At 40.4% G+C, this 47,522-nt stretch carries 45 protein-coding genes and 1 pseudogene (1 of these 46 cut by a window edge); 20 read left to right on the plus strand and 26 right to left on the minus strand.

The genetic code is table 11. The features are described from left to right. Positions 1 to 398: the start of a bifunctional UDP-sugar hydrolase/5'-nucleotidase UshA gene (gene ushA, locus H5164_RS13920; protein WP_182756697.1), read on the minus strand. 1,321 nt of this gene lie to the left of the window's left edge; only the first 398 of its 1,719 coding nucleotides appear in the window; its start codon is at positions 396 to 398; its stop codon lies beyond the left edge, outside the window. A gap of 313 nt (positions 399 to 711) precedes the next feature. Continuing rightward, the gene (locus H5164_RS13925) at positions 712 to 1,380 is read right to left on the minus strand and encodes an alpha/beta hydrolase (RefSeq protein WP_124015841.1); all 669 of its coding nucleotides are present in this window, start codon (positions 1,378 to 1,380) and stop codon (positions 712 to 714) included. Between the two features lie 213 nt (positions 1,381 to 1,593). Here H5164_RS13925 and H5164_RS13930 point away from each other — a divergent pair, with 213 nt between their 5' ends. Then, the gene (locus H5164_RS13930) at positions 1,594 to 2,625 is read left to right on the plus strand and encodes a glutathione S-transferase family protein (RefSeq protein WP_182756699.1); all 1,032 of its coding nucleotides are present in this window, start codon (positions 1,594 to 1,596) and stop codon (positions 2,623 to 2,625) included. Positions 2,626 to 2,893: 268 nt separating this feature from the next. On the opposite strand, the gene H5164_RS13935 is transcribed toward H5164_RS13930, so the two are convergent. The 3 genes from H5164_RS13935 to H5164_RS13945 form a co-directional block, all read right to left on the minus strand. Further along, the gene (locus H5164_RS13935) at positions 2,894 to 3,121 is read right to left on the minus strand and encodes a DUF3389 domain-containing protein (RefSeq protein ID WP_124015839.1); all 228 of its coding nucleotides are present in this window, start codon (positions 3,119 to 3,121) and stop codon (positions 2,894 to 2,896) included. 96 nt (positions 3,122 to 3,217) lie between these two features. Then, a complete protein-coding gene (locus H5164_RS13940; protein ID WP_182756701.1) occupies positions 3,218 to 3,700 on the minus strand; it encodes a peptidylprolyl isomerase in 483 nt (160 codons plus the stop codon). 83 nt (positions 3,701 to 3,783) lie between these two features. Beyond that, the gene (locus H5164_RS13945; protein WP_182756703.1) at positions 3,784 to 5,031 is read right to left on the minus strand and encodes a lytic murein transglycosylase; all 1,248 of its coding nucleotides are present in this window, start codon (positions 5,029 to 5,031) and stop codon (positions 3,784 to 3,786) included. Positions 5,032 to 5,529: 498 nt separating this feature from the next. Here H5164_RS13945 and H5164_RS13950 point away from each other — a divergent pair, with 498 nt between their 5' ends. Both H5164_RS13950 and H5164_RS13955 read left to right on the plus strand, forming a co-directional pair. Next, on the plus strand, positions 5,530 to 5,889 hold the full coding sequence (locus tag H5164_RS13950; RefSeq protein WP_182697124.1) for a DUF2750 domain-containing protein: 360 nt from the start codon (positions 5,530 to 5,532) through the stop codon (positions 5,887 to 5,889). A 238-nt stretch (positions 5,890 to 6,127) separates the two neighbouring features. Next, complete coding sequence (locus H5164_RS13955; RefSeq protein ID WP_165870077.1) at positions 6,128 to 6,802, plus strand: hypothetical protein; 675 nt, start codon at positions 6,128 to 6,130, stop codon at positions 6,800 to 6,802. 49 nt (positions 6,803 to 6,851) lie between these two features. Here the strand turns inward: H5164_RS13955 and H5164_RS13960 are convergent, their stop codons facing one another. Then, positions 6,852 to 7,793, minus strand: coding sequence for a chemotaxis protein CheV (locus tag H5164_RS13960; RefSeq protein ID WP_124015834.1), 942 nt, complete (start codon positions 7,791 to 7,793; stop codon positions 6,852 to 6,854). A gap of 258 nt (positions 7,794 to 8,051) precedes the next feature. On the opposite strand from H5164_RS13960, the gene H5164_RS13965 reads away from it, so the two are divergent. From H5164_RS13965 to H5164_RS13985, 5 genes are all read left to right on the plus strand, one after another. Beyond that, positions 8,052 to 8,561 carry a lipocalin family protein gene (locus H5164_RS13965; protein ID WP_220492705.1) on the plus strand — a complete coding sequence of 170 codons (510 nt, stop codon included), beginning with the start codon at positions 8,052 to 8,054 and terminating at the stop codon, positions 8,559 to 8,561. A 58-nt stretch (positions 8,562 to 8,619) separates the two neighbouring features. After that, positions 8,620 to 9,210 carry an LON peptidase substrate-binding domain-containing protein gene (locus tag H5164_RS13970; protein WP_124015833.1) on the plus strand — a complete coding sequence of 197 codons (591 nt, stop codon included), beginning with the start codon at positions 8,620 to 8,622 and terminating at the stop codon, positions 9,208 to 9,210. A gap of 159 nt (positions 9,211 to 9,369) precedes the next feature. Beyond that, on the plus strand, positions 9,370 to 10,032 hold the full coding sequence (locus H5164_RS13975) for a sigma-70 family RNA polymerase sigma factor (protein WP_124015832.1): 663 nt from the start codon (positions 9,370 to 9,372) through the stop codon (positions 10,030 to 10,032). Further along, positions 10,025 to 10,711 carry a ChrR family anti-sigma-E factor gene (locus tag H5164_RS13980; protein ID WP_124015831.1) on the plus strand — a complete coding sequence of 229 codons (687 nt, stop codon included), beginning with the start codon at positions 10,025 to 10,027 and terminating at the stop codon, positions 10,709 to 10,711. The genes H5164_RS13975 and H5164_RS13980 overlap by 8 nt, the downstream gene beginning before the upstream one ends. A 722-nt stretch (positions 10,712 to 11,433) precedes the next feature. Beyond that, positions 11,434 to 11,607, plus strand: coding sequence for a hypothetical protein (locus H5164_RS13985; RefSeq protein WP_124015830.1), 174 nt, complete (start codon positions 11,434 to 11,436; stop codon positions 11,605 to 11,607). Between the two features lie 226 nt (positions 11,608 to 11,833). Here H5164_RS13985 and H5164_RS13990 read toward each other — a convergent pair whose 3' ends face one another. Further along, positions 11,834 to 12,805: a 1-aminocyclopropane-1-carboxylate deaminase/D-cysteine desulfhydrase gene (locus H5164_RS13990; protein WP_182756705.1), complete on the minus strand. Its 972-nt coding sequence runs from the start codon at positions 12,803 to 12,805 to the stop codon at positions 11,834 to 11,836. A 197-nt stretch (positions 12,806 to 13,002) separates the two neighbouring features. Here H5164_RS13990 and H5164_RS13995 point away from each other — a divergent pair, with 197 nt between their 5' ends. Then, positions 13,003 to 13,416, plus strand: a complete 414-nt coding sequence (locus H5164_RS13995; RefSeq protein ID WP_124015828.1) for a YccF domain-containing protein — start codon at positions 13,003 to 13,005, stop codon at positions 13,414 to 13,416. A gap of 156 nt (positions 13,417 to 13,572) precedes the next feature. Further along, entirely contained in the window at positions 13,573 to 14,040 is a 468-nt protein-coding gene (locus H5164_RS14000) for an EVE domain-containing protein (RefSeq protein ID WP_182756707.1), read from the plus strand. A 149-nt stretch (positions 14,041 to 14,189) separates the two neighbouring features. Here the strand turns inward: H5164_RS14000 and H5164_RS14005 are convergent, their stop codons facing one another. Together H5164_RS14005 and H5164_RS14010 are read right to left on the minus strand one after the other, a co-directional pair. Continuing rightward, on the minus strand, positions 14,190 to 14,978 hold the full coding sequence (locus tag H5164_RS14005) for a TIGR00266 family protein (RefSeq protein ID WP_124015826.1): 789 nt from the start codon (positions 14,976 to 14,978) through the stop codon (positions 14,190 to 14,192). Between the two features lie 187 nt (positions 14,979 to 15,165). Next, entirely contained in the window at positions 15,166 to 16,095 is a 930-nt protein-coding gene (locus H5164_RS14010) for a LysR family transcriptional regulator (protein ID WP_124015825.1), read from the minus strand. A gap of 219 nt (positions 16,096 to 16,314) precedes the next feature. Here H5164_RS14010 and H5164_RS14015 point away from each other — a divergent pair, with 219 nt between their 5' ends. The 3 genes from H5164_RS14015 (at position 16,315) to H5164_RS14025 (ending at position 19,305) form a co-directional block, all read left to right on the plus strand. Continuing rightward, on the plus strand, positions 16,315 to 17,475 hold the full coding sequence (locus H5164_RS14015) for a homogentisate 1,2-dioxygenase (RefSeq protein ID WP_182756710.1): 1,161 nt from the start codon (positions 16,315 to 16,317) through the stop codon (positions 17,473 to 17,475). A 67-nt stretch (positions 17,476 to 17,542) separates the two neighbouring features. Further along, entirely contained in the window at positions 17,543 to 18,583 is a 1,041-nt protein-coding gene (hppD, locus tag H5164_RS14020) for a 4-hydroxyphenylpyruvate dioxygenase (RefSeq protein WP_124015823.1), read from the plus strand. 104 nt (positions 18,584 to 18,687) lie between these two features. Beyond that, a complete protein-coding gene (locus tag H5164_RS14025) occupies positions 18,688 to 19,305 on the plus strand; it encodes a LysE family translocator (RefSeq protein WP_124015822.1) in 618 nt (205 codons plus the stop codon). A 45-nt stretch (positions 19,306 to 19,350) separates the two neighbouring features. Here H5164_RS14025 and H5164_RS14030 read toward each other — a convergent pair whose 3' ends face one another. Next, positions 19,351 to 20,523, minus strand: a complete 1,173-nt coding sequence (locus tag H5164_RS14030) for a GNAT family N-acetyltransferase (protein ID WP_182756712.1) — start codon at positions 20,521 to 20,523, stop codon at positions 19,351 to 19,353. Between the two features lie 112 nt (positions 20,524 to 20,635). Between H5164_RS14030 and ggt the strand changes: the two genes are divergently transcribed. The 5 genes from ggt to H5164_RS14055 all read left to right on the plus strand — a co-directional run bounded on the left by ggt (position 20,636) and on the right by H5164_RS14055 (position 28,848). After that, on the plus strand, positions 20,636 to 22,387 hold the full coding sequence (gene ggt, locus H5164_RS14035; protein ID WP_182756714.1) for a gamma-glutamyltransferase: 1,752 nt from the start codon (positions 20,636 to 20,638) through the stop codon (positions 22,385 to 22,387). 440 nt (positions 22,388 to 22,827) lie between these two features. After that, the gene (locus tag H5164_RS14040) at positions 22,828 to 24,444 is read left to right on the plus strand and encodes a methyl-accepting chemotaxis protein (RefSeq protein ID WP_182756716.1); all 1,617 of its coding nucleotides are present in this window, start codon (positions 22,828 to 22,830) and stop codon (positions 24,442 to 24,444) included. Between the two features lie 83 nt (positions 24,445 to 24,527). Further along, positions 24,528 to 25,751: a hypothetical protein gene (locus H5164_RS14045; RefSeq protein WP_124015818.1), complete on the plus strand. Its 1,224-nt coding sequence runs from the start codon at positions 24,528 to 24,530 to the stop codon at positions 25,749 to 25,751. 11 nt (positions 25,752 to 25,762) lie between these two features. Next, on the plus strand, positions 25,763 to 26,158 hold the full coding sequence (locus H5164_RS14050; protein ID WP_182756718.1) for a phosphate ABC transporter substrate-binding protein: 396 nt from the start codon (positions 25,763 to 25,765) through the stop codon (positions 26,156 to 26,158). 590 nt (positions 26,159 to 26,748) lie between these two features. After that, entirely contained in the window at positions 26,749 to 28,848 is a 2,100-nt protein-coding gene (locus H5164_RS14055) for a bifunctional 2',3'-cyclic-nucleotide 2'-phosphodiesterase/3'-nucleotidase (RefSeq protein ID WP_182756720.1), read from the plus strand. Between the two features lie 112 nt (positions 28,849 to 28,960). Here H5164_RS14055 and H5164_RS14060 read toward each other — a convergent pair whose 3' ends face one another. Together H5164_RS14060 and cobB are read right to left on the minus strand one after the other, a co-directional pair. After that, positions 28,961 to 29,407 (minus strand): AAA family ATPase, encoded by a 447-nt coding sequence (locus H5164_RS14060; protein ID WP_182756744.1) that lies wholly within the window; start codon positions 29,405 to 29,407, stop codon positions 28,961 to 28,963. 31 nt (positions 29,408 to 29,438) lie between these two features. Then, the gene (gene cobB / locus H5164_RS14065) at positions 29,439 to 30,161 is read right to left on the minus strand and encodes a Sir2 family NAD+-dependent deacetylase (protein ID WP_182722740.1); all 723 of its coding nucleotides are present in this window, start codon (positions 30,159 to 30,161) and stop codon (positions 29,439 to 29,441) included. Between the two features lie 348 nt (positions 30,162 to 30,509). On the opposite strand from cobB, the gene fur reads away from it, so the two are divergent. Beyond that, complete coding sequence (gene fur, locus H5164_RS14070) at positions 30,510 to 30,941, plus strand: ferric iron uptake transcriptional regulator (RefSeq protein ID WP_124015998.1); 432 nt, start codon at positions 30,510 to 30,512, stop codon at positions 30,939 to 30,941. A gap of 161 nt (positions 30,942 to 31,102) precedes the next feature. Here fur and H5164_RS14075 read toward each other — a convergent pair whose 3' ends face one another. The 9 genes from H5164_RS14075 to sdhC all read right to left on the minus strand — a co-directional run bounded on the left by H5164_RS14075 (position 31,103) and on the right by sdhC (position 41,716). Next, complete coding sequence (locus tag H5164_RS14075) at positions 31,103 to 32,029, minus strand: AEC family transporter (protein ID WP_182756722.1); 927 nt, start codon at positions 32,027 to 32,029, stop codon at positions 31,103 to 31,105. A 118-nt stretch (positions 32,030 to 32,147) separates the two neighbouring features. Then, positions 32,148 to 33,020: a succinate--CoA ligase subunit alpha gene (gene sucD, locus H5164_RS14080; protein ID WP_124015813.1), complete on the minus strand. Its 873-nt coding sequence runs from the start codon at positions 33,018 to 33,020 to the stop codon at positions 32,148 to 32,150. Further along, on the minus strand, positions 33,020 to 34,186 hold the full coding sequence (gene sucC, locus H5164_RS14085; protein ID WP_124015812.1) for an ADP-forming succinate--CoA ligase subunit beta: 1,167 nt from the start codon (positions 34,184 to 34,186) through the stop codon (positions 33,020 to 33,022). Before sucC ends, sucD begins: the two co-directional genes overlap by 1 nt. A 75-nt stretch (positions 34,187 to 34,261) precedes the next feature. Then, entirely contained in the window at positions 34,262 to 35,455 is a 1,194-nt protein-coding gene (odhB, locus tag H5164_RS14090) for a 2-oxoglutarate dehydrogenase complex dihydrolipoyllysine-residue succinyltransferase (RefSeq protein ID WP_124015811.1), read from the minus strand. 28 nt (positions 35,456 to 35,483) lie between these two features. Beyond that, complete coding sequence (sucA, locus tag H5164_RS14095) at positions 35,484 to 38,306, minus strand: 2-oxoglutarate dehydrogenase E1 component (protein WP_124015810.1); 2,823 nt, start codon at positions 38,304 to 38,306, stop codon at positions 35,484 to 35,486. Positions 38,307 to 38,509: 203 nt separating this feature from the next. Then, positions 38,510 to 39,217 (minus strand): succinate dehydrogenase iron-sulfur subunit, encoded by a 708-nt coding sequence (locus H5164_RS14100; RefSeq protein ID WP_124015809.1) that lies wholly within the window; start codon positions 39,215 to 39,217, stop codon positions 38,510 to 38,512. 16 nt (positions 39,218 to 39,233) lie between these two features. Continuing rightward, positions 39,234 to 41,000: a succinate dehydrogenase flavoprotein subunit gene (sdhA, locus tag H5164_RS14105; RefSeq protein ID WP_124015808.1), complete on the minus strand. Its 1,767-nt coding sequence runs from the start codon at positions 40,998 to 41,000 to the stop codon at positions 39,234 to 39,236. Continuing rightward, on the minus strand, positions 41,001 to 41,348 hold the full coding sequence (sdhD, locus tag H5164_RS14110; RefSeq protein ID WP_124015807.1) for a succinate dehydrogenase, hydrophobic membrane anchor protein: 348 nt from the start codon (positions 41,346 to 41,348) through the stop codon (positions 41,001 to 41,003). Then, on the minus strand, positions 41,342 to 41,716 hold the full coding sequence (gene sdhC / locus H5164_RS14115; RefSeq protein WP_182756724.1) for a succinate dehydrogenase cytochrome b556 subunit: 375 nt from the start codon (positions 41,714 to 41,716) through the stop codon (positions 41,342 to 41,344). The genes sdhD and sdhC overlap by 7 nt, the downstream gene beginning before the upstream one ends. 429 nt (positions 41,717 to 42,145) lie before the next feature. Here sdhC and H5164_RS14120 point away from each other — a divergent pair, with 429 nt between their 5' ends. After that, positions 42,146 to 43,432, plus strand: coding sequence for a citrate synthase (locus H5164_RS14120; RefSeq protein ID WP_124015805.1), 1,287 nt, complete (start codon positions 42,146 to 42,148; stop codon positions 43,430 to 43,432). 681 nt (positions 43,433 to 44,113) lie between these two features. Here the strand turns inward: H5164_RS14120 and H5164_RS14125 are convergent. The 5 genes and pseudogenes from H5164_RS14125 to H5164_RS20210 form a co-directional block, all read right to left on the minus strand. Further along, positions 44,114 to 44,551, minus strand: a complete 438-nt coding sequence (locus tag H5164_RS14125) for a hypothetical protein (RefSeq protein WP_182756726.1) — start codon at positions 44,549 to 44,551, stop codon at positions 44,114 to 44,116. Further along, the gene (locus tag H5164_RS14130; RefSeq protein WP_182756728.1) at positions 44,538 to 45,428 is read right to left on the minus strand and encodes an N-acetylmuramidase family protein; all 891 of its coding nucleotides are present in this window, start codon (positions 45,426 to 45,428) and stop codon (positions 44,538 to 44,540) included. Before H5164_RS14130 ends, H5164_RS14125 begins: the two co-directional genes overlap by 14 nt. Positions 45,429 to 45,470: 42 nt before the next feature. After that, the gene (locus H5164_RS14135; protein WP_182756730.1) at positions 45,471 to 45,971 is read right to left on the minus strand and encodes a hypothetical protein; all 501 of its coding nucleotides are present in this window, start codon (positions 45,969 to 45,971) and stop codon (positions 45,471 to 45,473) included. 589 nt (positions 45,972 to 46,560) lie between these two features. Beyond that, positions 46,561 to 47,058: pseudogene (locus H5164_RS20075) on the minus strand (RHS repeat-associated core domain-containing protein); the annotation flags it as partial. Beyond that, positions 46,977 to 47,522: RHS domain-containing protein (locus H5164_RS20210; RefSeq protein WP_404948428.1), on the minus strand; the 546-nt coding region annotated here is incomplete at its 5' end. The gene H5164_RS20210 and the pseudogene H5164_RS20075, both read right to left, overlap by 82 nt.

Raw genomic sequence — 47,522 nt, forward strand, 5'->3', positions numbered from 1 at the left:
TTATCAAACTCATGGTTACCGACTGCCATTGCGTCATAAGCAATTTCATTCATACCAATAAAATCTGGCACTGCGTCTTGTAAGTCTGACTCAGGGACGCCAGTGTTGATATCTCCGCCCGAAAGTAAAATCGTTTCACCGCCGTTTGAGCTAACTTCAGCACGGATCTGATCGATCAGCGTTTTACGTGCTGCCATACCGTATTCGCCGTCACCGTTTTCCCAAAAACGACCGTGGTTGTCATTGGTATGTAATACTGTAAATATTTTACAATCTGCACCAGCTTCGGCACACGTCGTCGGTGCAACGACAGCGGTATTGTCGTCGTCACTGCCACAACCGGTCAACGCTGCTAGTACAGCCGTTGCGACCAATCCTTTAATTAACATATTTGTCATGATTTACCCCGATGTTATAATTTATATTTTTAAATCCGTGAATTATCCTATTCACGGCCAGAATGATAACAAAGATTGACGGTTTTTGATGTCACTTTTATGACAGAATGTGATTTTTAATACATTATTTAACAATAACTTACACCTCAATAGTTCCCAGTAAAAAACAATTACCATGTTAACGGGTATGTTAAAGTAAAGTAAAAAAAATGGCTTAAGCATTTTTGCTGCTAAGCCATTTAAATAGATTGATTTTTTTATATAAAGACAATAACGATTATTGTCTTTATATAAGAACAGTGATGAGCTTGCGTTATTTCAACACTTGCTGCAACCATTGACCAATATCAGCAAGTTGATTAGGCAATACACTGTGGGCCATCGGATAAGTTTTCCAGGTACTCTGATAACCTGCCGCAATCAGTGCGTCATAAGCCATTTTACCAGCAAACATCGGGACAACATCATCTTGCTCACCATGATGTTGTAAAATAGCAGTATGAGCATTAGCATCAGCAAGTTGCTCTGGCAATGTTTCGCCACCGGGTAAATAACATGATAACGCCATAATACCGGCCAGTTTTTGTTCAAAACGCAGCCCGGTGAACAAACTCATGACCCCACCTTGACTAAAACCCGCTAAAACGATTTTATCAGCAGGTATACCACTATTAATCTGCTCAACAATTAACTGACGGATGGCTTGCTCAGACGCCATAACACCTTGTATATCGGCGCGATCGTGTAAATCCATGCTTTTAATATCGTACCATGAGCGCATAACAAAACCGCCATTGATGGTCACTGCTTGTTCTGGTGCATGAGGAAAAATAAAACGAATACTGTGCTGACCAGCTAAGCCTAATACGGGGACGACGGGCGCAAAGCCAGCACCTGAATCACCCAATCCATGAAGCCAAATAACGCATGCTGTCGCAGGTGTTTGCGGCTCGATTACAATTTTTTCTAGCTTAAAAGACATATATATATCAATCCTATCAATGCAATAAAATATTGCAGGCTATATTACGTCAATTGATTTTTAACATCGATCTATTCACACCCCATCACCACAAATAATCAACCTTGACGGCAATGTAATTAATTTAATCGAACAAAACTAGCGATTAATTATACTTTTATTCGATTTTATTTGTTGTAACCTAAGACTAAAGCCACTAAGGAGATGAGAGATATGGGATTACTACAAAATGGCCAGTGGGTCGATCAATGGTATGCAACCGAAGAAAATGGCGGTAAGTTTGTTCGAGAAGATGCGCAATTACGTCATTGGGTAACTGCGGATGGCCAAGCTGGCCCCTCTGGCGACGCAGGCTTTGTTGCAGAAGCAGGCCGCTATCATTTGTATGTGTCTCTAGCCTGCCCTTGGGCGCACCGCACCCTTATCTTTAGAGAATTAAAGCAATTACAATCACTTATTGATGTTACTGTTGTTGAAGCACATATGCGAGAAAACGGCTGGGAGTTTGCCAATGCTGTTGATGGCAAAATTGGTCAACACATAGCAGGGGCTCAAGCCGATCCTTTACATCAAAAAGACTTTTTATACCAAACCTATCAATTAGCGAAACCACACTACAATGGTCGAGTCACAGTACCAGTATTGTGGGACAAAAAAACCAACACTATCGTCAGTAATGAATCATCTGAAATCATTAGAATGTTCAATACCGCCTTTAATGATATTACCGGCAATACACTCGATTATTATCCTCAAGCCTTACAACCGCAGATAAACCAACTCAATGAGTTCATTTACGAAAAAATCAATAATGGGGTTTATCGCTGTGGTTTTGCTACCTCACAAGCCGCTTATGAAGAAGCCTATGATGCCTTATTCTCGGCGCTGGACACCATCGAGACCCGCTTAAGCACAAAACGGTATTTATTGGGCGATAGCATTACTGAAGCGGATTGGCGTCTGTTTACTACCCTGATCCGTTTTGACAATGTGTATGTCGGCCATTTTAAAACCAACCGCAATACAATCGAAAGCATGGCCTATATTTCAGATTATTTACGTGATTTATATCAACAACCCGGCATTGCTACCACAGTCAATATGGATCATATCAAGCAGCATTATTACTTTAGTCATCAACAAATTAATCCGACTCAAATCATCCCTGCCGGGCCTGATATTGACTTTTTACGCCCACATAACCGTGAGCAACTAATGACGTCAACATCTCACCCACAAGGTTAATCTGTCATAGGTTTTTGAACACGCTTAAGGAGTTTAGTGGACTCGCGGCAATATGCAGTCAGAAGTGCAGCGAAAACGGCAGCAATAATATAAGCCACAAACTGTGGGTTAGCTTTGGTTGGAGGTTAAATAGACAGTAATCGTATTGACATGTCATGCATCGCTCAGAGCATGTCAATACCTTCAGTTTGTCATTCAAGTTGAATCAAGGCTCATGGCCGAGCAGCCTATTCCCATTCATCTTGCCACTAAGCCGATACAAATTAAGTTATTGCGCTTGAATGCCAGTGTGTTGCAATAGCGCGTCTAATTGCGCTGGATTATCCAGTTTAATACTCCACCTCACCGTTCCTGCATCGGCAACAATCACTAAGCCTTGATGAAAACAGCTAATGTCATCCATGGATGCGGTAAGCACTAATTGGCTATCATGAAACCGGCACTGAATTTCATGCACAGTGACAATAATTTTACCTAATGAGAAATCAATAATCATATCTACTCTCTTAAAACAAAAAATCCCAAGTCTTCACTTGGGATCTGTACAGGGTTAAACCATAAGTAAATATCAATTTACCCAAGCGGTCCCCTACTAGTGGTGATGACCACCAGCGCCATGGGCATGACCATGGGCAATTTCTTCATCAGATGCATCGCGGGCACCGACAATTTCAATATCGAAAGTTAATTCACGGCCAGCAAGTGGATGATTAACATCAACCGTCGCCATAAACTTACCGACTTTAATAATGGTCACTTGACGCTGGCCTTGCTCAGTATTCACCACGGCAGCCATGCCCGGTTTCCATACTTTAGCGCCTGCAAGGTGTTTAACCGACACGCGCTGCTCAGAATCTGGTTGACGTTCGCCATAAGTATCTGCAGCTGGCGGAGTAATAGTGAATTTCTCGCCAATTTCTTTGCCATTAATCGCATCTTCAATACCAGGCATCATGTTGTCATGACCATGCAAATAGGCAATCGCCTCACGACCTTCGTTTGATTCAAGTACTTCGCCTTTTTCATCACGTAGCGTGTAATTAAACTGCACGACCATATTGTCTTTAATGCTCATTATCGTTCCTTAATTCAAAAATTTGCCGAAGCTTAGCAAAAGCGTACTAATGCATCCACAAAAAATGCTCATAAAAATACTGATTATAGTTTGATACCCAAGGCAGTAAACGTCTCTACATCAGGAAATCCATCAGCAATAAGCCCTTTTTCATGTTGAAAAGCTTGTAACCCTAATACTGAATTACGCCCTAAAATACCGTCAGGCTTACCCACATCGAAACCAGCATCATTGAGCCTTTGCTGAATTTGTTTGACCGTTTCTCGGCTTAGCCTTGGCTGTTTAGGTACTGCACGGGTTAATACCGCACCACCATTTATACGATCGGCTAAATGTCCCACTGAAATGGCATAAAATTCAGAACGATTCCAACGCATTATCACATTAAAGTTGTCATATCCTAAAAAAGCAGGCCCTGTGTGCCCTGCTGGCAAATATAACGCTGCTTGCATATCTGGTGTAGACAAAGGCTGACCATTAACTTGCTTAACATTAAGCTCACGCCACTTAACCAGTGGTAGAGGATGTTTACCGCCTAAGTAAGCAAAAGAATAATCGCTAGGAATCAACACTTCACGCCCCCATCGTTCATCTGCTTTCCAACCTAGATGCTGTAAAAAATTTGCCGCAGATGTCAGTGCATCATCAGTACTGTTCCATAAATCAGCAACACCATCGCCATCGCCATCTACCGCATACTTTCGATAATTGGTTGGCATAAATTGAGTATGCCCCATAGCTCCGGCCCATGAACCAACCATTTTACTGTCGGCAAAATTATACTGCTGCTTTAAGGTCAACGCTTGCAGTAACTCACCAGTAAAATAATCACTACGCCTTGGATCGCACGCTAATGTTGCTAATGAATCGAGCACAGGCATGCTGCCTTTATAACTCCCAAAATTAGTTTCTAGCCCCCAGAAAGCAACAATGTATTGCCCTGGTACGCCATACTCTTTTGTGAGCTTAGCTAATAATGATTTATGCTCAGCCAACATTTTTTTACCCTGCTCAACTCGCCACGCAGTGACACGTTTATCAAAGTAATCACCAAAGGTGGTGGTAAATTCAGGTTGCTGATTATCTAATTCAATCACTCTAGGGACATACTTTAAATTTGCCACTGTAGTGTCGATAATCTGTTGTGAAATCCCTGCGGCTTTAGCTTTTTGCTGTAACGTAACGACACAAGTGGCAAAATCAGCTTGCTCTTGAGCAGGAGCAACATCTGCAACAGGATCGGGTGATGCCGATACCGCACAAGCACTTAATAAGGTACTAGATAAAAACATTGAAGCAATAAACACAGATAAACGTCTTTTATGGGCCATGAACAACACTTAATTTACGCAAAATGAATATTGAATATCGTGACGCATCAGCCTTAAGGAAACAAGAGCTGTTAACATTAAACCCTGTTTATTTATGCTAAACCGAAGTGAAAAATGAAAAATCTGCTAACAAGTGCGCAATCATGGTAAACCGACTCAAAACCACAGCAGCATGTAAAATAGCCCCATGGTTTATCCATTATGAATACCTCATAAAACCAAGCAATCATCGCATTTAAACGTTAGTTTAATAAGAGCCATGCCATAAAGACTGGCAGCAACCACAACGAGCCACTAGCTATTATCACCAAAACACTTTTGATGTGTCTATTATCTATGCTGCTCTCATTTACCGCAGAGTCACAAGATAATGAGTCAATTTAGCCTTTAAACACTGCTTAAGTCTCCAGCTAAATATAATTGTCATTAATTAAGCCTTTTCCTTATTCAATGAGTCCGTATAATGACATTAATTCTAACTCATTTGAGCGATTAATCATGACAGAACAAACTGCAGCATTATCAAGCTTTATCGAAAGCGTAAAACAACATCAAGTCTTATGGGGCTTACAAGATGAAACTGGTGAGGGTTGGGTAGTATGTGACTCATCAGAATTTGAAGAAACAGATGTTATGCCACTTTGGTCAAGCGAAGCTGCAGCAAAAAGTCACTGCACTGATGAATGGGCTGACTATAATCCGGTTACTATTACGCTAACGGAGTTCTTAGAATACTGGGTGAGTGATTTAAATGACGATGGCGTTCTAATCGGTGTTAATTGGGAAGCAGAACAAGAGTGCTTAGAAATTGATCCTATCGTACTCGCTAAAGAATTAGTCGATTTTGAAAAAGAATAATCGTCACTAATTTAAGCTGAATAGGGAATAAAAAGCGCACTTTAAACAGCGTCTTTACCTTTTGTTAAGGTTATTCTTTACACTAGGTTCGACTTTGTCGGTCATTCAAAGAGCGCCATACGCAGCGATAACTCACAAGCCACAGCTTAGTGTTATCGCTGCGTATGATAATCCTAAGCTCAGATTAATTTACGCTTAGCCACTAAGTTCAGCCATCATTTCACTGCTCATTAATAGTATTGCATCCATGCCTACACAGATTGATATTCCTTTTGATAAACGTCATACATGTTGGTTTTGTAACGAGCCAAGTAATCAATTGTTTGATTATTATAGAATGACTCACACTCCCCACCCCTCTTTAACGATTCCGGCGTGTAAAGAATGCCATATGCTAGCCAAGAAAAATCTGCTGACCTCTATTTGGGATTGTCGAGATGCAGTAAAAGACAATTTAATGCATTTATACCGTAAAGACTTGGCCATTGGAATTAACTGGACTGAAGAAGAACTCGAACAATCAGAATTTGACTGTATGATTTTTGGAGGCTTTAAAAAAAGTGCTTGGATGATGTACCAAATTGCACAAAGTCGAATGAATGCAAGAGGTTGGCCATTAAGTCTGGAAGGTATATTACTCGATGGCGAGATTGCTGGCGATGTGAGTCAATATCAAACAGGTTTTGAATTTGACGGCATTGTGTTTACGTCACTCACTAAAGCCATTAGCCACTACAGCCAAACATTGTCTTTAGACAGTATTTTTTTACAGCAGCTCATTACGCTATTGGGTAAAGCCCAATTTGGCCATGCGGTCAAAATAGCTCGGCTCAATATTGGTATTACCCCTGGAAACCAGCGTCGAATTCTTGATGAGTTGATCGAAGATATGGACCAAGGTGCGGCTCAATAACTCAATCCACTCTGGATACGTGCCTCTGGTTAACGATTTATGCTATTGCCTATGAAAGAATAGCACGTAAACGATCTTGAACAACACTCACTAACAAGTCGGGTTGAAATTTAGAAATAAACTCATTGCAGCCGACTTTTTTCACCATAGCTTGGTTAAAACTGCCGCTTAAAGAAGTATTGAGTGTAATAAATAATGCCGCCATTCGGGGATCATTACGGACTTCATGAGTCAACTTATAACCATCCATCTCAGGCATTTCTGCATCGGTTATCATCATAAGCAATTCTTCGGCAACGTTTTGACCTTTATCGGCCCACGATTGTAATAACCGTAACGCTTGTAGCCCGTCTGATGCCTCAAGGATCTCAATGCCTAACTTACTTAATGTGTCCCTCACTTGCTTGCGAGCTGTGGAGGAGTCATCGACGACTAATATCTTACGCCCTGGCATATGAGAAGTCAGAGATTCATCAAGCACACCATCTGACAACTTAACATCATAGCTAATGATCTCAGCTAAGACTTTCTCTACGTCAATAATGGATACTAATCGTGATTGACCTTGGTCTTCTATTTTAGTTATCGCGGTTAAGTAATTATGCCCTCCAGAGGTTTTAGGCGGAGGCATAATATCACTCCAGGTCATGTTAACAATATTCTCAACTTTACCGACTAAAAAACCCTGCACACTGCGGTTATATTCAGTAATAATCAAGTTACTGTCTTCAGTCACCGGCATAGGTGAAAAACCAATTGCTTCACGCAAATTGATCACAGGGATCGACACCCCTCTAATATTAGCGACACCATAGACGTTGTGGTTACTGCCAGGCAAGTTACTTAGCGGAGGTAACTTAACCACCTCTTTAACTTTAAATACATTAATGGCAAATAACTGGGTCGAGTTAATGCGAAACAGCAATAGTTCTAAACGATTTTCGCCAACTAGCTTAGTCCTTTGATCAACCGTATCGAGCACTTTTCTCATGGACGAGTCCCACCTACAAACAACGTAAAAATGTATTATTAACGCTAATTATACTTAAAAAAGATTTATTAACAGTGTTAAAACAAGATTTATCCCCCAAAAAAAGAAAAAACCTTTAAACAAGATCAAAAAGCGTCCTTAATTCGTATCATATTTTATTAGAGAAGCAAGCTGTTGCATCTCGCAAACTTTCAGCAAAGGTTATACATGATAAATATCACCCAACCTCTGAGGCACTTAAGCATATGGCTCTCAATAATGAGTTTATCTGCTTGTACCTTAATCGATAAACCGGTCACTGTTGTAAAACCGTTTGAACTAAATCTGTACTTAGGAACTTGGTATGAAATCGCCCGCCTCGATCACTCATTTGAGCGAAATATGTCCCATGTGACCGCACAATATACACTTCAAGGAAGCAAGGTTGTGGTGACTAACCGTGGATTTAAACAAGATGAACAGCAATGGGATGAAGCTAATGGTAAAGCTTATTTTATTGATGGAAGTGACCAAGGCTTACTTAAAGTGTCATTTTTTGGTCCTTTTTATGGCGCATACCAAATACATGACGTAATCCAAGCTCCTAATGGTCAATATACCGATGCTCTAGTCATTGGCCCTAACGCGCAATATGCATGGATCCTCTCAAGAACAGCTGTGATTAACTCCAACACCAAACAAGGTTTTATAAACAAACTCTCAGCATTGGGGATTAACACCAACAATCTAATTTGGGTGGATCAAGGCGCATTAAAAGATGATCGTTAAGCTCTTTTTACACGTACATTAAGTAAGTTTATTTGTTATATCTGATACAGGTGCCGTTATGAATATCCCATTATTTCCACTACCCGTTTGCTTATTGCCTCAGGGATATACCCAATTACGCATTTTTGAACCCAGATACAAACGCTTAGTATCTGAATCACTAAAGAGTGGTATTGGGTTTGGCTTATGTATGCTGGCTGATGATAAAAAAACCATTCTACCTATTGGTACGTTAACCCAAATTATTGACTTTGAGACGCTTGACGATGGCTTATTAGGTATCAGTGTTCAAGGAAAACAAACCTTCACCATTAACCACATTAGCGTTGATGATGACGGTTTGAAACGAGGTGACGTCAGCTTAATTGATTCTTGGCCAAGCGATATCATTGAACAACAAATTGAACCGGCTCAAAGCAATAAGATTAACCGAAAAAAAGATAAAATACTGAGTCAAACGTTAAAGCAAATTTTACAGCAGTATCCGCAGCATCTGGCCCATTACTCTGAAGAAAGTTTTAATGATATGTCTTGGGTATGCCAGCGTTGGCTTGAAATTATCCCATTGAGTTCAAAACAAAAATATCAGTGTATAAATAGTCATGACCACCAATTAGCTAAATCATTCTTATTCGATATCATAAAATAATAACAAGAGTGATCTTAATTAAGTGAGCTTTCGTATACATGATTATAGCTATTGTTTGTCAATGAAGTTGCTAATGTCTTTTTAGGCCACATTAGCAACTGCATGGATAAGATAATTAATTATGCTTAATGAAGTAATTATTGGATGCGAGTGAAAATAATGGAAAATATTCAATCACAAAGCGCACAAAATCGTTATGATAAGGGACATCTTGCACAGAGATCCCTAATTAAACGAAGCGGTGCTATGAAATCAGACGAACCAAATCCAATGGCAGATGAACTCGCTGCATTAATGATGAAAGTCGCTAATCATCGATGCAAGACTTCTTTTGCCAAACTCTTTTCGCATTTTGGCCCTAAAATTAATTCTTTTGGCGTACAGCGTTTAAGTCAACAGGGCTTAGCAATGGATTTAGTGCAAGAGACAATGACTCGAGTATGGACCAAAGCACATCTTTATAATGCAGATAAAGCAGCTGTAAGCACTTGGGTTTTCACCATAATGCGTAATCAATGCTTTGACATGCTTCGCAAAGTGCAACATAACCGCGAAGATGCATTTGGTGATGACATTTGGCCATTGTTTGAATCTGATGATGCAGAAAATGACGACAATGACTTCTTATTGTCGGCTTCTTTATTGCAGCATGTAGAGGAATTACCTCCCTTACAACGCCAAGTAGTACAAGGTATTTATATGCAAGAGCTGACTCAACAAGAGCTTGCAGACAAACTTAATATTCCAATTGGAACGGTTAAATCTCGACTTAGACTAGGTTTAGAAAAATTGAAAAGCTTTATGGAGAAACACTATGATTAATTACCACCCAGACCAGCACATGCTGTCTCTCCATGCTAAAGGCGAATTACCGCTGTCCATGTCGATTGCAATCTCTGCCCATGCTGAGTTTTGTCAGCATTGCCAACAGCAGCTTGACCAGATGACAATTGCCATGTCTGAACAGCAATTTGAATCGGCAGTAGCACCACAATTCGCTAACAGTAAAGATAATGATCAGTTAGACGCATTATTGAGCCAGTTATTAAATTCAACTCTAGATACATTAGCGGCCGAGCAGCCGACGAATATCGACAAGACAGAAGATAACAGTGTCAACATCAAAGGTCAGCATTACTCTTTACCAAGAGCATTTCGCAATCAAATCAATGCATCATGGCAAGGTATTGGTAAAGTGAGTCGTTTAAGACTTGATACCGGAGAGCCGCAAGCAAGAGCGAGTTTGTTACACATTGCTGCTAATGGTGAAATACCTGAGCATACTCATAAAGGTGCAGAGTTAACCTTGTTACTGGCAGGAGAGTTTAGCGATTGCTATAACACTTATAAACCAGGTGATTTTATGTTGCTTGATAAAGCGCACCAACATTCACCTAAAACAATTGATGGTTGTTTGTGTTACACCGTAGTAGATGCGCCCTTATACTTCACTAAAGGTATAAGTAAGTTACTAAATCCAATTGGTGATCTAATTTACTAAATATCAATATCCTTGCGAGTTATTTACTGCTCGCTGCAAAGATAGCTTACGTATGCCAACTTATCACTTAGCTGATGATGGCGGCATAAGTTAGATTATTAGTTTAATTTCTTCTAAAAGAATGATTTAGAAGATGGATGATGAGGTACCTCATCATCCATTTTTATGAGCTAAACTGTATAACGCAGTGAAATTATCCTATGAATAACCAGTAATGCCATTAGGATTAGCTATTTTTTAATCGAAAAGCACATTAATTTGATTAAAAATTGAAAAAGACTATTGCCATATGCAAACACTCAGTATATTATCTACACAGATTTAGTTTTCTTGTTAATTTTGGTTACCTACCTGTAAGTCTGCTCAACTTCACTTCGTAAATAAACCCAAGACAAGCTTCTGTACATTGTTTTAAATTCAATTGATTTCTGTTGATATGATAATTTCTATTGGCGTAATCTTATTGTCATAAAACTATGTTCAACTTACAAATTAAGTGCTGTATGTATTACTGTGATTTTAGGCTATGTGGCAACATAAAAGTTGTAGACACAAATTAGACCTTAATCAACTATTCACATAACAACACTTGATTAGTGAGTAAAAGATAGGTTAAGTTAAATCTCGAAACATTAATCTTTTGCAACACTAAAAAATGCCAAGGATATTTTATTGAACAATTGTCTCACCTAATGGGTGAATATATAGAAGGAGTGTGGCCAATGTCATACAACATTAATGGACACGAAATTTCAGTTAGCTTTCCAGTTAATTCTATTTCGTCAAACAAAAACTCAATTGCTTTTACCGACAGCCTAGGTAAAAACAAAAAAACCTTTTCAAAGCGTATTGAAGCAATAAACTTCATGAAATGGTTATTATCAGCTAATAAGTAATCCCCCCTAACGCTTTGCGTTAATCATTTACTCTGTTATTTAATAAACTCATTTCTCGGTATTCTCCTCTCAATTACCGATGTTTATTAAAACAGAGTAAAATGAATAGCTCACTAGCTTATTTTCAAGTTACTCTTCAATTTTAAACCCCAAGTTAACCATCTAAAAAACCTATTTCTCTTACTATCAATACCTTGTAGCAAAAATGCATCCTGCACTGGTGTGATCAAACCGAGTGAGGAAATTTTCGTTGGTATCTTGGTAACATGGTTTTATTGCCTAAGGCTCCCCCCTGATGTATGTAAAGAACATTGGTGGCACTGACAGCCTGACTATTTAAATAATGTTGTAATACTAAAAAGCCAACCGGATCATACAACAATTCAAATTCAATTCCCGACTGGCAAACTGTTTTCCACATATCAAAACAACGTTGTGATAATTTCCCAAAATGATATTTATGACCATCATTAATAATTCTAGGAAAATAAATCTCATCAACTAATTGTGAAAACTGTTGGCGTAAATATTTATCTCCGCCAACGGTACTGCAAGTTAACACCTCAATAGCAAAAACTTCCGTTAATGATAATTGAGTCAGTTGTTGAATAATTTGTTTATTTAAATAAGCCGCAGTGGTCCCCGTGCCTGAGGGGAGAAATACCATCAACTCATTTAGTCGTCGATCTTGAGCCCATTGAATAATTTCACTGGCGAGTTGTGTTATCCCGGTTTCGGCATACCCACAACGTCCACCTTCGGGAATAAATAGTAATTGATTTTTATCTGTGTAATTTGGGTGCGACGACACAATGTATTGCATGGCATCGTCTAAATGCATACCTTGAAGATTTTCGGCATCGGCCAAATGACTGACATCAATAATATTGGCACCATTTTGTATCGCAGCAGCATAGTTACCCTGAGGATGTTGTAACAAGAATGTGTTGATATGACTTACATAGTAATCAAATTTCCATCCTTGCAGCTTTGCAAGTACAGACAAGGAGTACAATGAGTTGGCTTGTGCCGAGCCCGATGCCACTAGCTGGGTAACGTGTGAATAATCATGATGGAGGAAATGATAAAATTTACGCGCTTTATTACCACTAAAATCAGCATGTAATAGATCATCCCGTTTAATATAGATGCTGCGTCCATCAAAATTCATCGCTTGTACTGGGCTTATCGAAAACATACATTGCCTTAATCAACTGTAATATGAGTATTTTAACTAAAAAATGATAAATCTCATCGATTCATTTGTATTACTCATCACACACACCTAGTCATAAAGTAAAAAATTAACATTTAACCTATTATAATCAAACAGTTAAAAATATGGCATGAATATCGCTATATTCTAAGTAATATTGACTATTGATAGGATTGAAAATGTCACTTTTACGCTTAATCTTTAATATTGCTTGGTTTCTTATGGGTGGTTTTATCATGGGCCTAGCATGGTGGTTGGTGGGGCTATTATGCTTTATCAGTATCATTGGTATCCCATTTGGCCGTGCATGTTTTGTTATTGGCGAGCTGGCTTTCTGGCCATTTGGGCAAGAAACGGTTAACCGAAAACACATTTCAGGCCAAGAAGATATTGGCACTGGCACGTTAGGTTTAGTCGGTAATGTTATATGGTTTTTATGCTTTGGTATTTGGCTTGCGATTGGCCATCTAGTCCATGCATTGGCTTGTTTTGTAACAATTATAGGTATTCCTTTCGCGTTACAACATCTTAAGTTAGCCTTATTAAGTTTAACCCCTATTGGTCAAACTGTTATTGCCAAACCGACTTATTAGCATTCATTAATAACTGTTGAATGACCACTGTTATAAAAAGCCGATAGCACAGTGCTATCGGCTTTTTATTTGCCTAATTGTCTTCGCAGCGTGTACATTGCCATAATCAAGCACAGAAAAGTAATTCACTCTCTTTAATGACAGTAATGGAATCGCATGAACTATTGGTTAATGAAGTCTGAACCAGATGACTTTAGCATTGATGATCTTCAGATGTGTGAGCAGCAAACGGTTGCTTGGCAAGGTATTCGTAACTATCAAGCACGTAATTATATTCGCGATCAAATCGCATTGGGTGATCTAGTGTTGTTTTACCACTCTAGCTGCAAAGTACCTGCCATTGTAGGTTTAGCCAACATTAGCAGTCAACCTCAAATTGATGTCAGCGCTTTTGATGACCGCTCAGCGTATTTTGATATGAAATCTGACGCCACTGGACCTCGTTGGTGGCAAGTGCATATTCAATTTGTGGCCAAATTCTCTAACCCAGTCAGCTTGAAGCAATTGAAGGCAGATCCCTTACTGCAAGATATGGTACTAGTCGCTAAAGGTACTCGCCTGAGTGTTCAGCCCGTCACACAAGAGCAATACCAACACATTATGAAACTAACAAACGTAGATTAATAACCTTGAATTAACCACTGGGTTGCTGGTCGCTAACAGGTAACTATCCTTTTAAAAGCCGCTTCCTAAAGACTGCTCAGACAATTAGCGCTAAATCGTCTGAGCATCTAACTGCGAACGAAAATGAATAAGATCAGCCAATGCCCAGATTAGTTAATCATCCGCCCTATTCCACCAAGCACAGATCCTTCACCCTGATCTTTGCCACCACGAGATGGTGCATGAGCAATAATTCTGTCAGCCATGCGAGAAAACGGTAAGCTTTGTAACCATACTGTCCCATGACCTTGTAAGGTCGCAAGAAACAAACCTTCGCCACCAAACACCATTGATTTTAAAGAACCAGCGCGCTGAATATCATAATCAATCCCGGGCGTAAATCCGACTAAACACCCAGTATCAACTCGCAATGTCTCACCACGTAATTCTTTTTTTATCAGTGTGCCACCGGCATGCACAAATGCCATACCATCACCTTTAAGGCTTTGTAGAATGAAACCTTCACCACCAAAAAAACCGGTTCCTAATCGCTTATTAAACTTCATACTCACTTGTGTACCTAAAGCCGCTGCTAAAAAGCTGTCTTTCTGGCAGATAAGTTCGCCTTGATGTTGAGCTAAGTCGATCGCCAAAATAGTCCCAGGAAACGGCGCAGCAAATGCCACTTTTCGTTTATGTTGACCTTCATTGGTAAAGTGAGTCATAAAAATCCCCTCACCCGAAATGGCACGTTTACCAGCCCCCAGTAGCTTGCCAAAAAAACCAGATTCAGGCTCAGAGCCATCACCCATTTTAGCCTCAAAACTAATATCTTCTTCGATATAGGTCATCGCGCCTGCTTCAGCAATCACTGATTCATTTGGATCAAGTTCAACTTCAACAAGCTGCATACTAGAACCGATAATTTCATAATCTACTTCATGGCATTTTCTGGTCATTTTCATTCCTTAAAAATTTATGATTGATTGTTGTCGCCTAACATTGTTGTCGCCTAACAAAGCTAAATAATTTCCCTGTAACAATGTTATAAAATAACAAAAGGATCCGCAATTTAACACGACAACTTTTCACTGTGCTAGGCTGCCCAATAAATCTGTTGATGGCTCTCCAGACGTATGCCAATGATTAACCCAATCCTGCACCACTTAACCCTAATTGTTGCTGTTGCTGATATTGGGCAAATTCTTGCAAAATTAATTCAGTAAATAATTGCCCTGCTCGACCAAGTGGTCGCTCTAAAGTTGATACTAGTTGCGGGGTAAAACTAAACCGATTACCACCAATAAAATCAACTTCAATAAGTTGTCCTTGATGTAATTCTTCAGTAATTAAAAAATCCGGCATCCAGCCAAAACCTAGGCCTTTTAGTAAGGCATTTTTTTTCATGATAAAGCCCGACAAATAAAAGACTTTATCGCCGCCAAACTGCATTTCATCGCGGTCACGTTTACCAGGAGATGAATCTTCAATGGTCAACTCTACATGTTGCTGTAACTCAGGCAAACTAATCCTCTTAAGCTGACTTAATGGATGCTGTGATGATGCCACCAGCACACTGGTAATGGTAGGCAATGCTTTAGGATGATAAGAGGGCCCGGTACGATAGTCTTTCACTAGCATTAAGTCGGCTTGATCACGTTCAAATCGATGCTGTACCCCGCCTAAAAACTCCATATTGAGTTGAATTTTAGTGGGTATGTTATGCTCCGACATCCGTTTTAAAGCCGTCATAATCGGTTCCATCGGCAGTGCGCCGTCTATCACTAATTCAAGTTTAGGTTCCCATCCTTGACTAAAGCGACTGGCAAGATGTTCAATATTGGCTAAATGCTGTAATAAGCGCTGCCCTTCGGCCAAAATCACTTTACCTTCGGGGGTTAATTCCGCTCGATAATGATCTCGATTAAATAATGTTACCCCCAGATGTTGCTCCAGTTTTTTAATCTGATAGCTTACTGCCGATTGTGCCTTGTGTAACCGTTCTGAAGCTTTTGCAAAACTTCCTTCTTCAACAAGTACTTGCAGTACATTAAAGGCATCTATATCTATTCGCATAAGATTTCCACTGTCCCGTTATCCATACACAAATGTAAAGCTAACATAACAATCAAAAAAGTCGATTGAGTTGAGTTATTTATTATTCTTTTTTTTGTTGATCTTTACCACTAAATTGTTAGTTAGATCACATATTGGTTTAGCCAATGAGATTAGGCCATAACAATAAATAACATAAACGCCACGACACTCGCAGTCGATTCACCATAGGACAATCACATGCCATTCTATGTTAAGCAAGGTCAGATCCCGACCAAACGTCACATTGCCTTCGAAAAAGATAATGGTGAGTTGTACCGTGAAGAATTATTTTCGACCCATGGCTTTTCAAATATTTATTCCAATAAATATCATCATAATATGCCAACCAAAGCGATCGATGTTAAACCTTACGCTCTGTCACATGGCGAACAATGGCTAGATCCGCTCATTCAAAATTACAAGTTAGACTCGCGCCAAGCCGACTGCCAAGGCAATTTCTTTAGTGCTCGTAATAAAATATTTTTCAATAATGATGTCGCCATGTACACGGCTAAAGTGACTGAAGACACTAATGAGTTTTATCGCAATGCTTATGCCGATGAAGTGGTGTTTATTCACCAAGGTGAAGGGCAACTATTAAGTGAGTACGGTGTTATCAATACTCAGAAGTGGGATTATTTAATTATTCCGCGCGGAACCACCTACCAGCTAAAATTTAACGATTATCAAGATGTACGTTTGTTTGTGATTGAATCCTCGTCAATGGTAGAGGTGCCTAAGCATTTTAGAAATGAATATGGCCAAATGCTCGAGTCCGCTCCTTATTGCGAGCGTGATATTCGAACCCCAACCTTAACCGAGGCTGTGGTCGAAAAAGGCGAGTTCCCGTTAATGTGTAAGTTTGGCGATCGCTATCAACAGATGACACTTCAATGGCATCCATTTGACTTAGTAGGTTGGGATGGTTGTGTCTATCCATGGGCATTTAACATCAGTGAATATGCCCCTAAAGTTGGCAAAATTCATTTACCACCATCTGAACATTTAGTGTTTACTGCACACAATTTTGTAATTTGTAACTTTGTGCCACGGCCATACGATTTCCACCCTAGATCAATTCCGGCGCCTTATTACCACAACAATATCGATAGCGATGAAGTGCTGTATTACGTCGACGGTGATTTTATGAGCCGTACCGGTATTGAAGCCGGCTACATGACCTTACATCAAAAAGGTGTCCCCCACGGCCCGCAACCTGGACGGACCGAAGCCTCTATCGGCAAAACTGAAACTTACGAATACGCGGTGATGGTCGATACCTTCGCCCCACTGAATTTAACCGCTCATGTAAAAAATTGCATGAGTGATGATTACAATCGCTCTTGGTTAGAAAACTAAGACCACATTTATATCAACCCTAAGTCATCTAAGAGTGATGGTGTTGACATAAAATAAAGGAAAAAAAATGGCAAGCGAACTAAACCCACTGGGCCTGTTAGGCATTGAATTCACCGAATTTGCCAGTCCAGATACCGAATATATGCATCAAGTGTTTATTGATTTTGGTTTTTCAATGTTAAAAAAAGCCAAAAATAACGACATCGTTTATTACAAACAAAACGACATTAACTTTTTGTTGAATAAAGGCCGCGCAGGCTTTTCTGCAGACTTTGCTAAATCACACGGCCCAGCTATTTGTTCAATGGGTTGGCGGGTTGAAGATGCTAATTTTGCATATACCGAAGCGGTGGCTCGGGGTGCAAAACCGGCAGATGATGCCAACAAAGACATGCCGTATCCGGCTATTTATGGCATTGGCGATAGCTTAATTTATTTTATTGATATCTTTGGCGAACAAAACAATATTTATCAAACTGACTTTGTTGATTTAGAGCAGCCTATCGTCACACCAGAAAAAGGCTTTATGGAAGTCGACCATTTAACCAATAATGTCTACAAAGGCACTATGGAAAAATGGGCTAACTTTTATAAAGATATTTTTGGTTTTACCGAAGTGCGTTACTTTGATATTAGTGGCGCGCAAACGGCTCTAGTGTCTTATGCTTTGCGTTCTCCAGATGGCAGCTTCTGCATTCCGATTAACGAAGGTAAAGGCAACGACAAAAACCAGATTGATGAATACTTGGGTGAATACAATGGCCCAGGTGTGCAGCATCTAGCATTTAGAAGCCGTGATATTGTTGCTTCATTAGATGCAATGGAAGGCACTTCAATTAAGACTCTGGATATTATTCCTGAATATTACGACACTATTTTCGATAAGTTGCCACAGGTCACGGAAGATCACGATCGGATCAAGCATCACCAGATTTTGGTTGATGGTGATGATGACGGTTATTTACTGCAAATTTTCACCAAAAATTTATTTGGGCCAATCTTCATTGAGATCATTCAGCGTAAAAATAACCTTGGCTTTGGCGAGGGTAACTTTACCGCATTATTTGAATCCATTGAACGTGATCAAATGAAACGTGGTGTGCTGTAATTTTATAGACACTAAGTGATACATAAAAACCAGCAAAGTGCTGGTTTTTATCATTTTAGGCCATTACACTCTGCCATCCATATTGCTAACCAAAGACGTTACCCATGCCAGATTATGCTGTTCTTGCGGTTTTTATCCCTACATTCTTTTTTGTGTCTATCACCCCTGGGATGTGCATGACATTAGCCATGACCCTCGGCATGAGCATTGGTGTGCGTAAAACATTATGGATGATGCTCGGTGAATTAGTGGGCGTGGCATTGGTCGCCATTGCTGCAGTACTTGGGGTGGCCAGCATCATGTTAAATTACCCACAAGTGTTCGATATCCTTAAGTGGGTGGGTGGTGCCTACCTGGCTTATATTGGGATTAATATGTGGCGCGCCAAAGGCAGAATGGCCATCATTACTGGCCTTGATGTGAAAACCAACCGAGTCAGTTTAATCAGTCAAGGTTTTATCACCGCCATTGCGAACCCTAAAGGTTGGGCCTTTATGATTTCACTATTGCCACCGTTTATTAATGTCGATTATGCCGTTGGCCCACAACTTGCGGTGTTACTCGGGATTATCATGATCACCGAAAGTGTCTCTATGTTGGCTTATGCCAGTGGTGGCAAAAGCTTACGTTTATTCTTAAGCCGCGGCGATAACATTCGTTGGATGAACCGTATTGCTGGCAGTTTAATGATCGTTGTTGGTATATGGTTAGCATTAGGCTAACCACACAATCACACTGACTTAGCCATTTCACTACCGATATGTCTATTATTCTATTGCCTTATACGGCAGTTGTTCGCACATTTGTTGCATGTAGATGTCAATGTGCGCGCGTTCTTGCTGACAAAAATGACCAATCGCATCATAAAAACCTTCATGAGCAATAAAATGACTTGAGAAAGTTTTGACCGGACGAAATCCTCGCATAACTTTATGTTCACCTTGGGCGCCAGCATCAAATACCATTAATTGATTGGCAATGGCAAACTCAATACCTTGATAGTAACAGGCCTCAAAATGCAATCCATCACATTCAGTTAATGCTCCCCAATAGCGGCCAAATAAGTGTGTATCTGACACGAAGTACAGCGCCGATGCCACTAGATTTCCATCAACATCTTCAATTATCAATAAGCGTATCGACGCGCCCATCGTTGCTGCTATTTGTTCGAAAAAGGCAGGTGATAAATACCCTGTGTGACCGGAACGTTTTAAATAGGTATTTTGATAACAGCGAACAAAACCCTGCCACTGCTCAGGACTGGCCTTATCGCCATCAATAAAACTAAATTGTAGCTGTTGTCTTGCTATGGTTCGCTCTTTGATGATGTTTTTACGTTTACGTGACGTTAATCTGGCAATAAAATCATTAAAATCAGCATAACCTTGGTTGTGCCAATGAAACTGGCACCCCAAGCGTTGCATAGCATCTGCCTGAGAGAACTGATGCTGTTGCGCCTCATGGATGAATAAACAATGCCAAGATGACCAGTTATGCTCAATGACAGTCTGCGACAAAAAGTGCTGAATGCTCTCGATTAAAGTTTGCTGTGCCGTGATCGACAAAGCAGCACTAAAACCTATACGCTGACCAGTGGTAGGCGTAAAAGGAATACTCGCGACAAGTTTAGGATAGTACTCAATGTGATTACGCTCATAAGCCTCTGCCCAAGCCCAGTCGAACACATACTCGCCCCAAGAATGCGTTTTAAGATATAAAGGCATTAAGGCGATAACATTATCAATATCCATCACCACAAGATGCATGGGAGTCCAGCCCGTTTCAGCACTAACACAACCGCTCATTTCGAGTGCGGATAAATATTCATGACGGGTAAAAGGATGGGACACCCCAAACATTTCATTCCATACAGAAGGATCTATAGTATTAATACTATTAACAAATTTATATTGATAACTTTGCTTTTGTGCTTGTTCCACCCACACCTACCCTATAATAATTAACGTTGTAAAGTTAAAACACATACCAATTATTGTTATCATGTGGCATGTTCTATCACAATATCTTTTCCATTCACGCCAAGGATTAATCGTGACACTATTCCCTAAATTAACACCGCTTCTGTTGAGCTCAGCCTTAACACTAACACTTTGTTATCCCGCCATTCATATTGCTAACAGCCAAGCAAACGAAGCCTCAATTTTTAGTGAAATGGCAACGGCTCAGCCAATCTATGCTAAGCATGGCATGGTTTCAAGCCAAGAAGCATTAGCAAGTAAAATTGGCGTAGATATCTTAAAACAAGGCGGTAATGCGGTCGATGCTGCTGTCGCGGTAGCATATGCACTTGCCGTGACATTACCTCGCGCGGGTAATGTTGGTGGCGGTGGTTTTATGTTGGTGCATTTAGCCGAGCAACATAAAACTATCGCTATCGATTACCGTGAAACAGCGCCAGCTAAAGCACACAAAGACATCTTTCTTGATGAACAAGGTAATGCTGTCGATAAGCTCAGCCGTGAGCACGGTTTAGCTGTTGGCGTTCCTGGTACCGTCATGGGAATGGAACTGGCCTTGACAAAATATGGCACCATGAGCATGGAACAAGTCATAAAACCTGCTATTAAACTGGCTAAAGACGGTATTTTAGTCACCTCAGATTTGTCTAACTCTCTTGCCGGCCTTAAATCGCGCATTACACAATGGCCAAGTTCAGCAGAGGTTTTCTATCATGCTGATGGCAGTAATTATCAGGTCAATGAATTATTCAAACAACCGGAATTAGCACAATCGTTATCGTTAATAGCAGAGAAAGGCAGTAAAGGGTTTTATCAAGGTGAAACCGCTGAAAAAATTGTTTCTGCGGTCCAGAATGCTGGTGGGGTGATGAGCCTAACCGATCTTGCAAACTATAAAGTGATTGAGCGCCAACCGGTTCGTGGTCAATATCGCGGTTATGAAGTGGTATCAATGCCGCCGCCTTCTTCTGGTGGCATACATATTATCGAAATGCTGAATGTGCTTGAGCAATTCCCAATTGATAAATTAGGTCACAATACCGCCGATACCTTGCATCTTATGGCTGAAACCATGAAGTATGCTTATGCCGATCGGAGTAAATTTTTAGGCGACCCTGACTTTGTTAACGTTCCGGTTAAACAATTGATCAGCAAAGAATATGCTAAGAGTATTGCCAGTAAGATCTCCATTAATAAAACCACCCCGAGCAGCGAAATACTGCCAGGAAAATTGGCGCCATATGAGAGCGATCAAACTACCCACTTCTCTGTTATCGATAAATGGGGCAATGCAGTTGCCAACACTTACACCCTTAACTTCAGTTATGGTTCTGGCTTAGTCGCTAAAGGCACTGGTATTTTATTAAACAATGAAATGGATGACTTTTCGGTTAAACCTGGTACACCTAACGGTTATGGTTTAATTGGTGGTGAAGCAAACTCTGTTCAAGGGAATAAGCGCCCTCTGAGTTCAATGAGTCCAACCATTGTAATGAAAGATGGTAAGCCATTCATTGTGACCGGCAGCCCTGGTGGCTCGCGTATTATTAATATTACTTTGCAAATTATTATGAATGTTATTGATCATAATTTAAATATTGCCGAAGCCACTGCAGCAGCACGTATTCATCATCAATGGTTACCGGATTTTATTTGGGTAGAGCACACCTTGAATAAAGATACGATTTCATTACTTGAAGCCAAAGGTCATAAAGTCAAAATTCAAGAATCAATTGGTAGTACTCAATCAATAATGATGACAGAACAAGGTCTTTTTGGCGCATCAGATCCAAGACGTGCAGGCTCTGCCGCCATCGGCTACTAGAGCGTTAATCTGCAAGTATAAAAAGGCAGCGGCTTTACACCATCTAAAGCCGCTATTACATATAATTAATACCAAGATATGCATTGATATCGACTATCATTTTACGCTTAATTTTCTACCACTGTACTGGTGAGCAAAATTCGTTCAAAAACTCAAAACCTCATGTCCAGTAAAACTCGAAACGACTCGCCAGCAAAGCTATACCCTGCTCCGCAGGATAAACAATGGCAATCATTAATATAAGCTTGAATGTTATTTAGTCAGACTCATGCTAATCCTCAAACTGTTTAAATATTATTAAGATTAATGAACCACTTTGCTGCATCTGCTATTATTGTTAATAATTATATATCCCGAGTTAATCAAACGTTAATATTTCTAAGTCACAATCTAAGTTGTTATTATCTTTTTTTAGCTTAACTAAATTAACAAAAGGCCTCATGCAACTCATTAATTTAAAAATCAAACATAGAATTGCCCTACTCACCTTTGTCGCTATCGTGTCGTTTGTCATTTCGATTATCATCAATAATCAAACGGGTAAGAATAATGAACAACGCTTAAATGGACTCCAAAATCAACTTTATCCAGCCTTAAATCTTGCAACGATCAACCAAGGCTTAATATTACAATTGGATCAAACAATCCAATCAGCAATTACTACAGGTGAAGAAGATGCGTTAGATGTGGCCAATAACATGGTATTGCAAATCTCAGCTAATTTACGCCAACTTATCGATCTACTGCCAGACGAGGCAGCTGCGGCACAAAAAATGAACCGCGATATGAACATATACTATGATAACGCTAGCAGTTTAGCCGCTGAGTTTATTAAAGATGATGTCGATTTTAGCAAAATACAGCTGCAAGCTGCTGAAAATGCAAAGCGATACCAAACATTGGTCAAACAATTTGCTGAAAAAAAATCACTTTTGGCAGAACAATTTCAACAAAGTATTCAAACGACGATTACCAGTTCAAAAAATGCGGAAAATAGTGTTCTGCTTATTGGCGTGATGGCTACTGCACTGATGATCATCATGGGATTACTGGTTAATCGCTCAATCATTAATACCATAGACAATGTCACTCAATCTTTGCGAAATATTTCACAAGGTGAAGGCGATCTTCGCGCACGGATCCACTATGCGGGCAAAGACGAAATAGCACAGCTTGTTTACTGGTTTAACCAATTTGTCTCTAAACTTCAATCGTCTATTGCCGATACCAAGAACACCACAGAAAACTTAACTGAAGTGGCTGCAACCTTACTCAGCGGCAGTCAGTACAGTGAACTCAACGTAAAGCAGCAAAATGAGGCTATTGAGCAGATATCACAAGCGATGAAAGAGATGTTTGTTAGTGTGACTCACATTGCCGAGTATGCATCCAGTGCAGCATTAGAGGCTGAAGATGCCAACACAGAGGCAAAACAAGGCCTTATCATAGTTAATGATGCCGTTTCTACCATTAACACCTTGGCTGATGAAGTCCAGCAAACAGCCGTCGTGGTAAATCAACTCGACGCATTTACCCATAATGTTAATGACATATTAGACACAATCCGCAGTATTGCAGATCAAACTAATTTACTGGCTCTCAACGCTGCAATTGAAGCCGCTCGTGCGGGGGAACATGGTCGTGGTTTTGCAGTAGTAGCTGATGAAGTCAGAACATTGGCTTCTAGAACACAAACATCGACCCAAGAGATCCTGCAAGTATTACAAGAATTACGTTCTACTTCTAAACAAGCGGTTGACGCTATGGCTCGCGGTATTCACACAGCTGCCAAAGGGGTGCAATCAACCTCTTTAGCCGGTGAAGCATTACAACGTATCACAGGTAAAGTCAGTGCAATCTCTGAAGTTAATGATCAAATTGCTACTGCGACAGAAGAACAACACACCACTTCGGTGTTAATCCAGCAATATATAACTGAAATGGAAACCGGTTCGCAAAAAGTAAGAGTAACGACTGCTGATATGGGAGGTATCAGTGTTGATATTCAAAATATTAGTGAAAGACTGCAATCAATTACCAATCAATTTAAAGTTTGAGATTGATTGCATAGCTAGTATTAAAAACCAAAAAATATAAGCCTTAATGGCGTATTGATGAGTGATGTTCAAGGAGTAAAACCATGCAATTTAATTTAAAAGTGTTATCTGTTGCGATATCGATGGCAATGGTCCCTAGCCTGGCAACAGCTGATGAAGCTGCTGATGCTAAAATTGCTAAACTAGAGCAACAAGTACAAACCTTGCAGGCGCAACAAAATGCCAGCTTAGCAGACAAGGTCAAATTTAATGGCTTTATTAGCGGAGCCTATATTAGCTCTGATAATGATGCGGGTTATAACGGTGCAGACTCAAGCGCTGACTTTAGTGAAGACAGTAAATTAGGTCTACAAGGTACCTTCAACATTTCTGACAACACTCAAGCGGTATTGCAGTTAATGATGCGCGGTAAATATGACTGGGAAGTTGAAGCTGAATGGGCTTATTTATCTCACCGCTTTGAAAACGGTATCAAGGTTCGTGGCGGTAAACTGCGTGTACCTTTGTTCATGTATTCTGATTACCTCGATGTAGGATATGCACAACCTTTTGCTCGTCCGCCACAAGAAGTTTACGGTGCCATTCCGTTTTCATCTTACACAGGTGCTGGTGTATCTTATGATGTTGAATACGATGACTCAACCCTAACAATGCAAGCATTTGGTGGTGAATCAAAAGTTAAAAACACAGCGGTTGAACTCAGTAATCTTATGGGTGCTAACGTGAGTTGGACCGACGAAATATGGACTTTACGTGCCGTATACGCACAAGCCCAATTAGACGGACCCGTTGTGACAGAAGTAACCGTTCCTTTAGCGCCAGGGGTGAATACTCAAGCTAACTATACCCTATTAGAGCTTAACGATGATAAAGGCTCTTTTGTTGGTGTGGGTGCCAGTTATGACAACGGTGAAGTCATTGCAATATCTGAATGGACTCGTTCAGAAATTGATAATGCCTACCCTGATATTGATTCAGGTTACTTGACATTAGGCTATCGTATTAAGGCATTCACGCCTTATGTCACCGTTGCTTACTCGAAGACTCAAGACAATGAAGATCGTTTACCGCTATCAACTGCTGCGGCAACACAAATGATCGCATTCAATGCTGAGCGTATGGCTTATAGCTTAGGTTTACGTTGGGATGCAATTGATAATGTCGCGATAAAATTTGATGTCACCTACGCTGATGACTTTGGCAATACATCAGGTGGATTAGATACCAATAGCTTCGACGCATCAACAGGTAAATTTGCCTATGATGACACCTTGATTTACACCGTTAAATTCGACGCAGTATTTTAAGGGGTATGATAATGAACAAGTTACTGACTATTTTAGCGCTAAGTTTAACAGCCGTTACCTCAGCTAATGCAGCGGTTGTTGTCATTGGCAATCCTGCTGCTGCAGATATTGCAATTAATGATGTTAAAAAAGCGTTTTTGGGTAAAGGGGACTCTTCAGTCGTCGTTTACGAATTAGAAGAAGGCAATCCTGTACGCAGTGAGTTTCATCAAGCAGTAACCGGTAAGTCAGATGCACAGCTCAAAGCATTTTGGTCTAAGCAAGTCTTTACCGGTAAAGGTACGCCACCACCAGCGGTTTCTGGTGCGGGTGCAATGAAATCTGCGATTGCAAGCAATCCAAATGCCATTGGCTACATTGATGAAGCTGATGTTGATGCCACAGTAAAAGTCATACTGAAGCCATAGATTGATTACTACTGTGATTAACTCACCATAAAAACGTGAGCACATAATCACCGATGTTAGTTAATTGGAAGATGAAATATAAACCGAGTAATAATATTTATTGCTCGGTTTTTTTATGGCTAACCTAATAAAAAATCAGCACCAAAACTTGTTTGGTTTATAACCATCATTTATAACGTCGAATTAGATGATGACGAGCAAAAGCAATATATCGCACTCTATCCTTAATAGCTTATCGAGTTAAATTTAACAATTCAATATTAAGTAAATTCTGGCGAATATAAAATACTCAATTATTCGTTGCGTTATTTCGCCACATTTTGCCGAAGTAAAATAACACCACTTATTAACATTGACACCGTAACATTAACATTGCGTAGCCTGTTATCATTTCTGATGATGATTAATTGCGCAATCTCACTCACGAATAGATTTTATTTAGCCTTGTATCACAATTTATTCATTTACTATGCTTATAATCACCGCTGTATTTTCATCTTATTATCAATTAGATAAAAAGAAGTTAACACTACGTAAGAGGTAAAAATAACAAATATACCTCAGGGTCAAATAAAAATAGAGAGTAAAATATGTTAAATAAAAAACTACTTGCTGTCGTTATCGCGGGTGCACTAGGACTAGGCGGTTGCAACTCAAATAACGACGACCAAACAAGTACTGTTGCTGCAGATATTAATTTACGAGTGATGGAAACAACTGATCTTCATACTAATATGATGGATTATAACTACTACTCAGGTAAAGAAGACAAGACTATTGGTCTTGTACGTACTGCCAGTTTGATCAATGCCGCTCGCGCTGAAGTAACGAACTCAGTGTTAGTAGACAATGGCGATTTATTACAAGGTAGTCCGATGGGAGACTATATTGCCAATAGATTTAAAACTGACAGTAACACGCTTACCGAGACCCATCCCGTCTACAAAGCAATGAATACTTTAGACTATGAAGTCGGCAATATTGGTAACCACGAATTTAACTACGGTTTATCGTTTCTTGAGCAATCTATATCCGGTGCAAACTTCCCTTATATTAACTCAAATGTCATTTGTGCTGATAAAGACGGCTGCTGGGATAATGTATTATTTAATGAGAATATGTTCACACCGTATATTATTAAAGACAAAGTGGTCCTTGATGTCGACGGTAATGAGCACACCATAAAAATAGGCTATATCGGTTTTGTACCACCACAGGTTTTACAATGGGATAAAGCTAACTTAGAAGGTAAAGTTGAAGTATTAGGCATAGTTCAAGCGGCTAATAAATTTATTCCGCAAATGAAAGCTGAAGGTGCTGACATAATTTTAGCCATTCCGCATTCAGGAATTGGATCAAGTGAAAACCCTGGTGATCCATGGGCTGAAAACGCAACTTATGCACTCACCAATGTTGCTGGCATCGATGCTATCTTCTTTGGTCACAGCCACTCGGTGTTCCCTGCTGCAAGCTACAGTGATTTACCTAATACCAACGTAGAAAAAGGTTTATTAAACGGTATTCCTGCAGTGATGCCTGGTCGTTGGGGAGATAACTTAGGCGTTGTTGACTTAGTGGTGCGTCAAGTCGAAGGTAAATGGACCGTAATCCATGAAGAATCAACGGCTAAAGCACGCCCTATTTACGACAATGCCAATAAAATTGCCTTAGTTGAAGGTGAAGCAAGCTTACGTGATGCGATTGAAATAGAACACCAAGGTACGATTGAATACGTCAGCCAACCTATCGGTGTTGCTGCCGCCAATATGTACAGTTTCTTAACACTGGTGCAAGATGATCCAACTGTGCAAATTGTTTCAGATGCCCAAATTGCCCGCGTTAAAACATTAATTACCGATGATCTAAAAGATTTACCTATTTTGTCTGCTTCTGCACCATTTAAAGCCGGTGGACGCTATGCTGAAGGTGATGCTAGCCAGTATGTGCAGGTTGATGAAGGTAATTTATCTTATAAAAATGCCGCTGACTTATATCTGTACCCAAATACCATGGTAGCAGTTAAAGCGACTGGGGCTGAGTTAAAAGACTGGTTGGAATGCTCTGCAAATCAGTTTAATCAAATTGATCCAACCGTGAGTGCTCCTCAAAACTTGATTAACCGCGCCGGCCACCCAACCTATAACTTTGACGTAATTGATGGTTTAACTTACAAAATTGATGTGACCCAACCGAGTAAGTTTGATCGGGATTGTAAAGTCGTTAACCCAGATGCAAATCGAATTGTTGACTTGGCTTATACAGATGCAGACTCAAAGGTTATCACCGGTGATGATTTGGCTGCTATGTCATTTGTTGTAGCATCAAATAACTACCGTGCATTTGGTGGGGCATTTGCAGGTACTGGTTCTGATCATGTAGTACTTGAGCTACCTGATACCAACCGTGATGCATTGTCTGCTTATATTACTGAGCAATCAAAGCCTAATGCTACTGGCGGATATGATGCTAAGGTTGATCCATCAGCTGATTACAACTGGGACTTTAAAACCATAGATAATGCCACCGTGGCATTAGACATTCGTTTTGAAACTCAAGACAGCGATGTTGCCGACAAGTTCGTTGCTGATAACCAACAACGAAAAATGGTCAAGTTACCTAAAACAGCTGATGTAGTGTCAGGATTTGCTATTTACAGCATAGACCTAACAACGCCGGTTGCTGCTAAGTAATAATTAACTAATAAAAAAGGCGCTATATGCGCCTTTTTCTTAATACCTTTGCAAGATATAAGCATAACGTTATCACATCAACTGTATAGTCAGACAATTATTGTTCAAATCACTACTCTTCAAACAACTGGGCCATTTTTTGAATCTGTACTAATGGAACATGATGCTGGTTTCGTTGAGCACAAAGCTGTTGATGCGGCTCATCATTAGGTTGTCCAACTAATACTACATTAACTTTATAACCTAATGCTTTAGCCGCTGCCTCATAAGCCATAAATTCCCACTTAGCTATGTTGGTATTATCACAAATCACAATCGGTTCACTTCGGGCTAATGCTTGGATAAATGCTGTTAAATTAGCCTGATGATACTGCGCAATTTTTTGCGGATTAAAGCGATATTCACCTTGATAATAAAAATAGCGATCTGTTGAAAAGTAACCGTGTTGTCGAATATGAATCGCCTGCTCAATACCTTGAGATATAATAAATTGTTCAGCCCAATAAGACTTACCACTACCAGGTAAGCCACGCATGATAATGGCTAACTTTGGCACTATCACCTCACTGTTCGTCCCATCAACTAACACTTTACTCACTACCAATCACCTTACCCGCTAAAATATCTGCCACTAAGCTTGGTAAAATATCACCTGCTTTACCGGTAAAATGATATTGGAACTGACTGTGGCGATCAGCAGGATCGAGATTAACTTCTACCGTCTGTGCACCATGATGATTAGCGCTATCGACAAAACCGGCTGCAGGATAAACGGTACCAGAGGTGCCGATGGCTATAAACAAATCACAATTATCTAAGGCATCATGAATTCTATCCATACCAAAGGGCATTTCGCCAAACCACACAATATGAGGTCTTAAACGCTTACCAGGAATACAACAAGTACAGCAATTGTCAGCGCCAAATGGCTCACGTAAAATAAATGTTTGTAATGATTGTGGACAGCGACCTTTAGCAAGTTCACCGTGCATATGCAGCAATCGTTTAGAGCCTGCCCGCTCATGCAAATCATCAACATTTTGGGTTATAACTAACAACTCCCCCGTAAATTCGGTCTCAAGCTTGGCTAATGCTAAATGTGCAGCATTGGGAACAACATCATCACTGTGTAATTGTTGCCAGCGACTATTATAAAAACGCTCAACGAGTTCAATATCTCTGGCATAGCCTTCTGGAGTGGCAACATCTTCAATATGATGCTGTTCCCATAAGCCATGCTGATCTCTAAATGTGCTCATACCCGACTCAGCAGATATACCCGCGCCGGTTAGCACTACAATTTGCCGGTACATTGTTTATCCTTTAGTGTGATGATGTAAAATATAATGCCATATACTTTCAATACGATATCAAAAATACGCCCTTACGTTTCAAAATGTTGTGACTTGACGGCCTAAAAAGCCATTTTATCGATAATATAATCATATCGAATTAGCCAATTGGCACAATAATCCCTTAGTATAAGTAAGTTTATTGAGAGATTAGTAACAAATAATATCAACTTCAGCGAGTGTTTTGCTAAATATGCTCCATATAGGTTGATTAAGCACCTTAAGAGGTTTATGTTTTTAAACTCAAGACATATAATGATTAGAATATCCACCGATGAACCGATTGGTTCTGCAATCAAGAGATTAGCAATGACAGATGGAAATCAAGCGCTCAAAAAAGCCGGATTAAAAATAACCCTGCCGCGAGTTAAAATTCTAGAACTGATGCAAGAACCAAATAATCAGCATATCAGTGCAGAAGACTTATACAAAAAGTTACTCGAAATTGGTGAGGAAATTGGCCTTGCTACTGTGTATAGAGTATTAAACCAGTTTGATGATGCTGGCATTCTTAATCGTCATCATTTTGAAAGTGGCAAAGCGGTGTTTGAATTATCGACTCAACAACACCACGACCATTTGGTTTGTCTGACCTGTGATAAAGTCATTGAGTTTTCTGATGATGTAATTGAGCGTCGTCAAGACGAAATCGCCATGCGTCATAACATCAAGTTAACTCACCATAGCTTGTACCTTTATGGTCGTTGCACCAACGATACATGTGATCACGCTGACGAATAGTCTATATGTGGGCAACAAATAAACCAGCAAATTTGCTGGTTTTTTATTGCTTGAAATTTATCATCTGCATCACTTTTTGGGATAAAAAGTATAGAACTGGGAGCCGTACATAGCACACAAGTGCGGATGGCATTGTAAAAAGTCTTATTAAATAAATACGGTTAAATTAACAGTGTTAACCATAGACTGAAACTCAGCACAGATAACAAGGTCGATAATACCACTGTGCTGCCCAAGGTTGATTCATGCTGTTTAAGCTCTGTAGCAATTAAATAAGCATTAACACCTAATGGCGAGGCGCTAAGTAACACTAACATCGCCGTATTTTGTAATGTTAACTGAAACACAAAATGCGCCATCACATACACTAATGCGGGTAACAAGATAATTTTCAAACTACTTGCCACTAATGCTAAACGCCAATGATCGCCAATCCGATAGAAACTTAAATTAGCGCCTAGAACAAATAATGCACAGGCTAATGCCGGTTTTGCGAGTAATGCTAGCCCTGCACTAAGCTGTTCCCCCAAGTTAATACTTATCGCATTAGCTAAAATGCCCAAGCTAATGCTCATCACCACCGGATTGAGTAGCATAGAACGAGTAAATCGACGCCACGAAAAGCCTTGTTTTTGCGCGCGTGCCGCTAAGATAAATGTCAACGCAAACAAGGTAGCACTATGAAAAGTAATGATCATAAATACCTGCCCGATCATCGTGTCGCCCAAGGCGGCGGTAATGATCGGTAATCCGACCAATACAGTATTAGAATAACAGCTGCCTAGGGCAAAAACGGCACTGGCATCTCGGCTTTGTTGTGCTACTGGACTACAATATCGATTAATTAGATAACCAATGGTAAATACCACCACGACCGGTATATAAAAAGCCAGCAACGCAAGTGGATCAATACTTTGTGCCAGTGGCGCAGCCAACATATTGATAAATAAAAATGCCGGAATGCTGACATAAAAAGTGAATTTGCTGATGCCTGCAATATGTTCTTGAGTAAAAAAGCCCACTCGGGTTAAGCCATAGCCTAGGGTGACCATAAACATTAACGGGAAAATAATACTCACTATATGCATAACAACCTTACTAACGCTGAGGTAACCTAAACTTATAATAGGCGATAACAATCTCAACCGTACTGAGAAAAAAGCAATAAAAAAAGGCGCCTAAGCGCCTTTTTAAGCCGAGTAAATATTACCAGCCAGTACGAATACGTAATGCTTTACCGATATCAGCTAAAGAGCGAACAGTCGTAACACCAGCAGCTTCTAAAGCAGCAAATTTATCAGCAGCAGTACCTTTACCACCAGCGATAATTGCGCCAGCATGACCCATACGCTTACCTTCTGGTGCAGTAACACCAGCAATGTAAGACACAACAGGCTTAGTTACGTGTGCTTTGATATATTCAGCCGCTTCTTCTTCAGCGTTACCACCGATTTCACCGATCATTACAATCGCTTCAGTCTGTGGATCGTTTTGGAACATTTCCAATACGTCGATGAAGTTAGTACCAGGAATTGGGTCGCCACCGATACCTACACAAGTAGATTGGCCGAAACCTTCGTCAGTCGTTTGCTTAACCGCTTCGTACGTTAATGTACCAGAGCGAGAAACAATACCAACTTTACCTGGCTTGTGAATGTGACCAGGCATAATACCAATCTTACATTCACCAGGAGTGATTACGCCTGGGCAGTTAGGACCGATCATGCGAACGCCAGTTTCTTCAAGCTTCACTTTCACTTGCAGCATATCAAGTGTAGGAATACCTTCAGTGATACAAACGATTAGCTGAATGCCAGCATCAATTGCTTCAAGAATTGCATCTTTACAAAATGGTGCAGGAACGTAGATAACAGATGCTGTTGCACCAGTTTGTGCTACTGCATCTTTAACTGTGTTAAATACTGGAAGACCAAGGTGAACTTGACCACCTTTTCCAGGAGAAACACCGCCAACCATTTGCGTGCCATAAGCAATCGCCTGCTCAGAGTGGAAAGTACCCTGACCACCAGTGAAACCTTGACAGATCACCTTGGTATCTTTGTTAATTAAAACAGACATTATTTGCCCTCCGCAGCTTTAACAACTTGCTCAGCCGCGTCAGTTAGACTTGTTGCCGCGATGATATCAAGACCAGACTTAGCCAATACTTCACGACCTAATTCGGCGTTAGTACCTTCAAGACGAACAACTACTGGCACTTTAACGCCAACTTCTTTAACTGCACCGATAATACCTTCAGCGATCATATCGCAACGTACGATACCACCGAAGATGTTAACCAATACCGCTTTAACATTGCTGTCAGAAAGAATGATTTTAAAGGCTTCAGCAACACGTTCTTTAGTTGCTCCACCGCCAACGTCTAAGAAGTTAGCTGGTTTGCCGCCGTGTAGGTTTACGATGTCCATTGTACCCATTGCTAGGCCTGCACCGTTCACCATACAACCTACGTTACCGTCTAAAGCAACATAGTTTAATTCAAATTTAGCAGCATGTGCTTCACGAGCATCATCTTGTGATGGATCGTGCATCGCTTTGATTTTTGGCTGGCGATATAATGCGTTGCCATCAATACCAATTTTGCCATCTAAACAGTGAAGGTTGCCTTCAGTAGTGATAACAAGTGGATTGATTTCTAATAATGCAAAATCATGGTCGTTAAACATGTTCGCAAGACCCATAAAGATCTTAGTGAACTGCTTCATTTGTGTTGGGTTTAAACCTAACTTGAAGCCAAGATCGCGAGCTTGGAAAGCTTGCGGACCCGTTAACGGATCGATGATTGCTGTATGAATAAGTTCTGGCGTTTCTTCAGCCACTTTTTCAATTTCAACACCACCTTCAGTCGACGCCATGAACACAACGCGACGAGTGCTACGGTCAACAACTGCACCTAAGTACAATTCGTTGGCGATATCAGTACAGCTTTCAACTAGAATTTTAGCAACTGGCTGACCTTTAGCATCAGTCTGGTACGTTACTAAGTTCTTGCCTAACCAGTTTTCAGCGAATGCTCTGATTTCGTCTTTACTACCGGTAACTTTAACGCCACCTGCTTTACCACGGCCGCCTGCGTGTACTTGACACTTAACAACCCATAAATTTCCGCCAATGTGGCCAGCTGCTTCAACTGCTTCTTGAGCAGTATCACATGCAAAGCCTTCAGAGACTGGTAAACCATATTCGGCAAATAAAGATTTTGCCTGATACTCATGCAAATTCATGATGATCTATCCATATACTTCTAATCAAATCCAACTGGCTCAATATGAGCCAGCGACGAGGGTTTATCTACTGACTTATAGATCAAGCAGCAGACGAGTTGGATCTTCTAAGAAGTCTTTAATAGCAACTAAGAAGCCAACTGACTCACGACCATCAACAATACGATGATCGTAAGAGAGTGCTAGGTACATCATAGGCAGGATTTCAACCTGACCATTTACTGCCATTGGGCGATCTTTAATAGCATGCATGCCTAAGATTGCGCTTTGTGGCAGGTTCAAAATTGGAGTCGACATTAACGAACCGAACACACCACCGTTGGTGACTGTGAAGTTACCGCCAGTCATATCTGCAACAGATAGCTTTCCGTCACGGCCTTTGATAGCCAATTCACGAACTGCTTTTTCAATTTCAGCAAGACTCATGGTATCGGTATCACGTAATACTGGTGTTACCAGACCACGAGGTGTCGATACTGCAATGCTGATATCAAAATAGTTGTGATACACAATATCATCACCGTCAATAGACGCATTCACTTCTGGAAAACGCTTTAACGCTTCTGTTACTGCTTTGATATAGAAAGACATAAAGCCTAAACGAATACCATGGCGTTTTTCAAAAATGTCTTGATACTGTTTACGAATATCCATGATTGGCTTCATGTTGACTTCGTTAAACGTGGTCAACATTGCCGTTGAATTTTTCGCTTCTAAAAGACGTTTAGCAATGGTTTTACGAAGACGTGACATTGGAACACGCTTCTCACTACGACCTTCAAGTGGTGCAACAGGTGCAGCTGGCGCGGTTTTAGCTGGTGCAGACTTAAGAAATGCATCAACATCATCCTTAGTCACACGTCCGCCAACACCAGAACCTTTAATTTTGCTGGCATCAAGATTGTGCTCTGCAATCACACGACGTACTGAAGGACTCAATGCATCGTTAGATTCATCAGTAGCCGCTTCGGTAGATGCCGCAGCAGAAGGCGCTGACGCTTCAGCTTTAGTCACTTCTTGGCCAGAAACTGCACCAGCGACAAAATTAGCAATCACTTGCTCGCCTAAAACGGTGTCACCTTCTTGGAATAACAATTCAGAGATTGAACCGTCTTCAGGTGCAACCACTTCTAAAACAACTTTATCAGTCTCGATATCAACTAAGTTTTGATCACGAGTCACCTGCTCACCAGGTTTAACATGCCAAGTAGCAATAGTTGCATCAGCAACAGATTCTGGTAATACGGGTACCTTAATTTCGATACTCATGGAAAGCTTCCCTTATATAAATTATCTATTACGACAGTTTTAATGCGCTATTAACTAATGATTCTTGCTGCTGTACGTGCAAGCCAGGATAACCACATGCTGGTGCAGCAGACGCTTCACGACCGGCATAAGTTAATTGACCACCTGCAGGAATATTAGCCCAGAAATGATGCTGACTACAGTACCATGCACCTTGGTTTTGCGGTTCTTCCTGACACCAAACAAAATCAGTAACATGTTGATAAGTTTCTAATGCTGCACGAAGTTCCACATCAGGGAACGGATACAACTGCTCAACACGCACGATGGCAACGTTAGTGACATTCTCTTTGCGACGTTTTTCAAGTAACTCGAAATACACCTTGCCACTACAGAATACAACACGGTCAACTTTACTTGCGTCTAAGGTATCAACCTCACCGATGATATTTTGGAAAGTACCTTCAGCAAGCTCTTCTAAGCTAGACACAGCTAATGGATGACGCAATAAAGATTTAGGCGACATTACCACTAATGGACGACGCATCGGACGAACAACTTGGCGACGCAGCATGTGATAAACTTGCGCCGGAGTTGATGGCACACACACTTGCATATTGTGGTTAGCACATAGTTGCAAGAAGCGCTCTAAACGGGCACTTGAATGCTCAGGGCCTTGACCTTCATAACCATGAGGTAGCAGCATAGTGAGACCACATAAACGGCCCCATTTTTGCTCTCCAGATGATAAAAATTGATCAATTACCACTTGGGCACAGTTAACGAAATCGCCAAACTGCGCTTCCCAAATGGTTAAACCACCTGGTTCTGCTGTGGCGTAACCGTATTCAAATGCCAACACTGAAGCTTCAGACAATACCGAGTCAATAATATCAATTGGCCCTTGCTCATCTGCCACATTACGCAAAGGTAAATAGGTAGTGCCGTCTTTTTGGCTGTGCAATACCGCATGACGATGGAAGAATGTGCCACGACCAGAGTCTTGACCGGTAATCCGCACTCGCTTGTTGTCTTCAAGGATAGAAGCATAAGCTAGCGTTTCTGCGAAACCCCAATCAAGTAACTTCTCGCCTTTTGCCATCGCAGTTCTGTCGCCATAAATTTTGGCAACGCGAGATTGCAGCGGATGATTATCAGGAATATCGACTAACTTATTGGCTAAGTTTTGTAGACGGTCCATCGACATCGCCCCGGCATAATCTTCATCCCATTCACGATTGAGATAAGGTGTCCAATCAACCGTATGCAGCGTCATTGGACGCCACTCTTTAACAACACAATCCCCGGCATCTAATGCATCACGATAATGATTAATCAAACCAGTCACTTCATCGGCTGGAATACTATTTTCAGCGATTAACTTATCTGCATAGATTTTACGTGGCGTTGGATGTTTTTTGATTTTAGCGTACATTAGCGGCTGTGTAGCACTAGGCTCATCAGCTTCGTTATGGCCATGACGGCGATAACACACTAAATCAATAACCACATCGCGTTTAAACTCATTACGATAATCAACTGCAAGTTGCGAAATAAACGCCACCGCTTCTGGATCGTCAGAGTTGACATGGAAAATTGGCGCCTGAACCATCTTAGCAATATCAGTACAATATTCGGTTGAACGAGTGTCGGCATGGTTAGATGTGGTAAAACCAACTTGGTTATTGACCACAATCCGAATGCTACCACCAATGGTAAAACCACGTGTTTGAGACATGTTAAACGTCTCTTGCACAATGCCTTGACCCGTTATAGCAGAGTCACCATGAATAGTAATTGGCATCACTTGCAGGCCATCTTTACAACCACGACGATCTTGACGAGCGCGAACTGAACCAATAACCACTGGATTAACGATCTCTAAGTGAGATGGGTTAAAGGCTAACGCTAAATGGACATTACCACCTGGCGTTTCAAAATCTGATGAGAAACCCTGATGATATTTAACATCACCTGAACCATGGGTATCAGCGTGTTTACCAGCAAATTCGTCAAACAATTCAGCAGGACGTTTACCTAACACGTTAATAAGCAGGTTTAAACGACCACGGTGAGCCATGCCAACAACGATTTCTTTGGTACCCGCTTCACCGGCACGGTAAATGATTTCACGCATCATAGGAACGAGCGAATCACCACCTTCTAGGGAGAAACGTTTAGCTCCAGGGAATTTAGCACCAAGGTATTTTTCGATACCTTCTGCAGCATTCAACCCTTCAAGAATACGCTTTTTAACATCGTTACCGTATTGGGCTTTACCTAATGTCGGTTCAAGACGTTGTTGGATCCAACGTTTTTCATCGGTATCAGTAATATGCATGTATTCAGCACCAATAGAGCCACAGTAGGTGCTCTTTAATGCATGAATAATGTCAGCAAGCTTCATGGTTTCACCGCCGAGGGCGAATGAACCAGTATTAAACTGACGCTGCATGTCTTCTACAGTTAAGCCGTGATAAGCAGGATCTAACTCCTGAACAACCTCACGCTTCCACAATCCTAATGGATCTAAATTGGCATTTTGATGGCCACGGAAACGATGGGCATTGATCAATTGCAGGACTTTAACTTGCTTCGCGTCTAGCTCTGGATCGGTTACGCTGTTTGCGTTTTTAAAACGACCTTCTAGGGCTAAGCTACGGAAATAGTCACGGACTTTAGAGTGGGCTGTTTCGGGTACGTCTACTGAAGCACCGTTAACGGGAGGGAGATTATCAAAAACAAGCTGCCAATCAGCAGTAACTGATTGCGGATCTTCTTGATAGGCTTCATACATCTCTTCTACGTAGGTCGAGTTCGAACCACTTAAATACGACGACTCGAGCCAAGCTTTCATGATGCCTTGGTGCATTGTTATTCCTTTCAAACTTGATACACGTGCTAGCCATAAACATAACAGTGAGTAACATAAGTTACATCACACGTAGACTGAAACTATCTTAAAAAGCCTAATTTCAGGAGGTATTGCATAAACACACAAAAGAGCCATCCCCGTTATTGGAGATGACTCTTAATAGAGCTAATAAGTCAGACTATTTTGCTCTTCTTGGTGCATTAAACTGCCCGCTTTAGCAACATCGACTTAATATGACCAATCGCTTTCGTTGGGTTTAATCCTTTAGGACAAACATCAACACAGTTCATGATGCCATGACAACGGAACACACTGTACGCATCATCTAGATCAGATAAACGCTCTTCAGTTGCCGTGTCGCGGCTGTCAATTAAGAAACGATAAGCATGTAATAAGCCACTTGGTCCGATAAATTTATCCGGATTCCACCAGAATGATGGACAAGCAGTTGAACAACATGCGCACAAGATACATTCGTATAAACCATCTAAATGAGCGCGCTCTTCAGGTGATTGTAAATGTTCGCGAACAGGTGCCTTTTCATCATTAATCAGGAAAGGCTTAATCTTTTCATATTGCTTGTAGAACTGAGTCAAGTCGACGACTAAATCTCGAACTACTGGCATGCCTGGTAATGGACGGACTTCAATTTTCTTCCCTTTAAAGGTTGAAATTGGTGTAATACACGCCAATCCATTTTTACCATTCATGTTAACACCGTCAGAACCACACACACCTTCACGGCATGAACGACGGAACGCAAGCGTTGGGTCTTGTTCTTTCAGTTTAATTAACGCATCTAACACCATCATATCAGAGCCATCTGGCACTTCTAGGGTGTAATCCTTCATATAAGGCTTGGTATCTACATCAGGATTATAACGATACAATGCAAATGTTAATTTCATCTTTTGCAACTCCTGCCTAATAGGTACGTTTTACTGGTGGAAACGCATCGCGCAATTTAGGTGTCATGTTGACATCACGTTTACTCATAGCGGTAGTGACTGGGTCAAATATGCTATGACATAACCAATTGTCATCATCACGATCTAAATAATCTTCACGAGAATGCGCACCACGGCTTTCAGTACGGAAGTTAGCTGCATAAGCCGTTGCCAGCGCGGTGGCCATCAAGTTGTCTAATTCTAAGCACTCAATACGCTGAGTGTTAAATTCTGTTGAATTATCAGATAACTTGGCATTTTCAAGACGCTTTTGAATTGCTTGAAGCTGTTCTAAACCTTCTGCCATGGCTTCGCCACTGCGGAAAACAGAGAAATTTAACTGCATGCACAATTGAAGGTCTTTACGGATAACCGAAGGATCTTCACCATCTTTGTTGCTTTCCCAACGATTAAGACGTGTAAGTGATGCACTTATTTCTTCGTCTGTCGCCGCTTTAGGCTCAGGTGTTTCGTCTAACGCTTTACCTAAATGCTGACCGGCAGCACGTCCAAACACCACCAAATCAAGTAATGAGTTACCACCTAAACGGTTTGCACCATGTACTGATACACAGGCAATCTCACCCACAGCAAACAAACCTAATACATCTTGCTCGGTGCCATCGTTATTCTGGCGAATAACTTGTCCACTCACTTTAGTCGGTAAACCGCCCATCATATAATGACAAGTCGGGATCACAGGAATTGGACCATCAGCTGGATCAATGTGGGCAAAAGTACGGGATAATTCACATACACCAGGAAGACGTGCTTCAAGGGTTTCTTTACCTAAATGATCAAGTTTAAGCAACAAATGCGGACCTAATGGACCGTCTAAACCACGACCTTCACGAATTTCAGTCATCATTGAACGTGCTACCACGTCACGAGATGCCAAATCTTTCGCATTAGGAGCATAGCGTTCCATGAAACGTTCGCCATCTTTATTTAAAAGATATCCACCTTCACCGCGACAACCCTCAGTCACCAATGTGCCGGCACCAGCAATACCCGTAGGGTGAAATTGCCACATTTCCATATCTTGTAACTGAACACCAGCGCGAGCTGCAATACCAACGCCGTCACCGGTATTGATATGAGCATTGGTGGTAGACGCGTAAATACGCCCTGCACCGCCGGTGGCTAAAATAGTGGCTTTGGCTTTGAAATAAACAATATCACCGGTTTCGATTTCAATCGCTGTACAACCGACAACAACGTCATCTTCATTTTTAACCAAATCTAAGGCATACCACTCAGAATAAACGTCAGTTTTATGTTTAACGTTTTGTTGATATAAACAATGAAGCAGTGCATGGCCTGTTCGGTCAGCAGCAGCGGCAGTTCGAGCGGCTTGCTCGCCACCAAAGTTTCTAGACTGACCACCAAACGGACGTTGGTAAATGGTGCCGTTTTCAAAACGAGAGAAAGGTAAACCCATTTGCTCAAGTTCGATGATGGCTTCAGGACCTGTTTTACACATAAATTCGATGGCTTCTTGGTCACCGATAAAATCGGAACCTTTAACCGTGTCATACATGTGTTGTTCCCAATGATCTTCGTGTGCATTACCTAATGCTACGGTGATACCACCTTGAGCAGAAACGGTATGTGAACGAGTAGGGAATACTTTAGATAACAGCGCGCAGCTCTTACCTTCTTTAGAAATCTGTAATGCTGCTCGCATACCTGCGCCACCGGCGCCGATCACAATTGCATCAAATTCGCGTACTGGAATACTCACTTAAACACCCCACACTATTACTATGCCTGAAGCTAAATAACTCAATGCGATAACAACAAAAGTAAACTGTAGTACACCACGCAACGCTGTATTTTTGACATAATCAGTCAACACTTGCCATACACCAATCCAAGCATGGATAAGCAAAGCAACCAACGTTATAAGAGTAAAGACTTTCATTGGGAGTGAACTGAATAAGCCACTCCAAATTTCGAAAGTTAACGGGGCACTACACGCGATAAAACCTACTAAGAAAATAGTATAACAAGCGAGGATCACTGCACTTGCGCGTAATAGAATATAGTCATGAACACCACTACGTCCAAAACTTGCTGCATTTGTTACCATACCCAAATCCCCGCTATGATTGATAGAACCGCTGCTAAAGCAAACGTAGCTTTAGCTGATGCTGTACCCGAAGCTAACTCTTCCCAGCGACCAGTATCCATAATCAGATGACGAATGCCACCTAACAAGTGATAACCTAACGCGGTTAGAATGCCCCAAAGGATGAACTTCATCACGAAACCATCGAACAAGGATTGTACGCTAGCGAACCCTTCTGGTGATGTTAAAGTCGAATTTAACAACCATAGAAGAATACCAATAGCAAATAGCATGATAACACCGGAAACACGGTGTAGGATTGACGCGATCGCTGTTGCAGGAAAGCGAATCGTCTGCAGGTCTAGATGGACAGGTCTTTGCTTTTTCACGTTCTGCTCACTCAGCTCCGTCGAGCATTATTTTTGTTATATATCTGTTATTTGTTTAACCACTAACGCTAACACTTAGCTTACGTTTTAAAACAAATAACAGATCACTCTAAAACATCTAATCAGTTGAGAAACCACTATTTAGTGCGTAAATTAATCGTTTCTAAACTGTGACGTTAGTCTCCCTTAGGGACGCAGGCAAGTATACTCGCGGGAATTGTCAAATACAAACATCACATTATGCAAAATAAGTTTTTTTACTGTTTTTTTAATTTAATTCAAGCCTAGAGCGGTTTACAGCAGACATATACCTTGGTCTAACGAATTTAAACGCTTATTTAAATTGATCTGTGATCCCGATCCACTGTAAAGTAATGACCGCTTAACATGCCGCACTCATATAGAAGAATGAAGTAAGGAGAACGGGGTATGGCTGATAATATAGCCAAATTAGAGTTACCAGGAAACGATTCAATCGACCTACCTATTAAGAAAGGTACTGAAGGTTTTGACGTTATCGACATCAGTACACTTGGAAAAAAAGGGTATTTCACCTTCGATCCAGGCTTTTTAGCTACTGCATCTTGTGAGTCAGCAATTACTTATATCGACGGTGAGCAAGGTATCTTGTTGCATCGTGGTTATCCAATTGACCAACTTGCTACTGAATCGACATACTTAGATTTATGCTACTTGCTATTGTATGGTGAATTACCGTCTAAAGCTGATTACGAACAATTTGTTTCCACAGTGAAAGAACACACTATGGTTCACGAGCAAATTGCATTCTTTTTCAGAGGTTTCCGCCGTGACGCACACCCAATGGCAATGCTATGTGGTGTAACGGGTGCATTATCTGCTTTCTATCAAGATTCTCTTGATGTTAACAATCCAAAGCATCGTGAAATTGCAGCTTACCGCTTAGTGTCGAAAATGCCGACAATCGCAGCGATGTGCTACAAGTACTCAATGGGGCAACCTTTTGTTTACCCACGTAACGATTTAAGTTACGCAGGTAACTTCTTGTCGATGATGTTTGCTACTCCTTGTGAAGAGTACAAAGTCAACCCAGTTGTTGAAAAAGCGATGGACCGTATTTTTGTATTACATGCTGATCACGAGCAAAATGCATCTACATCTACTGTTCGTTTAGCCGGTTCTTCAGGCGCTAACCCATTTGCATGTATTGCTGCGGGTATTGCTTCGTTGTGGGGCCCAGCTCATGGTGGTGCTAACGAAGCTTGCTTAGAAATGTTAGAAGAAATCGGCAGCGTTGATCGTATTCCTGAGTTTATCGAGAAAGCGAAAGACAAAAACGATCCATTCCGTCTAATGGGCTTTGGCCATCGTGTTTATAAGAACTTCGACCCTCGCGCTAAAGTGATGCGTGAAACCTGTCATGAAGTGCTTAAAGAACTGAAAGTGGTTGATCCATTATTAGACGTGGCAATGGAACTTGAGCGTATTGCTCTTGAAGATGAGTACTTCATCTCTAAGAAGCTATACCCGAACGTTGATTTCTACTCTGGTATCATCATGAAAGCCATTGGTATCCCTAACGATATGTTCACAGTGCTATTTGCATTGTCTCGTACTGTTGGTTGGATTTCACATTGGAAAGAAATGTTAGATCAACCAGGCCATAAAATCAGCCGTCCTCGTCAGTTATACACTGGTGAATCTGCGCGTGATTTTGTGAGCGTTGATAAGCGTTAATCATCTGATTAACCAAACAGAAAAAAGCGCCGAAAGGCGCTTTTTTTTTTTACCTAGATTTAAACATCAGCTACTATTGAACGCATTGTATGAATCAACACTAAACACCTTCTGAAAATTTATAATCTGTTAGAAGCTATGTTTATTAGAACCTATATATTAGAAGTGTTCACAGATTAAAGTTGTATTACCGTAATCAGTTTGAGTTGGTGGTAATTAAACTCAAACTAGTCTTTGTTGATGACTCTATTACAATCCGGATCACCTGTGTGCAAGCTAAGAGGTACTAAACCTCTCCAAGAACCCATATTAATGACTTTTTTTACACAATAGCTCCAGCTTTTAGGAGCATTAATTAAGTTTTTTTGGCACTGTTGAACTGCAACATTAATTGTTAAGTTGTGATCATCTATATCAATTGAATTATTCCACCTCGGACCTGCTGCGTTGGTGAAAGATATAACAATGACAAAGCAAACAAAAATGTTTCCCCCACCCCATGTCAAAGTCTCTTCTGAAGAACTCTTTTTTGAGAAATATAAACTGTAAAAGAAAGCATAGGCGAAGGTATGAATGAGCCTGTTCAGCAAAATAGACCTGCTTTTCTACTTCATCATCTTGGTACATTTATTCCACTTTAACCACTTTGATTTTAGCAAGATAATGAACATTTTTAATTTACTAGAAATCTTCAACAGAGCCCAACTTACTAAAACCTGAATCATCACAAAGCCAATATTCTTTTTTAGCAATTTTTTGTATTGTTACTGATGTTTCTTTAGTAATCATATTAAGTTCTTCGCTGTAGTAGTCACTCACGATGACTTCACTATCGCCGTGTATAAAAGTCATACTGTGCTCAGTGACTAAAGAGCGGTGGAAGCTCGATTTACTCACATCACTAATTAGCTCTGCATTAGCAAGCTTTGAACTTGCAATGTTAAATTGCTCTAATTTAAACGTGTTATCCATTTTACTAATAACAACATCAATCGATTTGGGCTGCTCAGCGTGGCATTTAAATATAATCTCTGCCTCATCACGCTGAGAGGCACTACACGATGCAACTATAAATAAGGGTAAAACCCACAAAGCGTTAGAGAGTTTACTTTTTGTCATATTTTTCAAATGCCTTCTGTAATTTAACATCATACTTATTCTGTTCGTACTGCGACCCGTTATAACCTTTAGCAAATGAAGCCCAGTCTAGCGTTATTAGGTACTTTTCTAGCCCTTTATTCTTTACAAAGCTAACGAAAGCATCAAGCTGTTTTCTTTCTGAGCTGAACATTGCTTTAACAAATGCTTCTACGCTAGTAAAACCTGACTCACTATAATTAAAGCCCATAATTTGAAAGCGCCCCCATGAAGTCGACTTCAAAGCCTCTGAAGAATCTAACGTCATGGCAATTTCAAGCCTTGCATACTCCTGGGAGCCACCGTTATATAAGCTTCGATTCCAAGTTCTGCTGGATACAGATGGGTTACTCTGATCATACTTGTGATTTGTCAAATGAGAAAAAATATGGGCTTCATATAAAATTTTTGGCTTTCCGTTTGAAAAAAATGCATCACCAGAAGACTCAACGTCCGCAACAGCTTTGACTGCAGCGACTTTACAGCCAAGTTGATTCGCAATATCTAGATAATCAGACTCTGATAATGTTGGAATATCAATAGATGCTATCGGTAACTTATAGTTAAACTTGCTTGATACGGCTATTAACTTTTCATTTATCTTTCGATGAGTTCGACCATTCGCGTCAATTTTGCCATCTGGACGTAGCATATTAAGTACTTTGTTTTGAAATAACTTAATCGCTGCAACGGTTTTAGAGCTTTCAGGCCTAGAGCCTAAACGGCCATCAGCAATTAATGATTTTGTAGGAGGAATGAATTTAAGTAGTTTGTTTAAACCGCTTTGAACTGTTTTTACATCGTTTACATTGTTAGCTCCACCCAGCCCGACAGCTTGAGTTATTTTTATCGATGACATCGTATTATCCTTGTCATTAGTATAATAGCTACAGTAATACATTCATGAGTATTTATCGGCTATTATTTTTAGTTTATCTAACAAACCATCTTTCAACATATAATTAGGAATATTCCACTCGTGAGGTGTTATATTAGAAATATAACTTTTCCTATTACCATTCCAAATATTTAAGCCAGGTAAGTTTTCAGTGCAACAATGTGCCATGGCATTAATGCCAATGGTTTCGGTTTCAAATTCCGCAGTAGTATTGCGTTCAAAGTCTGAAAAACCTCCTGCATCCGGATTTTTAAAAAAACCATTTTCTATTCGGTCAATAATCCACGGCAATGCGGTTAACGGATATTCGGACTGTGAATATCTTCTTTTCTTTTTCATTTTTGAATAAAAATCAGTCGATATAACCAAGTGGCTACCCTTTTTAATGAGTAAAGTTGTCTCATCAGAAAACATCTCATAATCAACCATTAACAATACTTCCTCATCACTTTTAAGATTACGATGATCTATTAATCCCAATGGTTTACATATTACATTGCTCAAGTGTTTATCCTTTAATCGATGTTAAATGAATAGTGGTCACATTTTTCATTTCAGCAATGGTTGGCGAATTATTTCCCCTAACAGACCAAATATTTTAGAAAAACCACCAGAACTTGACTAAATATGATTATTTATCAGTTATCTCCTCATTTTTTAATTGACTTTTATGTTATATTTATTGAAGAGTAGGTGTTAAAACAATCGATCGTCTGATTTTTTTCATTTAGTTTAATACTCTCAGGAAAGTCGAATACTTTTTTTAATTCATTAAAATCGATGTCATATCGTAAATGACAAAAATATCCCGTTCTATTATTACCCCAAAAATATGTATTTACTGACTTATTACCATTGTTAATTAAGTAATCAACTACAGGCTGCAAGTGAGAACAGCTAGGTTCCCCATCTCTAGGATAAGGCAAAACTTTTGTTTTATTCATTATTTATTACCCTTTGCTCTTAGTATATTTAATTTTTGACTTATATCTGGAGCATTAATATCTTTCATTTTTTCTAGTGAGTTTCGAACCAGAGCCAATTTACTCAACTGACTATCTTGAATAAAGTACTGTTCGTGTGTTTAATAACGTCATGGGTTAAATTGTGGGTTTGCTTTTATCGACCCAACAGCGGCAGCCCCGAGAGGAATATCTTCTTTAACTTCAAATATCTGTACATATTTTTTATACTCATCACGACCATCACCCGCATAAACTTGCACTCCCTGATTCAACGCTTTAGAGCTAACAAAACCATCTTTAGCCCTTGCTATTTCAACAGCACCTTGAGTTGTAAAATAATTTCCAGTGATCCCACCTTGCTCTTTCCAAGTTATATGCGCTAGTAACATTCCTTTTGGAATAGCGATGTTTTCGAGATTATCAACTCCGATATATGGCTCTTGCCCTTGGTAAGATGCTGATTCTTCAGAAGCAGTAAACTCTTTACAGCTTAAACCAAACGGATCCACCCAATTCACTGAATTTGGGGCATATTGATAATGGTTTATACCGCCCACCAAACGAATAGGGTCTTGGTGTATAAATCGAGCTTGCTGAGGGCTGTAGTACCTAAAACGATTGTAGTGTAACCCTGATTCGTCATCAAAGTATTGGCCTTGAAAACGGATTGGGTTAGTAATTTTGTCTTGCAGAGCTGAATAATCAACATGCTCATTATCCCCACCTCAAAATCTAAGCCTTCAATAGTTTGACCAAACACGTCTTGTTGGCTGCGCCAGACAATTTGGGTGTTTTCATCGGTCAAGCAAATCGGCGTGCCGAGTTGGACTAAATGGTAATAATAAACCTGCCCGGACTTAATTAGTGCTACAGGTGTGAAAGTATCAGGCTGATAAATAAACCAGGTGTATTCAGCTAAGGTGCATTCGCCAATCAGCTGATGATTATCCCAAATAAAGTCGGTTCGACCGAGTTCGGTGATTTTTGCACTGCGACGGCCTAAGGCATCATATTCGTATTGCGTCAGCTTGCCGTTAACGTTGATTTGCACCAGTTGATTTAAGCCATTAAAGCTGCGCTGTTGTTTATC

The sequence above is a fragment of the Shewanella sp. SG41-3 genome (genome assembly GCF_014164545.1).
GTDB lineage: Bacteria > Pseudomonadota > Gammaproteobacteria > Enterobacterales > Shewanellaceae > Shewanella > Shewanella vesiculosa.

What these genes read in the sequence shown, in the direction of transcription:
- H5164_RS13925 (WP_124015841.1), bottom strand. Translation starts at nt 1,380, where the DNA reads ATGTCTTTTAAGCTAGAAAAAATTGTAATCGAGCCGCAAACACCTGCG.
- H5164_RS13930 (WP_182756699.1), top strand. Translation starts at nt 1,594, where the DNA reads ATGGGATTACTACAAAATGGCCAGTGGGTCGATCAATGGTATGCAACC.
- H5164_RS13935 (WP_124015839.1), bottom strand. Translation starts at nt 3,121, where the DNA reads ATGATTATTGATTTCTCATTAGGTAAAATTATTGTCACTGTGCATGAA.
- H5164_RS13940 (WP_182756701.1), bottom strand. Translation starts at nt 3,700, where the DNA reads ATGAGCATTAAAGACAATATGGTCGTGCAGTTTAATTACACGCTACGT.
- H5164_RS13945 (WP_182756703.1), bottom strand. Translation starts at nt 5,031, where the DNA reads ATGGCCCATAAAAGACGTTTATCTGTGTTTATTGCTTCAATGTTTTTA.
- H5164_RS13950 (WP_182697124.1), top strand. Translation starts at nt 5,530, where the DNA reads ATGACAGAACAAACTGCAGCATTATCAAGCTTTATCGAAAGCGTAAAA.
- H5164_RS13960 (WP_124015834.1), bottom strand. Translation starts at nt 7,793, where the DNA reads ATGAGAAAAGTGCTCGATACGGTTGATCAAAGGACTAAGCTAGTTGGC.
- H5164_RS13965 (WP_220492705.1), top strand. Translation starts at nt 8,052, where the DNA reads ATGAGTTTATCTGCTTGTACCTTAATCGATAAACCGGTCACTGTTGTA.
- H5164_RS13970 (WP_124015833.1), top strand. Translation starts at nt 8,620, where the DNA reads ATGAATATCCCATTATTTCCACTACCCGTTTGCTTATTGCCTCAGGGA.
- H5164_RS13975 (WP_124015832.1), top strand. Translation starts at nt 9,370, where the DNA reads ATGGAAAATATTCAATCACAAAGCGCACAAAATCGTTATGATAAGGGA.
- H5164_RS13980 (WP_124015831.1), top strand. Translation starts at nt 10,025, where the DNA reads ATGATTAATTACCACCCAGACCAGCACATGCTGTCTCTCCATGCTAAA.
- H5164_RS13985 (WP_124015830.1), top strand. Translation starts at nt 11,434, where the DNA reads ATGTCATACAACATTAATGGACACGAAATTTCAGTTAGCTTTCCAGTT.
- H5164_RS13990 (WP_182756705.1), bottom strand. Translation starts at nt 12,805, where the DNA reads ATGTTTTCGATAAGCCCAGTACAAGCGATGAATTTTGATGGACGCAGC.
- H5164_RS13995 (WP_124015828.1), top strand. Translation starts at nt 13,003, where the DNA reads ATGTCACTTTTACGCTTAATCTTTAATATTGCTTGGTTTCTTATGGGT.
- H5164_RS14000 (WP_182756707.1), top strand. Translation starts at nt 13,573, where the DNA reads ATGAACTATTGGTTAATGAAGTCTGAACCAGATGACTTTAGCATTGAT.
- H5164_RS14005 (WP_124015826.1), bottom strand. Translation starts at nt 14,978, where the DNA reads ATGACCAGAAAATGCCATGAAGTAGATTATGAAATTATCGGTTCTAGT.
- H5164_RS14010 (WP_124015825.1), bottom strand. Translation starts at nt 16,095, where the DNA reads ATGCGAATAGATATAGATGCCTTTAATGTACTGCAAGTACTTGTTGAA.
- H5164_RS14015 (WP_182756710.1), top strand. Translation starts at nt 16,315, where the DNA reads ATGCCATTCTATGTTAAGCAAGGTCAGATCCCGACCAAACGTCACATT.
- hppD (WP_124015823.1), top strand. Translation starts at nt 17,543, where the DNA reads ATGGCAAGCGAACTAAACCCACTGGGCCTGTTAGGCATTGAATTCACC.
- H5164_RS14025 (WP_124015822.1), top strand. Translation starts at nt 18,688, where the DNA reads ATGCCAGATTATGCTGTTCTTGCGGTTTTTATCCCTACATTCTTTTTT.
- H5164_RS14040 (WP_182756716.1), top strand. Translation starts at nt 22,828, where the DNA reads ATGCAACTCATTAATTTAAAAATCAAACATAGAATTGCCCTACTCACC.
- H5164_RS14045 (WP_124015818.1), top strand. Translation starts at nt 24,528, where the DNA reads ATGCAATTTAATTTAAAAGTGTTATCTGTTGCGATATCGATGGCAATG.
- H5164_RS14050 (WP_182756718.1), top strand. Translation starts at nt 25,763, where the DNA reads ATGAACAAGTTACTGACTATTTTAGCGCTAAGTTTAACAGCCGTTACC.
- H5164_RS14055 (WP_182756720.1), top strand. Translation starts at nt 26,749, where the DNA reads ATGTTAAATAAAAAACTACTTGCTGTCGTTATCGCGGGTGCACTAGGA.
- cobB (WP_182722740.1), bottom strand. Translation starts at nt 30,161, where the DNA reads ATGTACCGGCAAATTGTAGTGCTAACCGGCGCGGGTATATCTGCTGAG.
- fur (WP_124015998.1), top strand. Translation starts at nt 30,510, where the DNA reads ATGACAGATGGAAATCAAGCGCTCAAAAAAGCCGGATTAAAAATAACC.
- H5164_RS14075 (WP_182756722.1), bottom strand. Translation starts at nt 32,029, where the DNA reads ATGCATATAGTGAGTATTATTTTCCCGTTAATGTTTATGGTCACCCTA.
- sucD (WP_124015813.1), bottom strand. Translation starts at nt 33,020, where the DNA reads ATGTCTGTTTTAATTAACAAAGATACCAAGGTGATCTGTCAAGGTTTC.
- sucC (WP_124015812.1), bottom strand. Translation starts at nt 34,186, where the DNA reads ATGAATTTGCATGAGTATCAGGCAAAATCTTTATTTGCCGAATATGGT.
- odhB (WP_124015811.1), bottom strand. Translation starts at nt 35,455, where the DNA reads ATGAGTATCGAAATTAAGGTACCCGTATTACCAGAATCTGTTGCTGAT.
- sucA (WP_124015810.1), bottom strand. Translation starts at nt 38,306, where the DNA reads ATGCACCAAGGCATCATGAAAGCTTGGCTCGAGTCGTCGTATTTAAGT.
- H5164_RS14100 (WP_124015809.1), bottom strand. Translation starts at nt 39,217, where the DNA reads ATGAAATTAACATTTGCATTGTATCGTTATAATCCTGATGTAGATACC.
- sdhD (WP_124015807.1), bottom strand. Translation starts at nt 41,348, where the DNA reads ATGGTAACAAATGCAGCAAGTTTTGGACGTAGTGGTGTTCATGACTAT.
- H5164_RS14120 (WP_124015805.1), top strand. Translation starts at nt 42,146, where the DNA reads ATGGCTGATAATATAGCCAAATTAGAGTTACCAGGAAACGATTCAATC.
- H5164_RS14125 (WP_182756726.1), bottom strand. Translation starts at nt 44,551, where the DNA reads ATGACAAAAAGTAAACTCTCTAACGCTTTGTGGGTTTTACCCTTATTT.
- H5164_RS14130 (WP_182756728.1), bottom strand. Translation starts at nt 45,428, where the DNA reads ATGTCATCGATAAAAATAACTCAAGCTGTCGGGCTGGGTGGAGCTAAC.